Source organism: Stenotrophomonas sp. STEN013 (genome assembly GCF_056760355.1).
Genome location: NZ_JBRREO010000003.1, coordinates 1 through 57671, shown reverse-complemented (window position 1 = coordinate 57671; position 57671 = coordinate 1). Strand labels below are relative to the sequence as shown.

Here is a 57671-nt window from a genome sequence, read left to right as displayed (position 1 = left end):
GCGTGCCGGCAAGCGGGCACTGGAACCGGCCGCCATCGATGCGATGTTGACCTCGGTGGATGTGCTGCGCGCGCTGCTGCGGGAAGTGGAGCATGGCCAGCCGGCCGATCCGCAGGCCGTGCAGGCCGTGACCGCCCGTCTGCAGGCCGTGCTTTCCGGCCAGGCCGCCCCGGTGGCCGCCGCCAAAACCGAAGACGAAACCCCGGACGGCTGGCAGATCGGCTTCACCCCGGCGCCGTCACTGTTCATGAGCGGCAACGACCCGCTGCGCATCATCCGCGAACTGGAGACCCTGGGCTCGTTGCAGGTGGCCGCGCGCGTGGAGCGCCTGCCCGGCTTCAACCAGCTCGATCCGCTGGAAGCCTACCTGGCCTGGGATCTGGGCCTGATCGGCAAGGTGCCACGCAGCAAGATCGAAGACACCTTCGCCTGGGTGGTGGACGACTGCGAGCTGGATATCCGTCCGTCCGCACCGCCGAGTCTGGCGATGCCGGCTATCGAGAACGGCGCCGTCGCCGAACCGGCGCGCTCACCGGCCGCCGCTGCCACCCCCAGCGGCAACAGCCACGAAGCCGAAAGCTCGATCCGTGTCAGCGTGGACAAGGTCGATGCGCTGATCAACCTGGTCGGCGAGCTGGTCATCACCCAGGCCATGCTCAAGCAGGTGTCCGGCGGCCTGGATCCGGTCCACGCCGAACAGCTGTTCGCCGGGCTGGACCTGCTCGAACGCAACACCCGCGACCTGCAGGAAGCCGTCATCAGCGTGCGTATGCTGCCGGTGGACGCCGTGTTCCGCCGCTTCCCGCGGCTGGTCCGTGACCTGTCCTCGCGACTGGGCAAGCAGGTCCGCCTGCGCACGATCGGCGAAGGCACCGAACTGGACAAGGGACTGATCGAGAAGATCGCCGATCCACTGGTCCATCTGGTGCGCAACTCGATCGACCATGGCCTGGAAATGCCCGACGTACGTCGCGCCGCCGGCAAGGACGAGACCGGCACGATCACCCTGGCGGCCTCGCATCAGGGCGGCCATATCGTGATCGAAGTCAGCGACGACGGCCGCGGCCTGAACCGCGCCAAGATTCTGGAAAAAGCCTACGAGCGCGGCCTCAACGTGCCCGACAACCCGACCGATTCGCAGGTCTGGGATCTGATCTTCCAGCCCGGCTTCTCCACCGCCGATGCGGTGACCGAGCTATCCGGACGCGGCGTGGGCATGGACGTGGTCCGCCGCAATATCCAGGCGCTGGGCGGCGAAGTGCAGCTGGAAAGCAATACCGGCGCCGGCACCCGTGTGCTGATCCGGCTGCCGCTGACCCTGGCCATCCTCGACGGCATGACCGTGTCGGTAGCCGGTGAAACCCTGATCCTGCCGCTGGCCTACGTGCTCGAAGCGCTGCAGCCCCAGGCCGATGACATCCGCACCATGGCCGGCGAAGGCCGTGTGCTGCGCGTGCGGGGCGAGTACCTGCCGATCCTGTCGCTGAGTGAGCACTATGGCTACAGCGGCCGGACCAATGCCGATCCGCTGGTGGTCGTGGTCGAGGGCGATGGCCAGAAGATCGCACTGGAAGTGGATGAACTGGTCGGCCAGCAACAGGTGGTGGTCAAGAACATCGAGAACAACTATCGCCGCATCGCCGGCGTCTCCGGCGCCACCATCCTCGGCGATGGACGCGTGGCGTTGATTGTCGATATCGGCGGACTGGTCCGCTCGCTGCGCATGCAGCAAGCCGCCTGAGCCACGGCTGATCATCCCCGTTCCATCCGCAGCGCCATGATCTTCCGGTCATGGCGCTTCTTCTTGTGCATTTTCCCTGCCGTGGATCCGCATGAAACGTATCGCCCTGCCCTGCCTGCTGTTGTGCGTGACCCTGCCCGCCGCGGCCCAGACCCAGACATGGCCCCCCCGGCTGAAAACCGCCAGCGGCGACGAGCTGACGCTGACCGGCAACGTCGCCTACGACGCCGCCGATTTCTCGGGAAGCGGACATGCCGGTGCCGTGCTGCATGACGAAACCGGTTGGCGCCGAAAGGAGTTCGGCATCGGCTACAAGCGCGCCGGCCGCTATGACGTCACTGTCGGCTACGACTTCCAGTCAAAGACCTGGCTGGATGTGGCGCTGCGCCTGGAGACCAAGGCACTGTTCGGTCGGGACCTGGGCAAACTGCGTCTGGGCCAGAGCAAGATGGCAGTGGGATTCGAGGGGGCGACCGCATCACGTGCCGGCAGCTACATCGAAGCCTCGCTGCCGACCCAGGCGTTCTATGAAAGCCGCCGCACCGGTGTGGACTGGGCATACGAGCAGCCTCTGTACATCCTCAACGCCGGGTACTACTTCGGCTCCGATCTGCAGGGCAACAACCGGGGCGACACCGCTGCGGCGCGGTTGGCATGGACACCCTGGAAGGCATCGGGAAACGTTCTCCACCTGGGCGTGTCCGCCTCGAAGGAATCCCCGGAAGGCGAAGTCGACGGACGCGACCAGTACCGCGCACCCACCGCCCGTTGGCGGGCGCGTGCCGGTTCAGCGCTGACCACCGACCGGCTGGTCGACTCGGGCACCCTGCGGGACATCCAGCAATTGCAGCGTCGGGGGATTGAAGCGCTGTGGATCAACGGGCCGTGGTCGCTGCAGGGCGAATACCAGCAACAGACGGCCCGGCGCGGCAGCGGCCTTCCGGACTACCGCGGGTATGGCAGCTATGCCAGCGCCAGCTGGCTGGTGACCGGCGAATCCCGTCCGTACTCCGCCGGCAATGTCGGCAACCCCAAACCGGGCCATCGCCATGGCGCAGTCGAACTGCTGCTGCGCCGCGATCACCTTGATCTGGACGACGCCGGCATCGCCGGCGGTCGCGCCAGAAGCTGGACGCTGGGTGCCAACTGGTACCTGGGGCCGAACCTGAAGTTCCAGGGCAACTACGTCCGTGCCGACGCCCGGCGGGCTGGGTCCCACGTCGACCCGCATCTGCTGAGCCTGCGCGCACAGCTGCATTTCTGACCACCGCAAAAACCCTGACCGCCGCGCCACCGCGCGGTCCTGGGCGGCAGACGGCGCCTTCGCAACGCCCTTTCGCGGCCGCACTTCAGGAAATTCCGCGCGCGCCGCTACCCGTATCAGCCCGGCTGCCACCGGGCAAAGAACGCGCTTTCGAACACCTTTTCTCTCCCCCGTTGTGCCCGATCTGGCGCTTCTGGCGGGCATGCCCTACCTGTAGTCGATTCGGAGAGTCTGTAATGGAGTTCTTTCGCAACCTCACGATCGCACGGAAACTTGCGATCGCATTCACGCTGACAACACTGACCACCATTGTGCTGGGCGGTTTTGCCCTGTTGCGACTGGATGCCGCCAACAACCAGCTGCAAGCCGTCAGCAACCGCGACATGCCGTCGGTGCAATACATCGGCGAAATCCGCTCCCAGCTGGGCGAGTACCGCACCTTCGAGATCGCCCAGCTCACCCGTCTGAACGAGCCCGAGGCGGTCGCCGACTACGACCGCCGCATGGCCGAGATCGAAGATGCTGTCGCCAAACTCAAGACCCGCTATGAAGCGCTCCACAGCGACAGCCAGGAAAAAGCCCTGTACGCCAAGGTCGCTTCCGCGCTGGAAGACTATTTCGCCGCGCACCGCCTGATCGAACAGGCCCTGGCCAGCGGTGATCCGGTCAGCGCGCAGGCGGTCTCCGACGAGCAGTCCCGCCCCAAACGCCGGGTGCTGTTCGATGCCTTGAAGGCCTTGAACGAGTACAGCGTCGCCACCCTCGACAGCCAGATCGCCAACGCCAACCGCAGCCACAGCCGTAGCAGCATGGCCATCGTGCTGTCGATCATTGCACTGGCACTGTTGTCAGCCGGATTGGGCATGCTGATTGTGCGTGCCATCGTACGGCCCCTGGGTGATGCCGTCCGCGTCGCCAACGATGTGGCCGCCGGCAAACTCGAAGGAAGCATCGACAGTTCGCGGCAGGACGAAGTGGGCAAGCTGCTCAGCGCGATGCAGCGCATGCAGGCCCAGCTGCGGGCGGTGATCGATGCACAGGTTGAAATGTCACGCCAGCACGATGGCGGCAGCATCAGCTACCGCATCGACGCCGATGCCTTCCCCGGCGACTACAGGGTGATGGTGGCCGAGACCAACAATCTGGTCACCAACCATATCAACGTGAAAATGCAGGCCATCGGGATCGTCCAGCGCTATGCCATCGGCGACCTGACGCCGGATATGCCGGTGTTGCCGGGCGAGAAGCGTGTCATCACCGACACCATGGCGACGATCAAGCAGAACCTGGCCGCCATCAACAGCGAGATCAAGCGCCTGGCCTCGGCCGCAGCCGTCGGCGACTTCAAACAGCGCGGCGATCTGGACGCCTACCAGCACGATTTCCGTGACATGGTGGCCGGCCTGAACAGCCTGATGGAAACCACCGATGACAACCTGCTGGAAGTCTCCCGACTGCTGCAGGCCATCGCAAGTGGCGACCTGAGCGCGCGGATGCACGGCCAATTCCATGGCGTGTTCGCCACCATGCGCGACGACGCCAATGCCACTGTCTCGCAGTTGACCGGCATTGTCGGCCGCATCCAGCACGCGGCATCGAGCATCAACCAGGCCGCCGGCGAGATCGCCACCGGCAACCAGGATCTGTCGCAGCGGACCGAGCAACAGGCCGCCAACCTGGAGGAAACCGCCGCCTCGATGGAGGAGCTGACCTCCACCGTGCGCCAGAACGCCGAATCGGCCCGCCAGGCCAACCAGCTGGCCATCGGCGCGCACACCGTCGCCTCACAGGGCGGTGAAGTGGTCGGCCAGGTGGTGGCCACGATGGATGCCATCGAGGGTTCATCGAAGAAGATCGCCGACATCATCTCGGTGATCGATGGCATCGCCTTCCAGACCAACATCCTGGCGCTCAACGCGGCGGTGGAAGCGGCGCGCGCCGGCGAACAGGGCCGTGGTTTCGCCGTGGTCGCCAGTGAAGTGCGTACCCTGGCCCAGCGCTCGGCCGCGGCTGCCAAGGAGATCAAGGAGCTGATCGATGCATCTGTGCAGAATGTCACCGGCGGCAGCAAGCTGGTCCGCCAGGCCGGCTCCACCATGGGCGAGATCGTCTCTTCGGTGCAGCGCGTGACCGACATCATGGCCGAGATTTCCGCCGCCTCGCAGGAGCAAAGCGCAGGCATCGAGCAGGTCAACCAGACGGTGATGCAGATGGACGAAACCACCCAGCAGAACGCCGCGCTGGTGGAGGAAGCCACCGCCGCCGCGCGCGCGATGGAAGAACAGGCCCGGTTGCTGGCCGCTGCTGTGGCGGTATTCCGTTTGGATGCCACCGCTGCCCCCGCGGCGATGGCACACGTGCACCGTGCCCCGGCGATTCCCGCACTGAAACCGGCACGGCAGCCGCGCGCGATGACCGCCAATACACGTCCACTCCCGCTTCCCTCCAGCAACGAGGACAGCTGGCAGGAGTTCTGAAACCCGCCGCAGCCATGTTCGTCGCGCTTGCAGCCCTCGCCCCTTCGGGCGGGGGCTTTTTACTTCACAAACAGGCCCCTCATGTCGCCGCGCATTCACGCAAGTGATTATTTTGCATAGACATTTCAGACCATCCAAAAGCGTCTTTTACTCAAGCGACACCGTCCCAAGCCGCTATCAGTCCAGGCAACGACGAAGCCGCCTCCCCAGCAGCCTCGGCCCCCTCCCCTGTTCCGATACGAGCACCTGATTCCCATGAAGTGGTTCCTTGACCTTCCCATTGCCCGAAAGCTGGCAGTGGCATTCACCGTAACGACGCTGATGACCATCGCCTTGGGCGTGTTGTCTTTGATGCGCCTGTCCGCACTGAACACGCAGCTGGAGGCGATCCGCGACAACTGGATGCCGGCGGTGGAACATCTGGGCGAAATGCGCGCCTCGCTGGGCGAGTTCCGCACCTTCGAGCTGGCCCGCATCGCCCGCAGGAACGATCCGCAGGAGGCCGACCGTTTCATCGCGCAACTGGCCAGCGCCCGCAGCGTCATCGAGAACGCCGAGAAGGCCTACGACGCGATTCCCAGCGAATCCAGTACCAACGAGCGTGCGATCTACGACCGCGTCATCGCCGCACGGGTGGCCTATTTCGCCGCCCATGAACGTCTGGCTGCGGCCCTGGATGAGCGCGACCATGATGCGGCGGAACTGATCTCGACCACGGAGTCGAATCCGGCGCGCTACGCCCTGTTCGGTGCGGTCAAGGAGCTGTCGGACTACAACATCAAGCATCTCAACCAGCAGATCGATGAGACCAGCGCCATCTATCGCAACACCGTGATCGTCACGCTGGTCGTGATGACGGCACTGGTGCTGCTGGCCGTACTGCTGGGTTGGGCAATCGCCCGCTCCATCGTCAGTCCACTGCGCAATGCCAGCCAGGTCGCACACGCCATCGCCCGCGGCCAGCTCGACAACCGGATCCTGATTGAGGCCCGCGATGAATCCGGCCAGCTGCTGCAGAGCATGGACGAGATGCAGAACCAGTTGCGCGCGGTCATCACCGCCCAGCGGGAGATGGCCACACTTCACGACGAGGGCCAGATCAGCTTCCGCATCGACCACAACCGTTTCCCCGGCGACTACGGGCTGATGGTGGCCGAACTCAACGCCCTGGTCGGCAGTCATATCGATGCGGCCAACGCGGTCAGCGCGCTGATGGGGCGCTATGCCATTGGCGACCTGAGTGAAAACTTCCTGCGCTTGCCCGGCGAGAAGGCGGTGCTCACCCAGACCATGGATACGGTCAAAGCCAACCTGTTGGCCATCAGCAACGAGATCGGCACCTTGAGCCAGGCGGCGGTGCGCGGCGATTTCTCCGCACGCGGCGACGAATCGCGCTTCCAGTTCGGCTTCCGCGACATGGTGTCGGACCTGAACCAGCTGATGGCCCGCTCCGATGCCAACCTGCACTCCCTGTCGGTGCTGCTGCAGGCCATTGCCGAAGGCGACCTGACCCAGCGCATGCAGGGGGATTTCCAAGGGGTATTCGCGCAGATGCGCGACGACGCCAATATCACAGTGGAAAAACTGACCGATATCGTCAGCCGTATCCAGGGAGCCGCAGGCAGCATCAACCTCGCCGCCAGCGAGATCGCCACCGGCAACCAGGACCTGTCGCAGCGTACCGAGCAGCAGGCCGCCAATCTGGAGGAAACCGCCGCATCGATGGAGGAACTGACCTCCACCGTCCGCCAGAACGCCGAGCATGCCCGTCAGGCCAACCAGCTGGCGATCGGCGCGCATACCATCGCGTCCCAGGGGGGCGAAGTCGCCCTGCAGATGGTCACCACGATGACCGCGATCGAGCAGTCGTCGAAGAAGATCGCCGACATCATCACGGTGATCGACGGCATCGCCTTCCAGACCAACATCCTGGCGCTCAACGCCGCGGTGGAAGCGGCGCGTGCCGGCGAACAGGGCCGCGGCTTCGCCGTGGTCGCCTCGGAAGTGCGCACCTTGGCACAGCGTTCGGCCGCAGCCGCCAAGGAGATCAAGACCCTGATCGATGACTCGGTGGAGAAAGTGTCAGAAGGCTCCGCGCTGGTGCACCAGGCCGGCACCACGATGGGCGAAATCGTCGGCAGCGTACAACGCGTGACCGACATCATGGCCGAGATCTCCGCCGCCTCGCAGGAGCAGTCGGCCGGCATCGAGCAGGTCAGCCAGACCGTGATGCAGATGGATGAAAGCACCCAGCAGAACGCCGCGCTGGTGGAAGAAGCCACCGCCGCCGCCCGCGCGATGGAAGAACAGGCCAGCGCCCTGAGCCAGACGGTCGCCCTGTTCCGGCTCGACAGCCGTCACGCCACGAATGGAATAGCGCCAGCACGTAGCAAGCTGACGGCAAAAGCATCCCGCGCGACAACCACAGCTCCGATCAAGCCAGCACTTCGCAAGACCGTGCGCGCAGAGCAGGCAATGATCGACGCCGGCAACTGGCAGGAGTTCTGAACGACACCGCAGCCCCGCCAGACGGGGGCTTGGGGCCTGGGTCTTTGCTGAGCTTGATGGTCCTCGTTGCAACCGATATCGGGAAACCAACAACGAACTGACACCGCAACAGCCAACCCTGCTCCAACCGGATCAGCCAGGACAGGAACCTCGCGTAAGAAAGTGGCTGAGAACCGCGCACAGAATGCCTGCACGGTGGATATCACTGCAGAAACCCGGCGCCCTGCCGATATCAGGGCGCTGGGGAGCGTTTCGCGAGGAACCCACGGTCCCAGCCACCCCTTCTTTCGACTCAAGTGCATCCGCCATGAAGTCAAGTCTGTTGCTCCGTGCGTTCCGCGATCTACCTTTGAAAAAGAAGTTCATGCTGATGCTCGCGGTACTGGCTGTCGGCATCGTCACGCTGTGCGTGGTCACCGCACAGCGCAACCACTCCGAGCTGATCCAGAATGAGCGCAACACGCTGCATACCCGGGTGGAAGCGGCGCTGGCGTTGGCAAACAGTTACGCTGACCGCGCCGAAGCAGGCGAGCTGAGTCAAGACCAAGCGCAGCAGCTGGCCCTGTCCGCACTTGAATCGCTGCGCAGCGCCAACGGCAGCGATTACGTCTGGGTCAATGACCTGCACCCCACCATGCTGATGCACCCCCACCAGAAGGCACTGAACGGCACAGACCTCAGCAACTCGACAAGTGCCGATGGCAAAAAGATCTTCGTTGAGATGGCCCGTCTGGGCCGCGTCAGCGGCGGTGGCTTCCTCGATTACACCTGGCCCAAGCCCGGCACCGATGCCGCTGTGCAGAAAATCTCCTATGTCGGCCTGCACAAACGCTGGGGCTGGATCATCGGCAGCGGTGAATATACCGATGATATTGAAGCCCGCGCCTGGAGCTTCACCCGTGCACTGATTATTGCCTGCACGCTGGTCATGCTTTCCGCCCTGCTGCCGTGCCTGTATATCGCCCGCTCGATACTTGGCCCGCTGTCCGCCGCATCCAGGGCAGTTCGCGCAGTTGCCGAAGGCGATCTTTCAGTGCGCCCCCTGCCTGAAGCGTGTGACGAGATTGGGCGGATCCATGCCGACATCGGCCACATGGTTGTGCAGCTGCGCTCGCGCAATGAGCGCGACCAGGCGTTGGCGACCGAGAACCTGCGCATCCGTACCGCACTGGATGATGTCACCACCAACATCATGATTTCCGATGCGGACCTCAACATCCTCTATGCCAACCGGTCACTGTTCCAGATGCTGGAAAAGGCCGAACACGATATCCGCCGCGACTTGCCTGCGTTCAACACCACAACACTCATCGGCGCCAATATCGACAGCTTCCACAAGAAGCCAGCACATCAACGGCACGTACTGAGTGAGTTGCGCGGCACCCATCGTGGACAGATCTCGCTCGGCGACCACGTGCTGCGGCAGATCATCAACCCGGTCCGCGACGACGAAGGCACCCTGCTCGGCTTTGTCGTGGAGTGGGCCGACCGGACCGAGGAGGTTCGGGTCGAACGGGAAGTCAGCCACATCGTGGAAGCCGCCGCGCGCGGCGACCTGTCAAAACGCATCGGACTGGAAGGCAAGGAAGGGTTCCTGCTCCAGCTTTCAGATCAGCTCAATGGCTTGCTGGAAACCTTCAATGGCAGCATCGGCCAGGTCTCGAGGGTACTGACAGCGTTGTCCAGCGGCGATCTGACCCAGCGCATGCACGGCGACTTCCATGGCGTGTTCGCGCAGATCCGTGACGATGCCAACACCACCATCGCGCAGCTGACCACGATCATCGGCGACATCCAGGGCGCAGCATCGGGCATCAATCTTGCCGCCCATGAAATCGCCAGCGGCAACCAGGATCTGTCGCAGCGCACCGAGCAGCAGGCCGCCAATCTGGAAGAAACCGCCGCCTCGATGGAGGAGCTGACCTCCACCGTCCGCCAGAATGCCGAACACGCACGTCAGGCCAACCAGTTGGCCATCGGCGCCCATGGTGTCGCCTCGCAAGGAGGCAAGGTGGTTACCCAGGTAGTCACCACCATGACGGCGATCGAACAGTCGTCGAAGAGAATCGCCGACATCATCTCGGTGATCGACGGCATCGCCTTCCAGACCAATATCCTGGCACTGAACGCCGCGGTCGAAGCCGCTCGCGCGGGCGAACAGGGTCGCGGCTTTGCCGTGGTGGCCTCAGAAGTACGTGGGTTGGCCCAGCGCTCGGCCGCAGCGGCCAAGGAGATCAAAAGCCTGATCGACGACTCCGTGGAAAATGTGTCCGAAGGCTCCGCACTGGTGCGTCAGGCCGGCGCCACCATGGACGAGATCGTCGGCAGCGTGCAGCGTGTGACCGACATCATGGCCGAGATCTCGTCCGCCTCGCAGGAGCAGTCGGCCGGCATCGAGCAGGTCAACCAGACCGTGGTACAGATGGACGAGACCACCCAGCAGAACGCCGCGCTGGTGGAAGAAGCCACCGCCGCCGCGCGCGCGATGGAAGATCAGGCCAACGCACTCAGCAAGGCCGTTGCGCTGTTCCAGCTGTCAACGACCGTGCCAGCTCCCGTGGCAAAGGTCGCCAAGGTTGCGAGCAAAATACCGAGCGATGCGGCACACGCACGGCCGGTGCTGCGCGCAAAAGCCCCATCAGCGCCTCGTTCTGCGATCACAAGCGGCCAGGACTGGAGCGAGTTCTGATGCACCGTCGTGGAGGCGCCCCGGCACCTCCACGGCCGCAGATCGGCCCGGGACGCGTTACGGACCGGGCTAAAGCAATGGGAAAAGTGGCCGATATCACAGTTTGGCGCTATAGATAGCGTTTCCTGCAGCCCTTGGCCTACTTGCTTACCGATCATGTCCGAGCTTGTACAGACCACCGCCAGCATTCCCTCCTTCGACGGCAATCTCTATGCCGACGACAAATACATCGTCCGCAATCCGCGCCAGATCCAGCTCCTGCTGCAGGCCCTGATCGACCAGCGCGCCACGGTGACGGCCCACCCGGAGGGACGCGAGAACGGATTCCCGACCGCGGTGCTGGAGCTGGACGGCGACACCCTGCTGCTCGACGGCAGCCCGCTGGCGGCAGTCAACCGCGATGCCGCCAATGCGGACTACCTGCTGTGCTTCGCCCTGGTGGACAAGGTCACCGTGCGCTTCCGTCTGCCACAGCTCGAACGCATCGAGGAGCACGGCCGGACCGCGTTCCGCGTCGAGGTACCGGACGAGATCCACCACCTGCAGCGCCGCGACTTCTATCGGCTGGAAACGCCAATTGGCGATTCCCCACACTGCACCCTGCCCATCACCGGCGATGAGGAACCACGCGCCTGGCGGGTGGTCGATATCAGCGCCGGCGGCATCGCCCTGCTATTCCCCGCGGACACCGTGCCACTGCAACTGCAGCAGCGCTATCGCGGCTGCGAACTCCGGCTGCCCGACACGCCGCCCATTCCCGTCACACTGATCGTCTGCAACCAGCGGCTGCAGAAACAGCCCAACGGCAGCGAGCAGCTACGCGTCGGACTGCGCTTTGATGACCTGCCGCGCGGCGCCGACGCGATGATCCAGCGCTACATCTTCCGCGTGGACCGCGAGCGCAAGGCCCGCCTGAACGGCGACTTCTGAGGCGCGGGACCTAAAGTCCTGGCGGCAAACGCCGATACCGGAGCTGTACCCAGCTCCGCACCGGCTCGACGCCAAGACCAGGAACCGCCATGAACGACACCCGCACGCTCGCCGCCAGCACTGGCGGTGAATACCTCAGCTTCACTCTCGGCAACGAGCACTACGGCGTGGATATCCTGAAAGTGCAGGAAATCCGCGGCTACGATTCGGTCACGCGCGTGCCCGATGCCCCCGACTACATTAAAGGCGTGATCAATCTGCGCGGCACCATCGTCCCGGTGATCGACCTGCGCCTGAAACTGCGCCTGGACGAGGCCCGCTACGACGCCTTCACCGTGATGATCGTGCTCAACGTCGAAGACCGGGTGGTCGGCATCGTGGTGGACAGCGTCTCGGACGTGATTCCGCTGACCGGCGACCAGATCCGCCCGACCCCCGAGTTCGGCGCTGCCGTCGACACACGGGTCATTTCCGGCATCGGTACGCACGACGACAAGATGCTGATCCTGCTGGATATCGAGACCCTGCTGGACATCACCGACCTCGGCCAGACCACCGCCCTGGAAGAAGCGTCCGCCTGAAACTGCGAATTGCATCGCATTTCCAAGCACACCCCTCAAGCACCGGCTCTCGCGGCCGATAGCGACATCATGTCCGCCTCCCCGCGGAACCCCAACACGCCATCCCGGAGATACCGATGTACAAGCATCTGACCCCGCTGCTCACGGCTGCTGTTCTGGCCACCGCCTCGTTCAATGCCGCTGCCGACACCGCGGAGATGATTCCGCCGGAGAACGCCGCGCGCTTTGCCGGCAAGGACGGCATGGTCTGCGGGAAGGTGGAGAAGGCCCGCTATGCCGAAGGTTCCGAAGGCCAGCCGACCTTCCTGCACATGGGCGGCGCGTTCCCGCGCCACACGTTCTCCGCACGGATCGCGGGCGCCAACCGCGGCAAGTTCGGTTTTCCGCTGGAGTCACTGGAAGGCAAGACGGTCTGCGTGATCGGCAAGATCCAGCGTGATTCCTCGCGCGCCGAAATCGAAGTCACCGCTCCGGCGGGTCTGAAGCTGGCGAACATCAAGTAAGCAGCAACCTGCCCGTCACCATGCCGGCGGCTGCCGGCATGGTTCTCCTGCCGCGCTGGCGGGGTTTGCCATCGGAGATCTTGCACAAATGCAGTGGATCCACTCCCTGAAACTCAAGCCGAAGCTGCTGCTGACCTTCGGCGTCGTTCTGTTTTTCATGTTGCTGCAGGGCATCGTTGCCTACCGCGGCCTGCACTCGCTGAACAACGTCACCAGCGACCTGACCGAAAAGCGCACCCCCAGCCTGCGCACCACCGGCGAGCTGGGCGGACTGGTCAGCGAATATCGCAATACCGAGTATCAGGGCCTGATCCGTGCCAGTGCCGAGGTCAAGGCGGACGCCAAGGCGCGCTCCGTCGCGCTGCGCAAACAGATCGACACCATCATTGCCGACTATCCGAAGCTGATCGACGATGCCGGGCAGAAGAAACTGTTCGACGCGTTTGCAAGCGACTGGACTGCCGCACTGGCCTCCTATGACGCCGTCAACGAGATGCTGGAGCTGGACCTGCCGGATGACGCCATCGACACCTTCGTCGGCGAAACCCGCACCCTGCACCGCAAGGCCTACGCCTCGTTGCAGGAACTGGCGGCCAACGACAATGCGCGGGCCCAGGCCGCAGGCGAGCGCGCGCAAGAAACCTATTCCGCTTCGGCCGTGCTCACCGTCATCGCGGTCCTGATCGGCGCGGCCGCCGGCCTGCTGCTGGTGTGGCTGTTCGCCCGCTCGCTGGTCAGCTCGATGCGCGGTGCCGTAGCGGTGGCCAATGATGTGGCCAGCGGCCGCCTGGATGGCACGATCGATGTTTCGCGCGCCGATGAAGTCGGCGACCTGCTGCGCGCGATGCAGCGCATGCAGCGCGATCTGCGTGAGCGGATCGAACGCGATGCGGCCGTCGCCGCGGAGAACCTGCGCATCCGTACCGCGCTGGACTACTCTTCCACGGGCGTATACCTGACCAACACCGACCTGGAAATCGTCTACGCCAACCGTGCGCTGCGCGATACGCTGGTGGAGTACAGCGACGACATCGCCGGCGAACTGAGCCACTACGATGCCGGCAAGCCGCTGGTCGGGCAGCCGGTCACCGCACTGGAACACAACGGCGAAGTGGACGGCCACGTGATCGACGTGCTGGAGAAGACCGGTGTATTCAAGCGGGACATGCGCTTCGGCCAGGCCGAGTTCGCCCAGACCATCTCGGTGATCCGCGATGAGAGCGGCACGCCGGTTGGCCATGTCGTGGAATGGCGCGACCGCACCACCGAAGCACTGGTGGAGCGCGAAGTGGCAGGTGTGATCGAAGCCGCCGCGGCGGGCGATCTGAGCGGCCGCATCGACACCCAGGGCAAGGAGGGCTTCTTCCTGTCGCTGGCCAGCCAGCTCAACAGCCTGCTCGACGCCAACGCGACGAGCCTGGCGCAGATCTCCGATCTGCTGTCGGCGCTGTCGCGTGGCGATCTCACCGTGCGCATGCAGGGTGATTTCCAGGGCGTGTTCGCGACCATGCGCGACGACGCCAACGCCACGGCTGAGCAGCTGACCGGCATCGTCAGCCGCATCAAGCAGTCCTCGGTGTCGATCAATGCGGCTGCAACCGAGATCGCCAGCGGCAACAGCGATCTGTCGCGCCGCACCGAGCAGCAGGCGGCCAACCTGGAGGAGACCGCGGCCTCGATGGAGGAACTGACCTCCACCGTGCGCCAGAACGCCGAGTCGGCCCGCCAGGCCAACCAGCTCGCCATCGGCGCCGCTTCGGTGGCTTCGCAAGGGGGCGATGTGGTCAGCCAGGTCGTCACCACGATGACTGGCATCGAAGCCTCGTCGAAGAAGATCGCCGAGATCATCTCGGTCATCGATGGCATCGCCTTCCAGACCAACATCCTGGCACTCAACGCCGCCGTCGAGGCTGCTCGCGCCGGTGAACAGGGCCGTGGCTTTGCCGTGGTGGCCTCGGAAGTGCGCACCCTGGCACAGCGCTCGGCAGGCGCCGCCAAGGAGATCAAGGGCCTGATCGATGATTCGGTCAGCAAGGTGGCCGATGGCTCGGCCCTGGTGCGCAAGGCCGGCTCCACGATGGGCGAGATCGTGGCCTCGGTACAGCGCGTGACCGATATCATGGCCGAGATCTCCGCCGCTTCGCAGGAGCAGTCGGCCGGCATCGAACAGGTCAACCAGACCGTGGTGCAGATGGACGAGACCACCCAGCAGAACGCCGCCCTGGTGGAGGAAGCCACCGCCGCCGCACGCTCGATGGAAGAACAGGCCGGCCACCTGGCCGACGTGGTGTCGGTGTTCCAGCTGGAGGAAAGCCAGCTGGAGACCCGCGCGCCGTCCACCATCGCCGCTGCCCAACCTGTGCCGCGCAAGCCGGCCCCTGCCCCGGAACCCACGCCACGGCGCCGCAGCGCCAGCCCCAGAACCGCAGTGGCCGAACTGGCCGACTCGGACTGGCAGGAGTTCTGATCCACCCAAAACCCCGGCAAACGCCGGGGTTTTGCTTTGATGACGCTCAACTTTTCCTTGACAGCGCCGATACACAGGTATCCCGCTTACGCCCTGCTGCCCACAACCTCCTGTCAATGAATATCTATCGTCTCTGGTCGAGTTACATCAGCAACATCTCCGTACGCGGCAAGCTGAACCTGCTCACCGTACTGATCGTACTGGGCGTCATTGCCCTGTCGGTGATCGCCGCACGCATGCAGTACGTGGACCTGTATGAAACACGCAAGGACACGCTGCGCACGCAGGTGGAGCTGAGCTACGGCGTGCTGGACCACTATGCCCAGCTCGCCGAGAACGGCAGCGTGCCACTGGCCGACGCGCAGGAGCAGGCCATCGCCGCAGTGCAGGCCATGCGCTCGGATGGCGACGTCAACTACTTCAACATCTATTCCACCGATTACACGGTCCTGATGCATCCTTTCCGCAAGGATCTGCTCGGCAAGCCGATGAAGGACTTCCGCAGCGAGGACGGGGTGGCCGTCTACTTCGAACAGGTGGAGGCGGCCAAACGCGGCGGTGGCTATGTCGGCTACACATGGGCCAAACCCGGTCACGAAGAGCCGGTGGAAAAACTCGCCTACGCCGGCATGTACAAGCCGTGGAACTGGATCGTTTCCAGCGGTGTGTACATGGACGATGTGCAGTCGCAGGCACTGAGGTTCACCGCGATCATGACCGTGGCGGGTGGTTTTCTGGTGCTGCTGGTCGTGGCGCTGAGCTGGATCATCGGCAACCGTATCGTGCTGCCCCTGCGCAACGCCACCGCTGTTGCCAACGCCATCGCCCAGGGCCGCATGGACAACACCATTGCCGCAGCCACCCGCGATGAGACTGGCCAGCTGCTAGACAGCATGCGGCGCATGCAGGACCAGTTGCGCGCGGTGATCGATGCCCAGAATGAAATGGCCCGCCAGCACGATGCCGGCGCCATCGGCCACCGCATCGACGCCAGTGCCTTCCCGGGCAGCTACGGGGTGATGGTCGCCGAGACCAACACGCTGGTCGCAAGCCATATCGACGTGAACATGCAGGTCATCGCCATCGCCCAGCGCTACGCCATTGGCGACCTGAGTCCGGACATGCCGCTGCTGCCGGGCCAGAAGCGTGTCATCACCGAAACCATGGCGACGATCAAGCAGAACCTGGCCGCCATCAATGGCGAGATCAAGCGCCTGGGTAGCGCGGCCGCCGCCGGCGACTTCAGCCAGCGTGGCGACGAAAGCCGCTTCGAACATGACTTCCGCGAAATGGTGGAAAGCCTCAACGCCATGATGCAGGTCAGCGACCACAATCTGACCCGGATATCGGATCTGCTGCGCGCCATCGCCCAGGGCGACCTGACCGTACGCATGGACGGCAAGTTCAATGGCGTGTTCGCCCGGATACGTGACGATGCCAATGCCACCGTCGACCAGCTCGCAGGCATTGTCGGCCGCATCCAGAACGCCGCGTCCAGCATCAACCTGGCCGCCTCGGAGATCGCCACCGGCAACCAGGACCTGTCGCAGCGCACCGAGCAGCAGGCCGCCAATCTGGAAGAAACCGCCGCTTCGATGGAGGAACTGACCTCCACGGTGCGCCAGAACGCCGAGCACGCCCGCCAGGCCAACCAGCTCGCCATCGGCGCCGCGTCGGTCGCCTCGCAGGGGGGCCAGGTGGTTCATCAGGTGGTGACCACGATGAGCGGGATCGAGGCCTCCTCCAGGCGCATCGCCGACATCATCTCGGTGATCGACGGCATCGCCTTCCAGACCAACATCCTGGCGCTCAACGCCGCGGTGGAGGCGGCGCGGGCCGGCGAGCAGGGCCGCGGTTTCGCCGTGGTCGCCAGTGAAGTGCGCACCCTGGCACAACGCTCGGCCGGTGCCGCCAAGGAGATCAAGGGGCTGATCGATGATTCCGTCGAGAAGGTGTCCGAAGGCTCGACGCTGGTGCACCAGGCCGGCGCCACCATGGGCGAGATTGTCAGCAGCGTGCAGCGCGTGACCGACATCATGGCCGAGATCTCCGCCGCCTCGCAGGAACAGTCCGCCGGTATCGAGCAGGTCAACCAGACCGTGGTGCAGATGGATGAAACCACCCAGCAGAACGCCGCCCTGGTGGAGGAAGCCACCGCCGCCGCGCGCTCGATGGAGGAACAGGCGCTGCTGCTGGACGAGGCGGTTTCCGCATTCCGCTTGACGGCCGAGGGCGGCCCCTCCGCGCGGATGAATGCCACCCACACCCTCGCACTGGCCAGCTGACGCCGGATCATGACGACACTTCACTCCCCCAGCGCCGGCCGGGATTTCGAGTTCGACGACCGGGATTTCCGTCGCGTGTGCGAACTGATCCACCAGCGGGCCGGCATCGCGCTGGCACCGGCAAAGCGCGACATGGTGTACGGACGCCTGTCCCGCCGCCTGCGCGCATTGGGCCTGCGGGACTTCAAGGACTATCTGGACAAGCTCGAACAGGACGGTGGCGACGAGTGGCAGGCGTTCACCAACGCACTGACCACCAACCTCACCTCGTTCTTCCGCGAACCGCATCACTTCGAGCGTTTGCACGACGAGCTGCGCGAACGCGCCGCTCACGCACCCTTGAATATCTGGTCCTGTGCGGCGTCCACCGGTGAGGAACCCTATTCGATCGCCATCACCGCCTGCGAGGCGTTCGGCAGCCTGACGCCGCCGGTGCGCATCCTCGCAACGGATGTGGACACGCAGGTGCTGGCGACCGCCGCGCAGGGCGTGTATCCGATCGAGCGTATCGCCGCGCTGGAGCCTGCAGTGAAGAAGCGCTACTTCCAGCGCGGCACCGGTCCCAATGAAGGCAAGTGCCGGGTGGTGCCGGCGCTGCGCGCACTGATCGATTTCCGCCCCCTGAATCTGCTGACCCCGCGCTATGACGTGGGCGGACCGTTCGAGGCGCTGTTCTGTCGCAACGTGATGATCTATTTCGACAAGCCGACGCAGCGGGCGATCCTGTCGCGACTGGTACCGCATCTTGCCGAAGATGGATTGCTGTACACCGGCCACTCGGAGAACTACCTGCACGCCGCGGATCTGATCCAGCCGTGCGGTCGCACCCTGTACCGGCGCGCGAAAGGAACCCGTGCATGAAGTCCAGCACCCGCCACGACGACGGCGTGATGCGCTACCGCGACAGTCGTTTCCAGACGATTGCCGCCAAACTGCTGCCTACCCAATACCTGGTGGTCGATGACGACACCGCACTGACCACGACGCTGGGTTCGTGCGTGGCCGCCTGCATCCGCGATCCCATTCTCGGTATTGGGGGCATGAACCACTTCCTGCTGCCCGACGGCACCGTAAGCGACGGTGCTCCTGCGCGCTACGGCAGCTATGCGATGGAACTGCTGATCAACGATCTGCTCAAGCGCGGCGCCAACCGCAAGCGGCTGGAAGCCAAGGTCTTTGGCGGCGCCAACGTGCTCAAGGGATTCACCAGCAACCCGGTGGGCACCCGCAATGCCGAGTTCGTCCGCCAGTACCTGCTGGCCGAGAAGATTCCGGTCATCGCCGAGGATCTGTGCGGCATCCATCCGCGCAAGATCTGGTTCTTTCCCATCACCGGCCGGGTGGTGGTGCAACGTCTGCCACATGCCCATGATGATGCCGCCGCCGTGGCCGCAACCGAATCGGCCGTCCGCGCGCAGCTCTCGCGCACGCCGGTCAGTGGTGGTGTGGAGTTGTTCGAATGACGCTGCAGCCTCCCTGCCGCGTGTTGATCGTCGACGACTCGGCGCTGGTGCGCCAGCTCCTGTCGGAAATCCTCGCACGCGATCCTGGCATTGAAGTGGTCGGCACCGCCGCCGACCCGCTGCTCGCCCGCGAGAAGATCAAGCGCCTGAATCCGGACGTGTTGACCCTGGATGTGGAAATGCCGCGCATGGATGGACTGGCATTTCTGGAAAACCTGATGCGGCTGCATCCACTGCCGGTGGTGATGGTTTCCTCGCTGACCGAGCGTGGTGCCGACACCACCCTGCAGGCGCTGGCGCTGGGTGCCGTGGATTTCATCGCCAAGCCCAAACTCGACGTCGCGCGCGGACTGGAAAGCTACGCGGACGAGCTGTGCGAAAAGGTAAGAGCGGCGGCGCGTTCGCGCGTGCGGGCAATCGGTGCACACCCCGGAAACCGCCGCCTGTCGGCGCACAGCGCTGTCCCGGCGCCCACCCGTTTTCGCACCACCGACCGGCTGATCGCAATCGGCGCCTCGGCTGGTGGAACCGAAGCGCTGCGGGTGGTGCTTGAAGGCATGCCTGCCGATGCACCGGCGGTAGTGATAACACAGCATATTCCCGCCAGTTTCAGCAGGGCCTTCGCCGAACGCCTGGACCGGCATTCGGCCATGTCGGTGCGCGAAGCGACCGACGGCGAAGCCATCCTGCCCGGCCACGCCTATCTTCCACCGGGCGGACGGCATCTGCGCATCATCCGCGACGGTGCGCGCTGGCGCTGCCGGATCGATGATTCCGCTCCGGTCAACCGGCATAAACCGGCAGTCGATGTCCTGTTCCGCTCCGTCGCGCTGGCCGCTGGTGCCAATGCCATCGGCGCGATTCTTACGGGAATGGGCGACGATGGCGCGCGGGGGCTGCTGGAGCTGAAACAGGCCGGCGCACCCACACTTGTGCAGGATGAGGCCACCAGCGTTGTCTGGGGGATGCCCGGCAGCGCGGTACGTCTGGGCGCAGCGGAGGAGATGCTGCCGCTGGAGCAGATCGCCAGCCGCCTGGTCACGCTTTCCCAGTCCTGACAGTCCCCACCCTACGCCATGGTCGGCAACGCAGCAGCTCCACTCAACCTACGGAAGAACGCATGGCAGCAATGCGGGAAGTGACGCCTGCTTCAAACGCTCCATCCACGCCCACCGTGGATGCACGCCAGCTGGCATTGGCGCTGGACCACAGCGCCAATGCGATCCTGCTGTGTGACCGCAATGCCGTCATCCAGTACAGCAACGACGGTTTCTTCCGCATGTTCGGCTATACCCGCGAAGAGGCTTGCGGCCGCCAGCCGCAGCATCTGCTGTTGGGCACACACACCGATGCGGAGACGATCCGCCAGCTGGGGGCACATCACCTTGCCGGAAAGCCGCATCGTGCCGATGTGCTGGGCTATCGCCGTGATGGCAGCCCGCTGTGGGTGTCGGTGGTCGCCACACCGGTACCGGCTGCCGATGGAACGGTCGATTGCTTCATCAATGTCCTGACCGACATCACCGCGGCCAAGACCCACGAAGTGCTGCAGAACAAAGTGCTCGATGCGCTGGTACGCGAAGTCTCGCTGGCCGAGACGATGAGCCTGATCTGCCGCGAGATAGAACGTGTGGCCCCCGATCTGCGGGCCTCGGTCAGCCAGATCGATGCAAACCACATGTTGCGGATCATCGCCGCACCCAGCCTCCCCACGGCGCTGGTCGACTATCTCAATGGGCAACCGGTCGGCGTCGGCGGCGGCATCTGCGGTGTCGCGGCGTGGCGCAACCGTCCGGTCATCGTCGCCGATATCGCCACCGATCCCCTGTGCGCCGCACATGCCGGCGAACTGCTGTCCTCCGGTTTGCGCGCCTGTTGGGCCAACCCGATCCGTTCCAGCAGCGGGCAGGTGCTGGGCACGCTGGCTTTCCACTACCTTGAAGCGCGCGAGCCTGCTCCCTGGCACCGCGCGCTGGTCGAACTGAGCCTGCATCTGTGCGCGCTCGCGCTGGAACGCGAACACACCCGCGCGCGGGTACACCAGCTGGCGTTCTACGATGCGCTGACCGGCCTGCCCAACCGGATGATGTTCACCGCCCGCGCCGAGCAATTGCTCGCCAGTTGCGAACAGAACGGGCAACAGGTCGCAGCGCTGTTCATCGGTCTGGACCGGTTCAAGCGCATCAACGAAAGCCAGGGCCATTCCGCAGGCGATGGTCTGCTGCGGGACGTGGCCCAGCGCATGGCCGGCGTCGTCGGCCCCTCCGCCCTGTTCGGCCGGCAGGTCGGTGATGAATTTCTGCTCCTGGTACCCGGCTGCAGTGCGGTGCAGACCGCGGCCATCTGCGAGCGCCTGCTCGGCGCCATCGCCGCGCCACTGAACGTGGGCCAGATCACCGTCAACGCCAGTGCCAGCATCGGCGTGGCGATGTATCCGGTGGATGGTCGCGACATCGACACCCTGCTCCGCCACGCCGATCTGGCGATGTATCGCGCCAAGGACGAGGGCGGCTCGGGCTTCCGTTTCTTCAGCCTGGACATGAACCGCGTCGCACAGGAACGGGTGGTGATGGAGGCCGCCCTGCGCGAGGCCCTGCGCGGTGACCAGCTCACGCTCCATTACCAGCCGCAACTGTGCAGCCGCACCCGCCAGCTCGCCGGCGTGGAAGCCCTGCTGCGCTGGGAACATCCGCATATGGGCAGTGTCTCGCCGGCCCGGTTCATTCCGATGGCCGAGGAATGCGGGCTGATGGACGAGCTCAGCCTGTGGGTGCTGCGACAGGCCTGCGATGACCTGGGCCACTGGCGACAACGTGGCGTACCGGTTCCACGGATCTCGGTGAACCTGTCGGCGAGCAATTTCGACAACGCCACGCTGCCGGACCAGCTGCGCGGACTGCTGCAGGAATACCACTTGGGGGCGGGCGACCTGGTGCTGGAAATGACCGAAAGCGTGATGCTCTCGGCGCATGCGCGCGTCCTGCGCAACCTGGATGCGCTGCACGCATTGGGTTTCTGCCTGTCTCTGGACGATTTCGGTACCGGCTATTCCAGTCTCAGCCACCTGCACCGCCTGCCAATCAGCGAGCTCAAGCTCGATCGCAGCTTCGTGCAGGACATCGAACACAGTGAAACCGCCCGCTCGCTGATCGTGTCGATCCTGCGCATCGGCGAGAACCTGAACAAACTGGTGGTCGCCGAAGGGGTGGAGACCGAGTGCCAGCGCCAGTTCCTGGCCGCGCACGGTTGCGACCTGCTGCAGGGCTTCCTGTTCTCACCCGCCCTGCCGGCACCGGCACTGGAGTCGTGGCTGGAACATCACCGAGGCACCCTGCCAGCGGCCTGACACCGCCTCTTTCGGCGCAGCCACAACAAAGAAAGCCCGGCGATCGCCGGGCTTTCTTCTGTTGCTCAACCGTCAGTGTCAGGCGGTGACGGTGTCGGCCACGTCCTGGTATTCCTGGATCTGGTCGAAGTTCATGTAGCGGTAGATCGAATCGCCGGCACCGGCCAGCACACCGGCCGCTTCCATGTACTCCTCACGGGTCGGGATGCGACCCAGACGCGAGCAGATCGCGGCCAGCTCGGCCGAACCCAGGTACACGTTGGTGTTGCGGCCCAGGCGGTTCGGGAAGTTGCGGGTCGAGGTCGACATCGCGGTGGAGCCTTCACGGATCTGCGCCTGGTTGCCCATGCACAGCGAGCAGCCCGGCATTTCCATGCGGGCACCGGCGGCGCCGAAGGTGCCGTAGTGGCCTTCCTTGGTCAGCTCGGCGGCATCCATCTTGGTCGGCGGAGCGATCCACAGACGGGTCGGGATGTCGCGCTTGCCTTCCAGCAGCTTGGCCGCGGCACGGAAGTGGCCGATGTTGGTCATGCACGAACCGATGAACACTTCGTCGATCTGCGCGCCGGCCACGTCCGACAGGGTCTTGGCATCGTCCGGATCGTTCGGGCAGCAGACGATCGGCTCGACGATTTCGGCCAGGTCGATCTCGATGACCGCGGCGTACTCGGCATCGGCATCGGCTTCCAGCAGCTGCGGGTCGGCCAGCCAGGCTTCCATCTTCTCAATGCGGCGCGCCAGGGTGCGGGCATCGGCATAACCTTCGGCAATCATCCACTTCAACAGGGTGATGTTGCTGGTCAGGTATTCGATGATCGGGGCCTTGTCCAGCTTGACCGCGCAACCGGCGGCCGAACGCTCGGCCGAGGCGTCAGCCAGCTCGAACGCCTGCTCGATCTTCAGATCCGACAGGCCTTCGATTTCCAGGATGCGGCCGGAGAAGATGTTCTTCTTGCCCTGCTTGGCAACGGTCAGCAGGCCCTGCTTGATCGCATACAGCGGGATCGCGTGGACCAGATCACGCAAGGTCACGCCCGGCTGCATCTTGCCCTTGAAGCGGACCAGCACCGACTCGGGCATGTCCAGCGGCATCACGCCGGTGGCTGCGGCGAACGCGACCAGGCCGGAACCGGCCGGGAACGAGATGCCGATCGGGAAGCGGGTGTGCGAGTCGCCACCGGTGCCGACGGTGTCGGGCAGCAGCATGCGGTTCAACCACGAGTGGATGATGCCGTCGCCCGGACGCAGCGAGACGCCGCCACGGGTGGAGATGAACTCCGGCAGGGTGTGGTGGGTCTTCACGTCCACCGGCTTCGGATAGGCGGCGGTGTGGCAGAACGACTGCATCACCAGGTCGGCCGAGAAGCCCAGGCAGGCCAGGTCCTTCAGTTCGTCACGGGTCATCGGGCCGGTGGTGTCCTGCGAGCCGACGGTGGTCATCTTCGGTTCGCAGTAGGCACCCGGACGCACGCCCTGGCCTTCCGGCAGACCGCAGGCGCGGCCGACCATCTTCTGCGCCAGGCTGAAGCCCTTGCCGGTATCGACCGGTGCGGTCGGCTGGCGGAACAGGTCGGTGACCGGCAGGCCCAGCGCTTCACGCGCCTTGGCGGTCAGGCCGCGGCCGATGATCAGCGGAATACGGCCACCGGCGCGCACTTCGTCGAACAGCACGTCGCTCTTGACCTGGAACTCGGCGATGACTTCGCCGTTCTTCAGCGCCTTGCCGTCGTACGGACGCAGCTCGACCACATCGCCGTGGTTCATCTGCGACACGTCCAGCTCGATCGGCAGCGCGCCGGCGTCTTCCATGGTGTTGTAGAAGATCGGGGCGATCTTCGAACCCAGGCACACGCCGCCGAAGCGCTTGTTCGGGATGAAGGGGATGTCTTCGCCGGTGAACCACAGCACCGAGTTGGTGGCGGACTTGCGGCTGGAGCCGGTACCGACCACGTCACCGACGTAGGCGACCAGGTTGCCCTTTTCCTTCAGCGACAGGATTTCCTGGATCGGGCCGCGCTTGCCGTCTTCCTCGGGCACGAACGGCGCGTCGGGACGCTTGTTCTTCAGCATCGCCAGCGCGTGCAGCGGGATGTCCGGGCGGGTGGTGGCGTCCGGTGCCGGCGACAGGTCGTCGGTGTTGGTTTCGCCCGGCACCTTGAACACGGTGATGGTCAGGCTCTGCGGCACTTCCGGCTTGGAAGTGAACCACTCGGCATCGGCCCAGCTCTGCAGCACGGACTGGGCGTTGGCGTTGCCTGCCTTGGCCTTTTCCTGCACGTCATGGAACGCATCGAACACCAGCAGGGTGTGCTTGAGCGCATTGGCGGCAATGGCGCCGACTTCGGCATCGTCCAGCAGCTGGATCAACGGGGCGACGTTGTAACCGCCAAGCATGGTGCCCAGCAGTTCGGTGGCGCGCGCACGGCTGATCAGCGCATTGGTCTCGGTGCCGAAGGCAACGGCGGCCAGGTACGAGGCCTTGACCTTGGCGGCATCATCGACGCCGGCCGGCACGCGGTGGGTGATCAGGTCCAGCAGGAACTCGGCCTCGCCGGCGGGCGGGTTCTTCAGCAGCTCGATGACGTCGGCCGTCTGCTGTGCGGTCAGCGGCAGCGGCGGGATGCCAAGCGCGGCGCGCTCGGCTACGTGGTGGCGGTAGGCTTCCAACATGACAACTCCCGGGGGTACGGTTTGAGAATGGATGGGATCAGGCTTGCGGCACGATCAGCTTCAAGCCCTTGAAGTAATCGCGGTAAAACGTGTCGTTCCAGGTGATCAGCCCGTCGCACTGCAACAGGGCATGGGCACCGACCATGAAATCGTCGATGCGGCGGGTATCGCCGCTGCGCTGCCGGTGGCGGCGGTGCATCTCGCCGGCGCGCAGCGCGGATTTGGCTTCCAGCGCGTTGAAATGGACGCCCATTTCCTCCAGCGCTTCCTGCACCTCGGCACCGCCACGCAACGAGGCGCAGATCTCGGCGAGGGTTGTCCCGCAGATGACCACCCGGCCACCGACCAGCGCCTGCCGCAGGCAGGCCTCCACCGCGTCGGCACGCGGGCCGTCGCTGAGCAGTTCGATCAGGACCGGGGAGTCGACGGCGATCATGCGCCGTCCGTCTCGTCGCGGACGGTGCGCACCGCCTGCTCGGCCGATTCAAATCCGTCCAGCGCGAACTTGCCACGCGCGCGGGAAATGGCGTCGTCCACGCTTTTGCGCAGGATGATGCGGCTGCCGTCCAGCTCGACCTTCAACTGGGTGCCCTTGGTCAGGCCCAGTGCATCGCGTACCGCCTTGGGCAGGGTGATCTGCCCGCGTTCAGCTACGGTGGCTTCCATGGGACCTCCAGCAAAGTATGCATGAATTATACATACTTTGACCGGCATACCCCAATCGACCCGCTACCGTCCCGGTCCGTTGCGGCCGGATGTCGCGCTGGGCGCCGTTACATGGCCGCAACATGGCCCTGCCTAGACTGCGGCGGCTGGCAGCGCCCGCCCAATCCGGCTTCGGCCATACTCGGGTACGCATTCACATCACCGGGCGCCGGCCCGGAACGCCCGCGCGGCCCTGCCGCGGCAAGCCATCTGCATGCAACAAGGAGCAAGCCCAATGAACGACTCATTCTCCACCCGCAGCGAGCTGGAGGTTGGCGGTCAGCGTTACACCTACTGCAGCCTGCCCACGCTCGGCCGGAAGTTCGACATCTCCCACCTGCCCTATTCGATGAAGATCCTGCTGGAGAACCTGCTCAGGCACGAGGACGGCGGCCAGACCGTAGGGCCGGAGCACATCGAAGCGGTGGCGAAATGGAAGCCGACGGCGGAACCGGACACCGAAATCGCCTTCATGCCGGCTCGTGTGGTGCTGCAGGACTTCACCGGCGTGCCATGCGTGGTCGACCTTGCCGCCATGCGCGATGCGGTGACCCGGCTGGGCGGCAACGCCGAGCAGATCAACCCGCTGATCCCCTCCGAGCTGGTCATCGACCATTCGGTACAGGTGGACGTGTTCGGCCGTCCGGATGCGCTGGACCTCAACGGCAAGATCGAATTCGAGCGCAACCGCGAGCGCTACAGCTTCCTGCGCTGGGGCCAGAAGGCCTTCGAGAACTTCAAGGTGGTGCCCCCCAACACCGGCATCGTCCACCAGGTGAATCTGGAGAACCTGGCCCGCGTGGTGATGGAGCGCGAGATCGACGGCACCCGCTGGGCATTCCCGGACACCGTGTTCGGCACCGATTCGCACACCACCATGATCAACGGCATCGGCGTGCTGGGCTGGGGCGTGGGCGGCATCGAAGCCGAGGCGGCGATGCTCGGCCAGCCCTCCTCGATGCTGATCCCGCAGGTGGTGGGCTTCAAACTGACCGGCAAACTGCCCGAAGGCGCCACCGCCACCGACCTGGTGCTGACCGTTACCCAGATGCTGCGCAAGTTTGGCGTGGTCGGCAAGTTCGTCGAGTTCTACGGCGACGGCCTGCAGCACCTGCCGCTGGCCGATCGCGCCACCATCGCCAACATGGCCCCGGAGTACGGCGCCACCTGCGGCATTTTCCCGATCGATGCCGAATCGTTGAATTACCTGCGCCTGTCCGGCCGCAGCGAGGCACAGATCGCCCTGGTGGAGACCTACGCCAAAGCGCAGGGGCTGTGGCATGACGCCGGCAGCGCGCCTGCGCAGTACAGCGCCACCTTGGAACTGGACATGGCCGAGGTGAAGCCGTCGCTGGCCGGGCCCAAGCGTCCGCAGGATCGCGTACTGCTGGAGGACGTGCACAGCAATTTCGCCGAAGCGCTGAAGGGCCTGATCGCCCACCGCAAACCCCGGGTCGGTTGCGCGGTGGAAGACTTCAAGGAGGAAGGCGGCGCCCAGCCGCAGGCCACCCACCTGGCTGCCAAACCCATCTCGAAGATCCGCATCAACGATGAGGACGCCGAGCTGTGCGACGGCTCGGTGGTGATCGCCGCGATCACCTCGTGCACCAACACCTCCAATCCGGCGGTGATGCTCGGTGCCGGGCTGCTGGCCCGCAATGCCGCGCGCCTGGGCCTGAAGGCCAAGCCATGGGTGAAGACCTCGCTCGGACCCGGCTCGCGGGTGGTCACCGACTATCTTGAAAAGGCGGGCGTCCTGGCCGATCTGGAGAAACTCGGCTTCTACGTGGTCGGCTATGGCTGCACCACCTGCATCGGCAACTCCGGCCCACTGCCCGAAGCGGTATCCGTGGGCATCGGCCAGAACGAGCTGGTGGTGGCCTCGGTGCTGTCGGGCAACCGCAACTTTGAAGGCCGCGTGCATCCGGAAGTGAAGGCCAACTATCTGGCCTCGCCGCCGCTGGTGGTCGCCTATGCCATCGCCGGCACGGTCAACATCGACCTGACCACCCAGCCACTGGGCAAGGGCAGCGATGGCAAGGATGTGTACCTGCGTGACATCTGGCCCAGCAACAAGGAAATCGGCGACACCATCGCCGCCACCGTCGGCCCGGAGATGTTCAAGCAGAACTACGCCAACGTGTTCAAGGGCGACAGCCGCTGGGCGCAGATCGCCTCGCCGGAAGGCCAGGCCTATCAGTGGAATTCGGACTCCACCTATATCAAGAACCCGCCCTACTTCGATGGCATGACCATGCAGGTCGGCAACATCGCCGACATCCACGGCGCGCGCGTACTGGGCCTGTTTGGCGATTCGATCACCACCGACCACATCTCCCCGGCCGGCAACATCAAGAAGGACTCGCCAGCCGGCCGCTTCCTGCAGTCGCGCGGCGTGCAGCCGGTGGACTTCAACAGCTACGGCAGCCGCCGCGGCAACGACGATGTGATGGTCCGCGGCACCTTCGCCAACATCCGCATCAAGAACCTGATGTTTGGCGGCGAGGAAGGCGGCAACACCCTGTATTACGCCCCGGGCAGCCAGAGCGGCGAGAAACTGGCGATCTACGATGCGGCGATGAAGTACAAAGCCGATGGCGTGCCGCTGGTGGTGCTGGCCGGCAAGGAATACGGCACCGGCTCCTCGCGCGACTGGGCGGCCAAGGGCACCAACCTGCTGGGTGTCAAGGCGGTGATCGCCGAGAGCTTCGAGCGCATCCACCGCTCCAACCTGGTCGGCATGGGCGTGCTGCCGCTGCAGTTCCGTGACGGCCAGAACGCACAGAGTCTGGGCCTGGAGGGCTCGGAGGTGTTCGATGTGACCGGGCTGGACGACGGCAAGGCCAAGACCGCGACGGTCACCGCGACCAGGGCCGACGGCAGTACCAGCACGTTCACTGCCAACGTGCTGCTGTTGACGCCCAAGGAGGTGGAGTACTTCCGCAACGGCGGTCTGCTGCAATACGTGCTACGCCAGCTGGCCGCGAAGAAAGCGGCCTGATCTTGGCAGGAAGCGCCCGGACAAGGGCGCTTCCTGCCCAGGCGCGGAGGAGGCCTGGGGCGACACGGTGCTGCCCGGCTTAAAGCTCCGGCTCACCTGCCCTCTTCCACGAAGCGCTATACACCTGCCAGCGGCCATCCTCATCGCGCCAGCCGCTGACCACCTCCTGCATTTCGCCGCGCTCGGGCAGGAAGCGCCCGCTGCCACCGACCATCAGCACCGTGAAACGCACCGTGGCAGTGCGCATGTCTTCGCCCATCGCCACCGTGACCGGGCCGGTCTGCACCGTCACCCGGTGGTTCAGCAGCAGCTGCGCCTTGAGCAGCCGCTCCAGCCCTGCGCGGTCCAGACCCTCGTTGCCGACGAAGTCGGCCGAAACGGACGCCATGAAGTCCGCAGGCGCCCCCTGCTCCACCGCTTCCTGCATCGCGGCAACCGTCTGGCGCAGCCGCTGCTCGGGAGGCGCCGCCTTGCAGGCGGCCAGTAAAAGCAAAATCAAGACACAAAGCAGGTAATTCGGGGCCGTTCGGGCCATATCTCCCTTCGCCTTTTCCATTCTGGACGGTATGCTGCCGACAACGGCCTGTATCGCTGACGGCCGGTCGATGTCCAACTAGACCACATCCATTTCCTGGAGGGGAAGATGAATCAGGAACGTCCCTGGCTGCAAAGTTACCCGGCTGGTGTACCGGCCGAGATCGACGTCAACGAGTTCCGCTCCGTTGCGGCAGTATTCGATACGTCTGTGGCCAAGTTCCGTGATCGCCCCGCCTACTCCAACTTCGGCAAGACGCTGACCTACGGCGAAACCGATGCGCTGGTCAGCCAGTTCGCGGCCTATCTGCTGGGCGAGCTGCAGCTCAAGAAAGGTGATCGCGTCGCGGTGATGATGCCCAACTGCCTGCAGTATCCGATTGCCACTTTCGGCATCCTGCGCGCCGGCCTTACCGTGGTGAACGTCAATCCGCTCTACACCCCCCGCGAACTGAAGCACCAGCTGGTCGACGCCGGTGTGGTGGCGCTGGTGGTGGTGGACAATTTTGGCGACACCGTGCAGCAGGTGATCGCCGATACACCGGTCAAGCAGGTGATCACCACCGGGCTGGGCGACCTGCTCGGCTTCCCGAAGGGCGCGATAGTCAACTTCGTGCTGAAGTACGTGAAGAAGATGGTCCCGGATTACCGCCTGCACGGCGCGATCCGCTTCAAGGAGGCACTGGCGCTGGGCAAACGCCACCGGCTGCCGGCCGTGGACATCGACCACGACGACATCGCGTTCCTGCAGTACACCGGCGGCACCACGGGCGTGGCCAAGGGCGCCATGCTCACCCACCGCAATCTGGTGGCGAACATGCAGCAGGCCTCGGCATGGATCAGCGGCTCCGGCGTGGAGCCGGGCAAGGAAGTGATCATCACCGCGCTGCCCCTCTACCATATCTTCGCATTGACGGCGAACGGCCTGGTTTTCATGAAGATCGGCGCGCTGAACTACCTGATCACCAACCCGCGCGACATGAAGGGCTTCGTCAAAGAGCTCAAGAACAACCGCTTCACCGCCATCACCGGCGTCAACACGCTGTTCAACGGCCTGCTCAACACCCCCGGGTTTGACGAGGTCGACTTCTCCGGCCTCAAGGTCACGCTCGGCGGCGGCATGGCCGTGCAGCGTTCGGTCGCCGAACGCTGGAAGAAGACCACCGGGGTGACGCTGATCGAGGCCTACGGCCTGACCGAGACCTCGCCGGCCGCCTGTATCAACCCGCTGGATCTGAAGGAATACAACGGCTCGATCGGCCTGCCGATCCCCTCCACCGACGCCTGCGTGAAGAACGACGACGGCCAGCAGGTTCAGGTCGGCGAAGTGGGCGAACTGTGCATTCGCGGCCCGCAGGTGATGAAGGGCTACTGGCATCGCCAGGATGAAACCGACCAGGCCATCGATGCCGATGGCTGGCTGCATACCGGTGACATGGCTCGCATGGACGAGAAGGGCTTCTTCTATATCGTCGATCGCAAGAAGGACATGATCCTGGTCTCCGGCTTCAACGTGTATCCGAACGAGATCGAGGACGTGATCGCCATGATGCCCGGGGTGCTGGAGGTTGCTGCAGTCGGCGTGCCCAACGAGAAGTCCGGCGAAGCGGTGAAAGTGGTCATCGTCAAGAAGGATCCGAACCTGACCGAGGAACAGGTCAAGGAATTCGCCCGCGCCAACCTGACCGGCTACAAGCATCCGCGCATCGTCGAGTTCCGCAAGGAGCTGCCCAAGACCAACGTCGGCAAGATCCTGCGCCGCGAATTGCGGGATGCGCCAGCGAGCACCTGAACCAGGCGAAATCGAGCGAACAGGACAGGGCCTCTCCGGAAACGGAGGGGCCCTTCGCATTTACGGTTGTCAAAGCCCGTGTAGCATCGCCACGTGCCAGCGTTTCGCCCGCCGCCCACGTCCCCTTCAGCGGGCCTTTGCAAAGGACCAAGCCATGAGCCTGATCGAACTGCTGCCTGCAACCCCCTCCTACGCCACCGTCCGCACCCGCAGCGATGCCACCCGCAGCGTGCATTGGCTGCACATGCACGCCGATGCCGCACCGGGCGTACGCCCGTGTTTCCGCAAGCCCCTGATGACGGACATGCACGCCTTCCTGGACAGCATCAGCACCAAGCAGCCGGGGGAGCCGCGCCGGCTGCAGCACCTGGTACTGGCTTCCGATGCCGATGCCTTCAACCTCGGCGGCGATCTGGATGTGTTCTCAGCCTTGATCCGGGCCCGTGATGCCGAGGGCCTGCTGCGCTACGCCCGCAGCTGCATCGATGGCGTCCACCGTTTCGACCGTGGCCTCAATGGCGACTTCCGCACCATCGCCCTGCTGCAGGGTGACGCGCTTGGTGGCGGGCTGGAGATGGCCCTGTCGTGCCACACCATCGTGGCCGAGGAAGGTGTCGGCATGGGCCTGCCGGAAGTGCTGTTCGGGCTGTTCCCGGGCATGGGCGCCTACAACTTCCTCAGCCGCCGGGTATCGCCGCAACTGGCCGAGCGCATCATTCTGGAAGGCCGCGTCTATACGGCCGAAGATATGCACGCCATGGGCGTGGTCGACATCCTGGTACCGCGCGGACAAGGCGAGCAAGCGGTCAACGACCTGATCCGCCAGCAGCAGCGCATCCCCCATTCCTGTCTGGCAATGAATGCCGTGCGCGGCATTTCCCACGCGGTCAGCTACCAGGAATTGCTGGACATCACCAAGGTCTGGGTCGAGGCCGCGCTGGCGCTGGACGAGAAGTCGCTGCGCACCATGGACCGCCTGGTCAAGGCACAGACCCGCCGCAGCGGGCAGACCGCACGCTGATCAGCCTGCGGTTTCATCACCCTGGGGGTGCGTGCGCCGTGCCGCGCGCGCATCCAATGCCTGCCGCCCCTCCAGCAGCGCCGCCTGGAGACGGGGCAGGCACTGTGCGCCTTCACTGCGCAACTGCCAGTCGGCCATCGCCATCAGCTCGCCGCCCAGCGCTGCCACCCGGGTCAGGCCCAGATTGCCGGCCACGCCCTTCACCGCATGGGCCTGCTCGCGCATACGCTCCCAGTCACCTTGCTCGCTGGCTGCCCCCACCGCATCGCTGCAGGTGACAAGATCGGTCATGCACTGGCGTATGAACTCGCGCTCGAAGCCTTCGCCCAGGCCCAGCGCCGCCAGCTCATCCAGCACATCCGGGTTCAACACGTCATCGCCGGTCACCGGCGCTTCGATGACGGTGCGGGTCGCCGGGCTGCGCGTGTCACCTTCGCCTGCGATGATTGCCAGGGTTTCCAGCAGTTTGGCCGCTACCACCGGCTTGGCCATGAACGTGTGCGCACCAGCCTGCGTACAGCGCTGGATCGCATCCGGGGTCACATCGGCACTGAGGATCACGACCGGGGTGCGCGGTCCACCACCGGCCTGCATCACACGCAGCTGCCTGAGCATGTCCAGACCACTCATGCCGGGCATGTGCAGATCGACAATCACCACATCGAACTCACACTCGGTGAGCAGATCAAGGACCGCCTCGGCACCGTTGACGCACTGCACGCGATGACCGGCTTTCTGCAGCATGCGCTGCAGCACCATCCGGTTGGCCTCGTGGTCATCGGCCACCAGCACCTGCAGGCTGGGAACCCGTGCCCGATGGCGCCGGAACGGGTCGGAAAACGAGATGACATTGGGGAACGCCTCGGCGATGGCCTCCGGGCTATCCAACGCGACCGGCGCACGCGCGACGCCCCCGGCCTGCGCCGGGACAAGCGGCACTTCCACCCAGAAGCAGCTGCCGCCGCCCGGGTTGTCCTGGTAGCCGATCTCACCTCCCAACGTCTGCGTCAATCCCTTGGCGATGGCCGTTCCCAGCCCGGTCCCTTCATAGCGCCGGGCCAGGGACACGTCCGCCTGCTCGAACGGCTCGAACAGGCGCGGGCGCAATGACGGGGCCACGCCAATGCCCGTATCCAGAACATCGAAACGGATCCGCAGTGCATGATCGCCCGCTGCCGCCCGCATCGACACCCGGATTTCAACCCTGCCGCTGTCGGTGAACTTCACCGCATTGCCAGCAAGATTGAGTAGGATCTGGCGCAGGTGCGCAGCGTCGCCGTGCAGGCCATCGGGTACGCCGGTTTCCACGAACACCCGGTAGTCCAGCTGCTTGGCACGCGCTTGAGGCTGGAGAATCAGGCCGATGGACTGGATCAGCTCGGCCAAAGAGAAATCGCGCGCGTCCACGCGCAGTTTTCCGGCCTCGATCGCCGAGATATCCAGTACCTCCTCCACCAGCGCCAGCAGGCTGCTGGCCGATGCCTGGATCGTGTTCAGACACTCGCGCTGCTCATCATCCAGCCGCGTGGTGGCCAGCAGTTCGGTCATGCCCGACAGACCATTGAGCGGCGTGCGGAACTCATGGCTCATGTTGGCCAGGAACCGGCTTTTGGCATCACTGGCGCGGCGGGCCTCTGCCATCGCCTCGGTCAGCTGCTTCAACAGACTGGCGAAATACAGTGGGATTGCCGCCAATCCCACCAGCAGCCCCACACCCAGCCCCAGATTGCGCTGCCAGTAGTCGCTCAGCGTGAGCGTCACCCCGAAACTGAGTGTCGCCATGGCCACTGCAAGCCACAGATAGCGGTTGCCATAGCGCATACCGTTGCCAACAGTGACCCACATCACCACGACATAGATGGGGGCCATCGGTTCGCCGATCGCACTCATCGCGATGGACATCAGCGCATAGTCATCGACCATGCCGAGAATGCGGCGCAGATCCGAACGCGCCGGACGCCACAGCAACCAGCCCATCAGCACCAGCGACAGGCCCTGAGCGATCAGGATCAATGTCACCACCAGCCGCAGCTGCCCCGCTGGCAAGCCCCAGCTCGGGGATGACAACAGCACATAAGCCAGGATCAGCGCGATCAGCACGATCCGCACGAACGCCTGTGCGTGCTCGCTGTCGGTGCGCTGCGAAAGCCGCCGCTTCAGCCCGGCGAACACCGCACGCATCTCAGGCTTCCGGTCTCGGGAACGCGGACGAATACTGCGCGCAGACCTGTTCCAGCTCTTCGCGCGCGCGCAGCAACGCATCGACACAGCGCGGGCAGAACAGACGCCCACGCTGGGCGTACAGATACGCCAGGGTTGCATCCATCGTCCACGCCTCCTTGTATGGCCGCGGCGAGATCAGTGCATCGAACACGTCGGCCACCGCCACGATCCGCGCTTCCAGAGGAATCGCCTCTCCGACCAGGCCATCAGGATAGCCGCTGCCATCAAAACGCTCGTGGTGGCGCAGCGCGATCGTGGCTCCCAGCTGGATGAAGCGGCTGTTGCTGCCACTGAGCAGCTCGTAGCCGATGCGGGGATGACGTCGCATGACCGCCATTTCGGCCTCGTCCAACTTACCGGCCTTGAGCAGGATGGCATCGGGAATGGCGATCTTGCCCATGTCATGCAACGGCGCCGCCATCTCGATGGCGCGTGCCTCTTCGGGCGGCAGCCCGAGCTGCTCGGCGATCAGCCCGGCAACATGCGACATCCGCTCCAGATAGGCGCTGGTGCCGGCATCGCGGTATTCGATGGCCCGAGCCAGCCGCGACAGGGTTTCGCGCTCGCGCTCTTCGACCTCGTTCATGCTGGCCAGCAACCGCTGCTCCAGCGACAGCGCCCGCTGCTTCACGCTCTGCCCTTGCTGGCGCAGCTGCAGAAGGTTGTGGCAACGCGCCCTCAGTTCACGAGGGCGGATCGGCTTGACCAGAAAATCGATCACCCCGGCCTCCAGCGCCGCCTGGCGCAGCGGCTCATCACCCACCACCGTAATCAAAACGATGGGAATATCGCGATTGTGCGGGAGCCGCCGCAAGCGCCGGGCGAACTCCAGCCCATCCAGCTCCGGCATGCGGTAGTCCAGCAGCAACAGATCGGCCTCATGGGTGTCACACCAGGCCAGCGCTTTGAGCGGGTCTGCAAAATCATGCACCCGCAGTTCGGATGCGATGTCCTCAATCACATGCCGAAGCATGGTCCGCGCAGATGTCTGGTCATCGACGATGACGATATCCAAGCCCATGTGGTTGTAGTGTCCGGTGAAACTGCTGTGATCTGGAAGTTGAGCAGCCTCGCAAGCATCGCGGGCTACCTGCTGCATGTCACACGCCATTTTCGCGCTGCCCCTGTGCGGCCTGATCGCTGCAACATATTCGACCGGGCCCGCGCACTGTGCAACATGCCACATCACAGATACGCACCAGCGGCACGGCCAGCGGCTATCGCTGGCCGTCACACTAGACCATATCCATGGACAGGCGCCATGCCTGCCGCGGAATGCCTCAGTTTTCCGGGCGCATGTAGGGGAACAGCAACACGTCGCGGATGGAGCTGCGGCCGGTCAGCAGCATCACCAGTCGGTCGATACCGATGCCCAGGCCGCCGGTCGGCGCCATGCCGTACTCCAGCGCACGGATATAGTCCGAGTCGTAATGCATGGCCTCGTCGTCGCCCCCCTCCTTCGCCTCCACCTGCGCCTGGAAACGCGCCGCCTGGTCTTCGGGATCGTTCAATTCGGAGAAGCCGTTGGCCAGCTCCTTGCCATTGATGAACAACTCGAAGCGGTCGGTATAGCCGGGGCGGGTATCGCTGGCGCGGGCCAGCGGCGAGACTTCGATCGGATGATCGGTGATGAAGGTCGGCTGGACCAGGGTGTGCTCGACGGTCGCCTCGAAGATCTCCAGCAACAGCCGGCCCCAGCCATATGACGGCTTGACCTTGAGCTTGAGGCGTTCGCAATGACGCAGCAGTGCCGCATGGTCGGTGCAATCGGCCAGGCTGATTTCCGGGTTGTGATGACGCACCGCCTCATCCATGCGCCAACGACGGAACGGCGCGCCCAGATCGATGCTCGCTCCGTCCCACTCCACGGTGGTGGTGCCCAGCACCTGCTGAGCGACATCGCGGATCACCCCTTCGGTCAAGTCCATCACTTCGTTGTACGTGGCGTAGGCCTCGTACAGCTCCATCATGGTGAATTCCGGGTTGTGGCGGGTGCTGACGCCTTCGTTGCGGAAGTTGCGGTTGATTTCGTACACGCGCTCCAGGCCACCGACCACCAGCCGCTTCAGGTACAGCTCCGGTGCCACACGCAGGTACAAGTCCAGATCCAGCGCGTTGTGATGGGTGGTGAACGGCTTGGCCGTGGCGCCGCCGGGGATGTAATGCATCATCGGCGTCTCGACTTCCAGGAAGTCGCGGCTGTCCAGCCAGGCACGCATCGCACGGATGATCTTGGAGCGCTTGATGAAGACCTCGCGCGACTCCGGGGTCACGATCAGGTCCACGTAGCGCTGACGGTAGCGCTGCTCCACGTCGGCCAGGCCATGCCACTTGTCCGGCAACGGACGCAGCGATTTTGTCAGCAGGCGGATGCTATTGGCCTTGACCGACAACTCGCCGGTCTTGGTACGGGTCAGGCCGCCTTCCACGGCAATGATGTCGCCCACGTCCCAGCCCTTGAAGGCGGCGTAGGCATCGCCCAGCGCGGTGGACTGCAGGAACAACTGGATGCGACCGCTCTCGTCCTGGATCTGGGCAAAGCTGGCCTTGCCCATCACCCGCTTGGCCATCAGGCGACCGGCCATCTTCACCGTGCGACCGGAGGCTTCCAGCGCCTCGGAGGTCCAGGTCTCGGCGTCGGCAAACTCGGCCTGCAGCGCGCCGGCGAAATCCTCGCGGCGGAAATCATTCGGGTACGCGATGCCCTGCCCGCGCAGCGCCTTGAGTTTCGCGCGACGCTCGGCGATGAGGCTGTTCTCGTCGACGGGAGGCTGCGGCGTTACCGGAGTCTGTTCGTTCATGGCTTTGGTATTCACTTGGGGGAGAGAACAAAGTGCGACGACCAGAGGGTGTCGCCGCACTGTACAGCGATGGAGGGCCCCTGCCGGGCCACTCCGGATTACGCGTCGTTGCGTTTGGCGCCCGCTTCCAGGCCGGACTTCAGGCTGGCCTCGATGAACTCATCCAGGTCGCCATCCAGCACCTTCTGCGTGTCGGTCCGCTCGATACCGGTACGCAGATCCTTGATACGGCTCTGGTCGAGCACGTAATTGCGGATCTGGCTGCCCCAGCCGATGTCGGACTTGGTCGCTTCCAGTGCGTCACGCTCGCTGTTGCGCTTCTGCACTTCCAGCTCATAGAGCTTGGCGGCCAGCATCTTCATCGCGGTGTCGCGGTTCTGGTGCTGGCTGCGACCGGTCTGGCAGGCGACCACCGTATTGGTCGGGATGTGGGTGATACGCACCGCCGACTCGGTCTTGTTGACGTGCTGGCCACCCGCGCCGGAAGAGCGATACACGTCGGTACGCAGATCGGCGGGGTTGATGTCGATTTCGATGTTGTCATCGACTTCGGGCGACACGAACACCGAGGTGAAACTGGTGTGCCGGCGGTTGTCCGAATCGAACGGCGACTTGCGCACCAGCCGGTGCACGCCGATCTCGGTCTTCAACCAGCCGTAGGCGAACTCGCCTTCGACCCGGAACGTGGCCGATTTGATGCCAGCCACGTCGCCGCCGGACACTTCCATCAGCTCGGTCTTCCAACCGCGCGACTCGCACCAGCGCAGGTACATGCGCAGCATGATTTCCGCCCAGTCCTGGGCTTCGGTACCGCCCGCGCCCGCCTGGATGTCGACGAACGCGTTGCAGCTGTCCATCTGCCCGGAGAACATGCGCTGGAACTCCAGCTTCTCGATGTGGGCCTGATGCTTGTCCAGGTCGGCGACCACCGACAGCGCGGTGTCCTCGTCCTGCTCGCTTTCCGCAAGCTCCAGCAACTCGGTGGCATCGGTCATGCCGTCGAGCACCGCGGCGATGCCGCTGACGGTCTTGTCCAGCATCGAACGCTCCCGGCCCAGGGTCTGGGCGTACTCGGGATTGTTCCAGATGTCGGGGTTTTCCAGTTCGCGGGTTACTTCTTCAAGACGCTCTTTCTTGACGTCGTAGTCAAAGATACCCCCTGAGCGAGACCACGCGATCGGTCAGATCGGTGATTCGCTGGCGGATGGGATTCAGTTCGATCATGGGTCGGTCTATCAAACAGGCAGACAAGGCGGGAATTCTACCATCGGCGGGGCCTCGCCAGCGCCGGACACGCCCGCCGTTTCACGCGCTGCGTGGATCCGGCACGCGGTGCCGTTAGAATTCATGAATGGACCCGCCCACGGCGGGAAACGGACACCGCCTGCATGATCAAGGACTCCAGCTTGAAAACCCGCCCCACTCGTATTTTTGCCGCCATCGCCCTGACGCTGGCTCTGGCCGCATGTCAAAAACTCGGTATCGGCGCCGCTGCCGACAGCGCCCCCACCCTGGCGGTAGGCGATGCGACCTCCGGTGAAATCACTTCCTCCAGCCGTTTGAATTACAACGACGGCAGCCGGCACCAGGGCTACAGGATGACTCTGAAAAACGGTGAGGCGGTAGCGCTGGAACTGGGCGGCGCACTCAATGGCCAGCTGGCGGTGTTCGACGGGCAGAACATGATCGCCAGCGCATCCGCCAGCTACGAAGGTGAAGGCGAAGACTCCGCCGACGCGGTCGGCCTGGCCTTCCGCGCGCCCAGGGACGGCACCTATCTGATCGCCGTCAACAGTGCCAGTTCCAGCAGCTTCGGTCCGTTCAAGCTCAAGACCGCCACGGTCGTGCCCTATGACGGCAAACCGCTGGGCGCCGACAGCCGCATCACCGACTGGCTGGTCGGCACCGACAAGCAGGAATACAAACTCACGGTCGCCAAGGCCGGGCTGTACACCGTCACCATGGAGTCCAGCGCGTTCGACTCCTATCTGCGCCTGAACGGGCGCAATGTGGAAGTGGAGGATGACGACAACGGCGGCCAGCTCAATGCCCGCATCCGCGCCTATCTGGAGCCGGGCGACTACACCATCGCCGCCTCCTCGCTGAACGGAAGCACCGGCTCGTTCAAGCTCGGCGTGGCGATGACGGCCACCGACCAGGGCCTGGTCACACGTGACGGCACCGCGCTGACTGTCGGGCAGACCGCGCAGTCGATGATGGATTCGCGCGGCCGCCGCACCTTCATTCTGAATCTGGACAGCGCCAGGCACATCCAGTTCGATGCGATCGCCGATGGCTTCGACTCGGTACTGCATGTCACCGGCCCGGGCGTGGACGCCGAGGACGACGACGGCGGCAACGGCACCAATGCCCGTCTGTCGCTGCCGCTGGGCCCGGGTCGCTACACCGTCGCGGTCACCGGCTTCGGCAACCAGCAAGGTGTTTTCGAACTGGAAACCACCGACTTGGGGTCTGATGTGACCACTCCGGCCAACAGCAACCGCAAGGATGCCGCCACCGAGGCTGCAGCAGCCGCCGCTGATGCTGCTGCCGCAGTAGAAGTGGACTGAGGATTCAATGACCCGCCGGCGCTGCTGCCGGCTGGTTGTCGCCGCCCCACGTCAAAAATTTCCGGCGCCGCCAGGGCTCCTGGGCGATGCCGCTGGAACACCGCTGTTTCCCCAATGTTCCCCATAAGGAAGTCCAAGTGAAGCGATTTGCAGCAGGATTGCTGTCTCTGGCCATTGCCACCGCCATGAGCTCCCCCGTCCACGCGGCCCCCTCCGCCCGTCCGCTCGCCAGCAAGGGCGATGTGTCTGGCGAGATCACTTCCACCAGTCCGATCAACTACAGCGATGGCACCCGCAGCCAGCTGTTTTCGCTGCAGCTGGGCGCCGGCCAGGCGATTTCGCTGAAGCTGCAGGGCGCTCTCAACGGTGCACTGTCGGTGTTCCACCGTGATGTGCTGGTGGCGCGCTCCGAATCCGACGACCGCGGCAATGCAGGGCTGAGCGTGCGCGCCGACAAGGCCGGCCCCTATCTGGTGGCCGTCAGTGGCGCCGACTCGCGCGCATTCGGTCCCTTCCAGCTCTCGGCCGAACCGATCGTGGCCTATGACGGCAAGCCGTTGACCGCCGGCCGCCGCATCACCGACTGGCTGGAGAACGGCAGCAAGACCTACACCCTGGAAGTCGACCAGGCCGGGCTGTACACCCTGGACCTGGAATCCAGCGAGTTCGACAGCCGCATGGAACTGAGTGGCAATGGCGTCAACCTGGAAGATGACGACGGCGGCAACCAGCTCAACTCCCGCCTGGTGGCCCCCCTGCAGCCGGGCCGCTACACGGTGACCGCCAGCGGCTTCTCGCAGGCCTCCGGCGCGCTCTATCTGGGTGTGGAACGGGCCGACTTCCCCGAAGGGCTGGTATTCGCCGACGGCTCGGCGTTGCCGGTCGACGGCATGGCCAGCGGTTTCGTCAGTGCCGACGAAACCCGCAGCTTCACCTTCAACCTTGCCGATCGCCGCCGCGTGCAATTCGATGCCAGCAGCCGCGAGCTGGACACCGTGCTGACCCTGCAGGGTGGCGACATCACCCTGAGCGACGATGACGGCGGTGGCGGCGTGAACTCGCGCCTGTCGCAGGTGCTGGATCCGGGCGAGTACACCGTCTCGGTGCGCTCGGTGAACGGTCGCGGCGGCATTTTCCAGCTCGCCTCTTCCACTGCGCCGGCACCGGACGGTCCGATCCGTCCGCAGCTGGCGATCGGCCGCGAAACCCAGGGGCAGCTGCGTCCGGGCAACCGCGATCTGTACACACTGGAAATTCCGCGCAAGGGCACGTACGTGATCAGCATGACCGGCACTTCAGGCCTGGATGGCCTGATCACCCTGATGCGCGACGGCGAGGAGGTCGCACAGCAGGATGACAGCGACACCAGTCTTGATCCGTCACTGGAGATCGAGCTGGATGCTGGCCGCTATGTACTGCTGGCCCACAGCTTCGACTCCCGCGCCAGCGGCGGATACCGGCTGCTGGTACGGCGCAAGTAACGCGGCCGGGCGGTTCACACAGAAGCCGGCGCAATGCCGGCTTCTTTTCCGCTCCTGCCGGGACGCACGGCACTCATGCCGGCTGGGCGTGCTCGACCATCAACTGGATGGCCTGACTCCCACGGTAGTCATCACTTGCCAGGCGATAGGCGACATGCAGATGCTGGCTTGGCGCATTGCCGGCCCAACCGCCGAACTGGATCGCGTTCAGACGTACCGGGCTACCCGGCTGGCGCAGTACCAGCTTCAGATGGCGCTCCTTCAGCACGCGCCACTCCAGCACCTCGAACACACCATCAAACAGGGGCTCAGGAAAGCCCTGCCCCCAGGGACCGGCCAGTCGCAGCGCTTCGGCATGGGCGAAATCCAGCTCCGCGGTTGACAGCTCGCCATCACTGAGCAGCTGCTGTTGCAGCAAGGCCGGATCCAGCGTGGTTTGCACCTGCTGCGCGAAGGCGCGCTTGAAGGGCTCCAGATGGGCCAGCGGCAAACTCAATCCTGCCGCCATGGCGTGACCGCCAAACTTGTCCATCAAGCCGGGATGACGGGCGTTGATCGCTGCCAGCGCATCGCGGATATGGAAGCCGCTGATCGAGCGCGCCGACCCCCGCAGGGCATCGCTCCCCGGTTCGGCCGGCGCAAAAGCGATCACCGGCCGGTGCAGCCGGTCTTTCATCTTCGAGGCGACCAGCCCCACCACGCCCGGATGCCACTCGGCATCGAACAGGCACGCCGCAACCGGCCGCTGACCATCGTCCGCGAGCAGGGCCCTGGACACTGCACGCTCGGCATCGTCGGTCATCAACTGCTGCACCGCGCGCCGCTCGGCATTGATCTCCTCCAGCATCGCGGCGATCTGTCGGGCCTGCGCCGGGTCTTCGGTGAGCAACAGCTCGATGCCAAGTGCCATGTCTTCCAGACGGCCGGCCGCATTCAGGCGCGGCCCCAGGGCGTAGCCGATGTCGCTGGCGGTCAGCCGCCGCGGATCCCGGCCACTGGCGTCGATCAGTGCACGCAGGCCGACACTTCCCTTGCCGGCGCGCAGGCGACGCAGGCCAGCGGCAACCAGAGCACGATTGTTGTCATCGAGCACCACCAGGTCGGCGACGGTACCCACCGCGACCAGATCCAGTAGGGTCAACAGATCCGGTTCGGGCTGGGCCTCGAACGCACCCGCCTCGCGCAGATGCCGCCGCAGCGCCATCAGCACATAGAAAATCACGCCCACCCCCGCCAATGCCTTGCTCGGGAATGCATCACCGTCCACGTTCGGGTCGACGATGGCATCGGCAGGCGGCAGCTGCTCGCCCGGCAGATGGTGGTCGGTGACCAGCACCTGCCAGCCCAGCGCCTTGGCCGCACGGACACCCGCATGACAGGCGATACCGTGATCGACGGTCACCAGCAGATCTGGCTTGAGCGCGACGAGCTCCTCAACCAGCGATGGCGACAACCCGTAACCGTGCAGCATGCGATTGGGCACGGCGTGTACCACGTCGCGCGCACCGAGCATGCGCAACCCGCGCACACCGACCGCACAGGCAGTCGCGCCGTCACAATCAAAATCGCCGACAACCAGAATGCGCCTGTCGCCACTGATGGCGGCAGCCAGCAACTCGACCGCCTTGTGCATGCCGCCCAGCAGGTCCGGCGCGTGCAGCTGGGCCAGACGCGGCTGCGCCTGCTCGGCAGACAGTGCGCCACGCGCGGCATAGAGCCGCTGCAACAGCGGCAGAGTGCCGTCACCCCAGTGCCCGGCCTGGGCCGGATCACGCCGGACGATCTTCAACACATCACTCATCGGCCAGCGTCGCGACCGGCTTCTTCCAGAAGTGCCAGCGCTGTCCTCGTGTCAGGCGATAGCGGACGCCATCCTCAAAGTCCAGCAGCAGCTCGCCGAGCTCACCGCGCTTCATCGCATCCAGCAAGGGAGTGATCGCATCACGGACCAGCTGCTCCAGGGAGCGCAGCTGGCGCAGATCCACCAGGGCATCCACCGCCTGCTCGCCGCCAAGCCGCACCCCGGCGGCCTTGGCCAGCCCCTGCAACAAGGCGTCGCGACTGCGCACCTGCGCGTGCGACGTACGCACCGAATCGGGCAATCGGCCCGGGCCCCAGAACCACAGCGAGTTGACCGCCCGTTTGCCCTGCGCGATCCGCGCTTCATTCCACGGATGCTGGTGCAGCACCACCTGCGCTTCGGTCAGCAAGGCACGCCAGCGCCGGCCAAGATCGCCGTCGGGCAGGTGCGCGAACAGATCATCCCCCAGCACCGCCTCGGGGGCGGCGAATGCGGGCAATGGCGTGTCCTCGGGCAGACGCAGATACCAGCGTGACGCCGACGGCGCATCCAGCTGGAAACCGAATCCGGCAAACAACGGCTGCAGCGCGGGCAGCAAAGCATCCACGTCGCCTTGTTCCAGTCGCAGCGTCTCGGCCACCGCCATCATCCGCGCGCCGTGCATATCCGGCACGACATTGGCCGGATCGGCGCGCAACCAGAAACCACCGGCCGCATCGCCCGCATCGACCTCCCGGGTCAGCGCCGCTGCCGACCACTCCACCGGGATTGCACTGAAATGCCGGCGCAGCTGCGCCAGCTCACCGGCCGCACCGGGCGAACGCTCGGCACGGCCCAATGCCGCAGCCACCTGTGCCGGCAGCGTACCGGCCGGGAAACGGCTGCGCGCAGGCAGCAGCAACGTGGCTTTGGCCATCGTCAGTCGAGGTATTCGACGTTGACGATTTCGTACTCGCGCTGACCTGCCGGCGCGTCGATGACGATCGAATCGCCTTCGTTCTTGCCGATCATTGCCCGCGCCACCGGCGAGGAAATGGCGATCAGACCCCGTTTGATGTCCGCCTCCAGGTCGCCCACGATCTGGTAACGCTTCTCCTCGTCGGTTTCCACGTCAGCCAGCGTCACCGTCGCCCCGAACACCACCTTGGAGCCCGCATTGAGCTTGGTGATGTCGATGACTTCGGCGTGCGACAGCTCACCTTCCAGCAGCTTGATGCGGCCTTCGATGAAGCTCTGTTCCTCGCGCGCGGCGTGATACTCGGCATTCTCCTTCAGGTCGCCGTGCTCACGGGCTTCGGCAATGGCGGCGATGACCTTGGGGCGCTTCTCCGACTTGAGATGATCGAGCTCATCGCGAAGACGCTGCGCGCCTTTCAGGGTGATCGGGGCTCTCATGCTTCCAACTCCTTGTGCAGTTCCTGCAGCGACCACACCGGGCCGGTACCGCGGAATTCCAGTGATTGCACCAGCGCCTTGGCACCGGCAACCGTCGTCGAATACGTGACACGATGCTGCAGCGCCTCGCGACGGATCGAGAACGAGTCGGTGATCGCCGCGCGGCCTTCGGTGGTGTTGACGATATAGACGATCTCGCCGTTCTTGATGCTGTCCACGATGTGCGGACGGCCTTCCACCACCTTGTTGACCACCTCGCAGGTATAGCCCTGCTGCTGCAGCCATGCCGCGGTACCGCGGGTGGCGACCAGCGTGTAGCCACGCTCGACCAGGCCCTGCACCGCCGGCATCACGCGCGGCTTGTCGGCATCCCGTACCGAGATGAACACCTTGCCGACCGGCGGGGTCTTGATGCTGCCCGCTTCCTGCGCACGCGCGAAGGCGGCGCTGAAGCTGCGGCCGACACCCATGACTTCACCGGTCGAGCGCATTTCCGGCCCGAGGATCGGATCCACGCCCTGGAACTTGGCAAACGGGAAAATGGCTTCCTTGACCGAATAGTAGTCCGGCACGATTTCCTTGATCGCGCCCTGCTCGACCAGCGTCTTGCCGGCCATGCAGCGGGCGGCGATCTTGGCCAGCGGCATGCCGGTGGCCTTGGACACGAATGGCACGGTGCGCGAGGCACGCGGATTGACCTCCAGCAGGTAGATCACATCGTTGCCGTCGGCGTCGGTCTGGATCGCAAACTGGGTGTTCATCAGGCCCACGACCTTCAGCGCCTTGGCCAGCTCGGTGACCTGGCGACGCAGTTCGGCCTGGGTTTGCGCCGACAGCGAGTACGGCGGCAGCGAGCAGGACGAGTCACCGGAGTGCACGCCCGCTTCTTCGATGTGCTCCATCACGCCGCCGATCAGGACGTTGCCGTCCCTGTCGCAGATGATGTCCACATCGGCTTCCACCGCCGCATCAAGGAAGTGGTCCAGCAACACGGGCGAGTCATTGGAGACCTTCACCGCGTCGCGGACATAGCGCGCCAGGTCCGATTCGCCATAGACGATTTCCATCGCCCGGCCGCCCAGCACGTAGCTGGGACGCACCACCAGCGGGTAGCCGATCTCGCGCGCCAGCACCAGCGCATCTTCTGCATTGCGGGCAATGCGGTTCGGCGGCTGCTTCAGCCCCAGCTTGTCGACCAGCTGCTGGAAACGCTCACGGTCTTCGGCCAGATCGATGGAATCCGGCGAGGTGCCGATCACCGGCACGCCATTGGCTTCCAGCGCACGCGCCAGCTTCAGCGGGGTCTGCCCGCCGTACTGCACGATCACGCCCTTGGGCTGTTCCAGCTCGACGATTTCCAGCACGTCTTCCAGCGTCAGCGGCTCGAAGTACAGACGGTCGGAGGTGTCGTAGTCGGTGGAGACGGTTTCCGGGTTGCAGTTGACCATGATGGTTTCATAACCGTCCTCGCGCAGGGCGAGTGCGGCATGCACGCAGCAGTAGTCGAACTCGATGCCCTGGCCGATACGGTTCGGACCACCGCCCAGGATCATGATCTTGTCGCGGTTGCTCGGCGCCGCTTCGCACTCGTCCTCATAGGTCGAATACAGGTACGCGGTGCTGGTGGCGAACTCGGCCGCACAGGAGTCCACGCGCTTGTACACCGGACGTACCTTGTGGGCACGGCGCAGCGCACGGATCGCCGCCTCGTTGGTACCGGTCAGCTCGGCCAGACGCGCATCGGAGAAACCGGCGCGCTTGAGCTTGCGCAGACGCGCAGCGTCGAGCGCATCGATACCTTCGGCATGCACCTGCTTTTCGTCGGCGATGATCTCCTCGATCTGGTCCAGGAACCAGGGATCGATATAGGACAACGCGAACACTTCTTCGACGCTGAAGCCGGCACGGAACGCGTCGCCGACAAAGAACAGGCGTTCCGGACCCGGAGCCTTGAGCTCACGCTTGAGCGTGGTGATGTCCTCTGCGTTGCCCAGATCCAGACCGGCCGGGTCCAGGCCGATCTTGCCGGTTTCCAGGCCGCGCAGGGCCTTCTGCAGCGATTCCTTGAAGGTGCGGCCCATCGCCATCACCTCGCCCACCGACTTCATCTGGGTGGTCAGGCGCGCGTCGGCGGCCGGGAACTTTTCAAACGCAAAGCGCGGAATCTTGGTGACGACATAGTCGATGGATGGCTCGAACGAGGCCGGGGTCAGGCCGCCGGTGATCTCGTTCTTCAATTCATCCAGGGTGTAACCCACCGCCAGCTTGGCCGCGACCTTGGCGATCGGGAAGCCGGTGGCCTTGGAAGCCAGTGCCGAAGAGCGCGACACGCGCGGGTTCATCTCGATCACCACCACGCGGCCGGTAGTCGGGCTGATGCCGAACTGCACGTTGGAGCCGCCGGTATCCACGCCGATCTTGCGCAGCACCGCGATGGAAGCATCGCGCAGGCGCTGGTATTCCTTGTCGGTCAAGGTCTGCGCCGGCGCGACGGTGATCGAGTCACCGGTGTGCACGCCCATCGGATCGAGGTTCTCGATCGAGCAGACGATGATGCAGTTGTCGGCGGTGTCGCGCACCACCTCCATCTCGAATTCCTTCCAGCCCAGCACCGACTCTTCCACCAGCACTTCACTGGTCGGCGACAGCTCCAGACCGCGGCCGACGATCTCGATCAGCTCTTCGCGGTTGTAGGCGATACCGCCACCGCTGCCGCCCAGGGTGAAGGACGGGCGGATGATGGTCGGATAGCCGACCGTGGCCTGGATTTCCAGCGCCTCCTCCAGCGTGTGGGCAACCGCGGCCTTCGGGCATTCCAGTCCGATCTCGCCCATCGCCACGCGGAACAGTTCGCGGTCCTCGGCCATGCGGATGGCTTCGCGCTTGGCGCCGATCAGCTCGACGTTGTACTTCTCCAGCACGCCGTGGTCGGCCAGGTCCAGCGCGCAGTTCAGCGCGGTCTGTCCGCCCATGGTCGGCAGCAGCGCATCGGGGCGCTCCTTCTCGATGATCTTCTCGACGGTCTGCCAGTTGATCGGCTCGATGTAGACGGCGTCAGCCATCTCCGGGTCGGTCATGATCGTGGCCGGGTTCGAGTTGACCAGCACCACGCGGTAGCCCTCGTCGCGCAGCGCCTTGCACGCCTGCGCGCCGGAGTAGTCGAACTCGCAGGCCTGGCCGATGACGATCGGGCCGGCGCCGATGATCAGGATGGTTTTTAGGTCGGTGCGCTTTGGCATTTCAGTACTCGAATTGGGGGCTGCGTGTGACCGCAGTGAGTGAACGTGTGCGCTGGATTGCCGCGTCTGCCGTTACGGCATTGCCGGAACGGCGGACCGGTCCGGCAATGCGATTACTTGGCCTCACCCATCAGGGTGATGAAACGGTCGAACAGCGGGGCGACGTCCTGCGGGCCTGGCGAGGCTTCCGGGTGGCCCTGGAAGGAGAACGCCGGCGCATCGGTCAATGCGATGCCCTGGATGGTCTGGTCGAACAGCGAGCGGTGGGTGACACGGACATTGGCCGGCAGCACGCTCTCATCGATGGCAAAGCCGTGGTTCTGCGAGGTGATCATCACCCTGCCGCTGTCCAGATCCTGCACCGGATGGTTGGCGCCGTGGTGGCCGTGGCCCATCTTCATGGTCTTGGCACCACAGGCCAGACCCAGCAGCTGGTGGCCCAGGCAGATGCCGAACGTCGGAACCTTCCTGGCCACGAACTCCTTGATCGCCGCGATCGCGTAATCGCACGGTTCGGGGTCACCCGGGCCGTTGGACAGGAAAACGCCGTCCGGCTCCATCGCCAGCACGTCGGCCGCAGGCGTCTGCGCCGGCACCACGGTCAGCTCGCAGCCGCGCTCGGCCAGCATGCGCAGGATGTTGGCCTTCACGCCGAAGTCGTACGCCACCACCTTGAACTTCGGTGCCACGCGCTGGAATTCATTGCGGTCCAGATCCAGCTGACCTTCGCTCCAGCTGTACGGCGTGTCGGTGGACACTACCTTGGCCAGATCCATTCCCTTCAGGCCCGGGAACTTGCGGGCGGCTTCCAGCGCCTTCTCCACATCGATATCACCGGCCATCAGCGCGCCATTCTGTGCTCCCCGCTCACGCAGGATGCGGGTCAGCTTGCGGGTATCAATCCCGGCGATGGCGACCACACCGCGCTGGAGCAGCCAGTCCTGCAACGACACCTGGCTGCGCCAGCTGCTCGGACGACGCGGCACATCGCGCACGATCAGACCGGCGGCCCAGACCTTGCTGGCCTCGTCGTCCTGGTCGTTCATGCCGGTGTTGCCGATATGCGGATATGTCAGGGTGACCATCTGCCGTGCATAGGACGGATCGGTCAGCATTTCCTGATAACCGGTCATGGCGGTATTGAACACCACCTCACCCACGGACAGGCCGGGCGCGCCTACGGATTCGCCCTCGAATACGGTGCCGTCTTCGAGCACGAGAATTGCGGCTTGGGTCACGGGAATCTCACTTTGGCTACCGAGGGGGACTCCGAAGCCACGCCTGCGTCCACGGCAAAAACCGGTTGCAAAAAAGCGCGGACGGCGGTCTGGAACCGGTCCGGCTGACGTGTTTCGGCGAGCGGGAATTGTAAAGGCAAGGGGCCCCAAGCACCAGTCTCCCGCCGGTGCCGTGTCATGTTTGATTGACCCTGGACCGCTGGCGCCCGTGCCGCTCGCCCCATTCAGGCGTTTGCCGGCGGCGCCACCAGATCCCGTACCCGGTACTGCCCCGGCGCACGCCGGACCAGCTGCCCGGCCACATGAAGCGCGCCCCGGGCAAAAATGTCGCGATTGGTTGCCCGATGCACCAGCTCCACCCGCTCGCCCAGCCCGGTGAACTGGACGAAATGCTCGCCGATGATGTCGCCGGCGCGCAGGCTGGCATAGCGCGGATCGGCGCCCCCATGCTGTGCCGCCTCCCCCAGGGTCAGCGCGGTACCGGAGGGCGCATCCTTCTTGTGCACATGATGGGACTCGACGATGTCGCAATCCCATCCCGGTAATGCCAATGCCGCACGCTCGACCAGCTCGGCCAACACCGCCACGCCCAGACTGAAATTGGTCGCCCAGACCAGCGGAATGCGGGTGGCAGCAGCGGTCAGCGCGGCCTGCTGCCGCTCACTGATGCCGGTGGTGCCGGATACGAAGCCTGCGCCGCGCTCCGCACACAACGCCAGAACCGGATCAAAGCCCTCCGGCAGGCTGAAATCTATGGCCACATCGAACGCGGGCACCCCGGCCAGCTCACTGGCCGCAAAATGCGGAATGCCGTCCACTACCCGTTGCGCCGGCGGCTTGCGCACCACGGCGGCCACCACCTGCAACAGGGAATCTTCTGCCGCAAGACGCAGCAGGGCCTGACCCATCCGCCCGGAGGCACCATGGATCAGCAAACGAGTCGGAGTGTTGTTCATGGCAGGAAAGCTAACGCCTTGGCGCCGGATCCGACAAGCACCGCCGGTGCATCAGTGATTCATCCCGGCGTGCACCAGCGCCGCACTGTGCGTGTCCAGCACCCTGCTCGCAGACGCCAACCACCACCGCGACCCGCCCGCTCACGGATAACGGACCTTCCTCCACGTCAGTCCGGGAGGGAGGATGGTCTGGCCGGGGACGGATAGGGCAAAAGAAACGCCGGGCTGGCCCGGCGTTTCTTTTCAATGCTGCTTGGGCTCTCCTGGACCGCAACCATCGCAACCGCCGCAGGCACCTGACGTACTGGAGGGCGGTGGGGCCAATTGCCGGCCCCAGGCCTGCAACCGGAGCGAGTGCCGTTTGACCAGCCACAGCGCCAGTGCGCCACGCAGCTTGCGCAGCAGCCCCGGAAACTGCTTCTTCAGCACCACCCACGCGCTGACCAGCACCGCCAGCGCGATGACCAGGTATTGCAACAGCAGGCCGGTGTCCATGCTCAGCCGGCCCCGAGCGCCTTGGCCACCTGGTAGGTCACCAGCGCCGCCAGATAGGCGGCTGCAAACAGGTACACCGTGGCGAAGGCCATCTGCTTCCAGGAATTGGTCTCGCGCTTGATGGTGGCCAGGGTCGAAATGCACATCGGCGCGTAGATGAACCACACCATCAGCGACAGGCCGGTAGCCAGGGTCCAGCCATCGCTGATCACCGGGGTCAGCGCCTGGATCGCCGCGTCATCGTCCGCAGCGGAAAGCGCATAGATGGTCGCCAGCGAGGACACCGCCACTTCACGGGCGCCCATGCCCGGAATCAGCGCGATGCATATCTGCCAGTTGAATCCCAGTGGCGCGAAGATCACCGCCATCGCGTGGCCGAGCTGACCGGCGAAACTGTAATCGATAGCCGGCATCGTCGCGTTCTCGGGCGCACCCGGGAACGACAGCAGGAACCACAGCAGGATGGTCAGCGCCAGGATGATGCCGCCGACGCGCTTGAGGAAGATCATCCCGCGCTCGTACAGCCCGACCAGCAGATCGCGCGGATGCGGCACGCGGTAGGACGGCAGTTCCAGCAGCAGCGGGTGTTCCCCCTTGTCGCGGCGGAACTTCTTCATCGTCCACGACATCGCCAGCGCACTGAGGATGCCAGCAACATAAAGCGCGAACAGCACCAGCCCCTGCTGGTTGAAGATGCCACCCACGGTCTTTTCCGGGATGAAGGCACCAATCAGCAGCGCGTACACCGGCAGCCGTGCTGAACAGGTCATCAGCGGCGCGACCAGAATCGTCGCCAGCCGGTCACGCGGATCCTGGATCGAGCGGGTGGACATGATGCCCGGTACCGCACAGGCGAAGCTGGACAGCAACGGGATGAACGAACGCCCCGACAGCCCGGCCGCCGCCATCATGCGGTCCAGCAGGAAGGCCGCGCGCGGCAGATAGCCGGATTCCTCCAGCGCCAGGATGAAAGCGAACAGGATCAGGATCTGCGGCAGGAACACCACCACGCCACCGACACCGGCGATGATGCCATCCACCAGCAGGCTGCTCAGCGGTCCCTCTGGCAGCGAGGCGGCTACCAGCGGACCGAGCCAGCCGAAAAACGCCTCGATCCCGTCCATCAACGGCGTGGCCCACGCATAGACCGCCTGGAAGATCAGGAACATAACCACGGCCAGGGTCAACAACCCGTACACCGGGTGCAGCAGCCAGCGATCCAGGGTGTCGTCCACCTTGGCGGTGCGCGCAGGCATGCTGACCGCCGCAGCCAGGATGGAACGCACCTGCGCGTGGTAATCCATACCGGCTTCCGTAGGTGGCGGCGGCAACGAGGCCAGCTGCGGCACCAACGTATCGATCCGCTCCACCAGCGCGCGCGCGCCGTTGTGCTTGACCGCCACGGTCTCCACCACGGGCACGCCCAGCGCCTTTTCCAGCGCCGGCACATCGATTCCGATACCACGCCGACGCGCCGCATCGACCATGTTCAGCGCCACGATCATCGGCTTGCCCAGCTCGCGCACTTCCAGCGCAAAACGCAGGTGCAGGCGCAGATTGGTCGCATCGATCACGCATACCAGCGCATCCGGCGCAGCCTCACCCGGATAGAACCCCCGACACAGGTCCCGGGTGATCGCCTCGTCCAGGCTGGCCGGTTGCAGGCTGTAGGCGCCGGGCAGATCCAGCACCGCGTATTCACGTCCAGACGGCCCGCGCATGCGGCCTTCCTTGCGCTCCACGGTCACGCCGGTGTAGTTGGCCACCTTCTGCCGACTGCCGGTGAGCTGGTTGAACAGTGCGGTCTTGCCGCTGTTCGGGTTGCCGACCAGCGCCAGCCTTGCCACCGCTGCCGAGGAACTCATGCGCGCACCTCTTCAGAGGTCTGCGAGGCCGCATCGACGCCGCTGAGCTGGACCCGGCTTGCCTCCGAACGGCGCAGCGCGAAACGGGTGAAACCCACCTGGATCAGCAGCGGCTCGCCACCCACCGGGCCGCGGGCGACCATGCGGACTTCTTCTCCATTGACGAAGCCCAGTTCGCGCAGGCGGCGGGCAATCGCATCATTGGCATGCAGGTCATGCACGCTTTCCACTTGCGCGGAGGCATGCAGTGGCAAATCTGACAACGTCACTGAAGGGCGCCTATGAATGAGTTGATAAGAATGGTTATCAATTCTAGCATCGCCGCGGCGCGTCATGGCGTCCCGCCAGCACACCGCTATGATTCGCAGGATTACCTGTCAGCTATGGATTTCCCGATGAGCGATACCCTGCTCGTGCAGCATGAGCGCGGCGTGGCGACCTTGTGCCTGAACCGCCCGGAACTGCACAACGCCTTCGATGCCGGGCTGATCGCCACCCTGACCGCCGCGCTGGAGCGCGTCGGCGCCGATCCGGAGGTGCGCGCCGTGGTGCTGACCGGCAGCGGCGCGTCGTTTTCCGCCGGCGCCGACCTGCAATGGATGCGCGCCATGGCCAGCGCCAGCCAGGAGGAAAACCGGACCGACTCGCTGGCGCTGGCGCGCCTGATGCGCACCCTCGACGAGCTGCCCAAGCCCACCATCGCCCGCGTCCATGGCGCCAGCTTCGGTGGCGGCGTTGGCCTCGTGGCCTGCTGCGATATCGCCATTGCCGTGGACGGTGTCCGCTTCGGCCTGACTGAAAGCCGTCTCGGACTGCTGCCGGCCGTCATTTCTCCGTATGTGATCGCCGCCATCGGCCCCCGCCAGGCGCGGCGCTGGTTCGCCACCGGCGAGCATTTTGATGCCACCACCGCCCGCGATATCGGCCTGGTGCACCAGGTCGTCCCCGCTGCCGGGCTTGATGCCGCCGTGCAGGCGCAGCTGGACCTGCTCCGCAAGGCCGGCCCGGCAGCCGCGGCGTCGGCAAAGTCACTGGTGCGCGAGGTCTGCGCGGCCGGCGGTGACCGCGATGCACTCGATCGCGCCAATGCCGGCCTGATCGCCGCCCTGCGCGCCTCCGACGAGGGTCGCGAAGGGCTATCGGCATTTCTCGAGAAACGCGCGCCGCGTTGGGCACAGAAGGACTGAACCATGCTTTCCAGCATCTCCCTGCCCGCTACCGTTGCGGGGTGCGTGTGAACGATTTCGTCCGCATTGTCGAAGTCGGCCCGCGCGATGGCCTGCAGAACGAGAAACAGCTCATCGCCACCGCCGACAAGATCGAGTTGATCAACCGCCTGTCGGCCACCGGCCTGCGCAGCATCGAGGCCACCAGCTTCGTCAGCCCCAAGTGGGTGCCGCAGCTGGCTGACGCGGCCGACGTGTTCACCGGTATCCAGCGTCGACCCGGGGTCAGCTATCCGGTGCTGGTGCCCAATGAACAGGGCTACGAACGCGCCCTGACGGTCGGCGTGGAAGAAGTGGCGGTGTTCACCGCCGCCTCCGAGCAGTTCAACCTGAAGAACACCAATGCCGGCATCGACGAGTCCCTGCGCCGTTTCGCGCCGATCCTGACCCGGGCCCAGGCCGATGGGATCAAGGTCCGCGGCTACGTCTCCACCGTGCTGGGCTGCCCCTACCAGGGCGAAGTACCAGTAGCCGAAGTGGTCCGTGTCGCCCGCCAGTTGCACGCGATGGGCTGTTACGAGGTCTCGCTGGGCGACACCATCGGCGTCGGCACCCCGCGCAAGGCCGCGGCGATGCTGCGCGCCGTCGCCGCGGCGGTACCGATGGCCGCGCTGGCCGTGCACTTCCACGACACCTACGGTCAGGCACTGGCCAATATCGCCAGCTGCCTGGAAGAAGGCGTGCGTGTGGTCGACGCGGCGGTGGCCGGCACCGGCGGCTGTCCCTACGCCAGGGGCGCCAGCGGCAATGTCGCCAGCGAGGATGTGGTGTATATGTTGCACGGAATGGGGATGGTGACCGGCGTGGACCTGCCGGCATTGGCCGCCACGGGACGCTGGCTCAGCGAACGGCTGGGCCGGGATACAGGCAGCAAGACAGGAAAAGCATTGGCGGCCATATGAGCAGCTCCGGCCAGCGCGTCGCACCCGAGGACGGCGGTCATCCCGCCGCCCCTGCCGATGCGCTGGCCGATCTGGAGCACGCCCTGCAACAGCCGCTGGCGGCCGGACTGAAGCCGGTACTGGAGGCGGCGCGCGATGCCCTGCTGCAGGCCACCGCCCAGTGCCAGTCTGCGCAGCAGCGCTACCGGGCGCTGTTCGATGCGTTCCCGGACCCGGTCAGCATCCTCAGCGCCAGCGGCACGGTGCTGGACGTCAACGCCGCCGGTGTCCAGGCCTACGGCCGCAGCCGCGAGGAGATCGTCGGCCAACCGATCGAACTGCTGAATCCGGATCTGCCCGAGGATCACCTGCAACCGGTCTGGGACACCCTCAACCGCGGCCAGACCTATGTGATCGAAGTCACCAACATGCGCGGCGATGGCAGCCGTTTCCCGGTGGAGGTGCATTCGGCGTCGTTCCAGAACGATGGTCAGCCCTGCATCGTGGCCGTGGCCCGCGACCTGAGCCGCCGCTGGCAGGCCGAATCGCGCTACCGGCTGCTGCTCGAATCCATCGACAAAGGCGTGATGCTGTTCGATCAGCACTTCCAGGTAATCTCGGCTAATCCGGCGGCCCATCGCATCCTCGGACTCGGCGCCGAACCGCCGACGCAGATTCCGATGGAAGGCGAAGAGTGGATCACCGTTGACGAGCATGGCCGCCGGCTCCGCACGGAGCAATGGCCGGTGTCACGCGCGTTCCGCGATGGCCACACGATCCCCAGCACCATCGTCGGCCTGTACCACCGCCCGCGCGGGCGCATGATCTGGATTTCGATCACCACGGTGCCGGTATTTTCCTGCGGGCGCGACCTGCCCGACCACGTGTTCTCGATGTTCAGCGACGTCACCGAGCTCAAACGCGACCACGTGCTGTTCGATCGTGCCCAGGCGCTGGCGCATATCGGCGGCTGGGAGTGGGATCGCGGCCAGCAGCGGCTGTACCTGACCGGCGAGGCGCAGCGCATTCTCGGCCACACGCCGCCGCCGGCCACACTGGAGCAGCTGCTGCAGTGCCTGGGCAGCGACGACCGGCTGCGCCTGCAACAGACCCTCGATCGGGAGGTCGAACGCAAGCGCGGCTTCGAACTGGATCTGCAGGGACTGCGCGGCGACGGCCACAGTGTTTGGATCCGCATGATCGGCGAGATCGAAGCCGGCGACATGGCCTCCAGCCGCATCGCCGGCACGCTGCAGGACATCACCGAGCGCAAACACGCGGAGGAAACCCTCAAGACCCAGGCCCGCACCGATCCGTTGACCGGCATCATGAATCGCGACGCGGCCCTGGCCGACCTGAAGGCGCGGCTGGGCAACCCTTCCCACGCCCAGGTCGCGGTGCTGTACATCGACCTGGACCGCTTCAAGACGGTCAACGACGTGCTCGGCCACAACGCCGGCGATGAACTGCTGATCGAAGCGACCCGCCGCATTGCAAACGCCATCGGCACCGAAGGATTGCTGGCGCGTTTCGGCGGCGATGAATTCGTGGTGATCTGCGATGCCCGCGAGGTGCCCGAGCATCCGCAACTGCTGGCGCAGGCCATCACCGATGCCTTCGCCCCGCTGTTCCGGCTGGGCAAGGACGAATTCGCGGTCACCACCAGCATCGGCATCGCCCGCGCACCGGAAGATGGGCAAAGCCCGCAGGAGCTCATCCAGAACGCCGACCGGGCCATGTACGAATGCAAGCGCCGCAGCCGCAACGGCTGGCAGGTGTTCACGCCGGAACTGGCGCGCGAGCAGCGTGACCGCCTGCAGATCGAGCGCCGCCTGCGCCGCGCACTGGAGCGCAACGAGTTCCGGCTGGTGTACCAGCCGCAAGTGGATCTGCGTGGCGGCCGCATCGTCGGTGCCGAGGCGCTGATCCGCTGGCGCAACCGTCAACTGGGCGAGCTGCGCCCGGACATCTTCATCAGCCACGCCGAAACCACCGGTGACATCGTGCGCATCGGCGACTGGGTGCTGCGCGAAGCCTGCCGGCAGGTGCGCGAGTGGATGGACGAGGGGCTCGGGCTGGTCCGGATCGCCATCAATGTCTCCTACCGCCAGTTCAATGGCGACAACCTGGCCCGTCGCCTGCGCGAGATACTGGACGAATACCGGCTGCCCGGTGCGGCGCTGGAGCTGGAATTCACCGAACGCGTGCTGATCGAGGACGCACCGGCAACGCTGCATACCTTCGCCGAGCTGCGCGAGATGGGCGTGATGCTGACCATCGACGATTTCGGAGAGGGCTACAGCGCGCTGAACTACCTGCGCCACCTGCCCATCCACGGCCTCAAGCTCAGCCAGCTGTTCATCAATGGCGTGCCCGGCAACCGCTCGGATGTCGCGGTGTGCGAGGCGGTCTGCGGCATCGCCCGCAGCCTCGGCCTGGGCCTGGTCGCCGAAGGGGTGGAATCCGAAGCCCAGCGCCAGTTCCTGCTCGAGCTGGGGGTGCCGATCGGCCAGGGCTTCCTGTTCGCCCCCGGCCTGTCGCCGCGCGAGTTCGCCCGCCGGCTGCGCTGACCGGTTTCGGCGCACGGTCGGCCATCGGCTAGAATCGGCGCTCTTTTCCGCAGGATCGTTCCAATGCAGCTGTCCTCCGTTCGTGCCGTCATCACCGGTGGTGTCTCCGGCCTCGGCCTGGGTGTGGCCCGCTTCCTCGTCGCCCACGGCGGCAAGGTCGCCCTGTTCGACCTCAACGACGAGAAAGGCGCTGCCGCCGTCGCCGAGCTGGGCGCCGACAATGCCCGCTACTTCACCACCAATGTCACCGACGAGGCCGGTGTGGCCGCCAACCTGGGTACCGCCAAAGCGTTCCTCGGCGGACTGAACGTGGTGATGAACTGCGCCGGCATCCTCGGTGCCGGTCGCGTGCTGGGCCGAGAGACCGCCATGCCGCTGGCCAACTTCCAGACCACGGTGATGGTCAACCTGGTTGGCAGCTTCAATGTCGCCAAGGCCGCCGCCGAGCTGATGCAGCACAACGAGGCCAACGCCGACGGCGAGCGCGGGGTGATCATCAATACCGCCTCGGTCGCCGCCTATGAAGGCCAGATCGGCCAGGCCGCCTACTCCGCCTCCAAGGGCGGCGTGGTCGGCATGACCCTGCCGATGGCCCGCGAACTGTCGCGCTTCGGCATCCGCGTGATGACCATCGCACCGGGCGTGTTCTGGACGCCGATGGTCGATGGCATGCCGGCCAATGTGCAGGAGTCGCTGGCCGCCTCCATCCCGTTCCCGTCGCGCCTGGGCCAGCCGGAAGATTTCGCCGGCCTGGTCGGCCACATCATTGGCAATCCCTACCTCAACGGTGAGACCATCCGCCTTGACGGTGCCGTGCGTCTGGCACCGAAATGATCCATCCGCGGGGGCGCCCCCCCCCCCCCCGGGGGGTGGGCCCGGGCGCCACCCCCCCCCCCGTTTCCAGGAAGGCGGCCCACGCCAGCAAGAAATGGAACGGCGGGGCGGGCAAAAAA

The 57671-nt window shown here is 65.2% G+C and carries 40 protein-coding genes (1 of these 40 running past the window's edge); 23 read left to right on the top strand and 17 right to left on the bottom strand.

The window, feature by feature from the left end; translation table 11 throughout:
* The 14 genes from ACVOMH_RS08075 to ACVOMH_RS08010 all read left to right on the top strand — a co-directional run.
* A protein-coding gene (locus ACVOMH_RS08075; protein ID WP_481551613.1) for a chemotaxis protein CheA crosses the window boundary here: on the top strand, positions 1-1741 show its 3' portion. The gene continues 227 nt to the left of window position 1, outside the view; only the last 1741 of its 1968 coding nucleotides appear in the window; the start codon falls outside the window, past its left edge; it ends in the stop codon at positions 1739-1741.
* A gap of 91 nt (positions 1742-1832) precedes the next feature.
* Positions 1833-3005, top strand: coding sequence for an OprO/OprP family phosphate-selective porin (locus ACVOMH_RS08070; RefSeq protein WP_481551612.1), 1173 nt, complete (start codon positions 1833-1835; stop codon positions 3003-3005).
* A gap of 236 nt (positions 3006-3241) precedes the next feature.
* Positions 3242-5482: a methyl-accepting chemotaxis protein gene (locus ACVOMH_RS08065; protein WP_481551611.1), complete on the top strand. Its 2241-nt coding sequence runs from the start codon at positions 3242-3244 to the stop codon at positions 5480-5482.
* Between the two features lie 255 nt (positions 5483-5737).
* Positions 5738-7990 carry a methyl-accepting chemotaxis protein gene (locus ACVOMH_RS08060; protein ID WP_481551610.1) on the top strand — a complete coding sequence of 751 codons (2253 nt, stop codon included), beginning with the start codon at positions 5738-5740 and terminating at the stop codon, positions 7988-7990.
* A 184-nt stretch (positions 7991-8174) separates the two neighbouring features.
* Entirely contained in the window at positions 8175-10679 is a 2505-nt protein-coding gene (locus tag ACVOMH_RS08055) for a methyl-accepting chemotaxis protein (protein WP_481551609.1), read from the top strand.
* A 156-nt stretch (positions 10680-10835) separates the two neighbouring features.
* Positions 10836-11609 carry a flagellar brake protein gene (locus ACVOMH_RS08050; protein WP_481523794.1) on the top strand — a complete coding sequence of 258 codons (774 nt, stop codon included), beginning with the start codon at positions 10836-10838 and terminating at the stop codon, positions 11607-11609.
* Between the two features lie 89 nt (positions 11610-11698).
* Positions 11699-12190, top strand: a complete 492-nt coding sequence (locus tag ACVOMH_RS08045) for a chemotaxis protein CheW (protein WP_481523793.1) — start codon at positions 11699-11701, stop codon at positions 12188-12190.
* Between the two features lie 116 nt (positions 12191-12306).
* Positions 12307-12693: a hypothetical protein gene (locus ACVOMH_RS08040; protein WP_481523792.1), complete on the top strand. Its 387-nt coding sequence runs from the start codon at positions 12307-12309 to the stop codon at positions 12691-12693.
* Positions 12694-12781: 88 nt separating this feature from the next.
* A complete protein-coding gene (locus tag ACVOMH_RS08035) occupies positions 12782-15160 on the top strand; it encodes a methyl-accepting chemotaxis protein (protein WP_481551608.1) in 2379 nt (792 codons plus the stop codon).
* A 116-nt stretch (positions 15161-15276) separates the two neighbouring features.
* A complete protein-coding gene (locus tag ACVOMH_RS08030) occupies positions 15277-17445 on the top strand; it encodes a methyl-accepting chemotaxis protein (protein ID WP_481551607.1) in 2169 nt (722 codons plus the stop codon).
* Positions 17446-17454: 9 nt separating this feature from the next.
* The gene (locus ACVOMH_RS08025; RefSeq protein WP_481551606.1) at positions 17455-18306 is read left to right on the top strand and encodes a CheR family methyltransferase; all 852 of its coding nucleotides are present in this window, start codon (positions 17455-17457) and stop codon (positions 18304-18306) included.
* Positions 18303-18908, top strand: a complete 606-nt coding sequence (gene cheD, locus ACVOMH_RS08020) for a chemoreceptor glutamine deamidase CheD (protein ID WP_057506480.1) — start codon at positions 18303-18305, stop codon at positions 18906-18908. The genes ACVOMH_RS08025 and cheD overlap by 4 nt, the downstream gene beginning before the upstream one ends.
* Complete coding sequence (locus ACVOMH_RS08015) at positions 18905-19966, top strand: protein-glutamate methylesterase/protein-glutamine glutaminase (protein WP_481551605.1); 1062 nt, start codon at positions 18905-18907, stop codon at positions 19964-19966. The genes cheD and ACVOMH_RS08015 overlap by 4 nt, the downstream gene beginning before the upstream one ends.
* 62 nt (positions 19967-20028) lie before the next feature.
* Positions 20029-22254, top strand: a complete 2226-nt coding sequence (locus tag ACVOMH_RS08010; protein WP_481551604.1) for a sensor domain-containing protein — start codon at positions 20029-20031, stop codon at positions 22252-22254.
* A gap of 78 nt (positions 22255-22332) precedes the next feature.
* Here the strand turns inward: ACVOMH_RS08010 and acnB are convergent, their stop codons facing one another.
* Genes acnB through ACVOMH_RS07995 form a run of 3 tightly spaced genes read right to left on the bottom strand, consistent with a single transcriptional unit; the run spans position 22333 to position 25590 of the window.
* Positions 22333-24924, bottom strand: a complete 2592-nt coding sequence (acnB, locus tag ACVOMH_RS08005) for a bifunctional aconitate hydratase 2/2-methylisocitrate dehydratase (RefSeq protein WP_481523786.1) — start codon at positions 24922-24924, stop codon at positions 22333-22335.
* Between the two features lie 37 nt (positions 24925-24961).
* On the bottom strand, positions 24962-25360 hold the full coding sequence (locus tag ACVOMH_RS08000) for a type II toxin-antitoxin system VapC family toxin (RefSeq protein ID WP_054656741.1): 399 nt from the start codon (positions 25358-25360) through the stop codon (positions 24962-24964).
* On the bottom strand, positions 25357-25590 hold the full coding sequence (locus ACVOMH_RS07995) for an AbrB/MazE/SpoVT family DNA-binding domain-containing protein (RefSeq protein ID WP_054656740.1): 234 nt from the start codon (positions 25588-25590) through the stop codon (positions 25357-25359). The genes ACVOMH_RS08000 and ACVOMH_RS07995 overlap by 4 nt, the downstream gene beginning before the upstream one ends.
* Positions 25591-25864: 274 nt before the next feature.
* Here ACVOMH_RS07995 and acnA point away from each other — a divergent pair, with 274 nt between their 5' ends.
* Positions 25865-28630 carry an aconitate hydratase AcnA gene (gene acnA / locus ACVOMH_RS07990; RefSeq protein WP_481551603.1) on the top strand — a complete coding sequence of 922 codons (2766 nt, stop codon included), beginning with the start codon at positions 25865-25867 and terminating at the stop codon, positions 28628-28630.
* A gap of 79 nt (positions 28631-28709) precedes the next feature.
* Here acnA and ACVOMH_RS07985 read toward each other — a convergent pair whose 3' ends face one another.
* Positions 28710-29129: a Cif family virulence factor gene (locus ACVOMH_RS07985; protein ID WP_481551602.1), complete on the bottom strand. Its 420-nt coding sequence runs from the start codon at positions 29127-29129 to the stop codon at positions 28710-28712.
* Positions 29130-29273: 144 nt separating this feature from the next.
* On the opposite strand from ACVOMH_RS07985, the gene rpfB reads away from it, so the two are divergent.
* Together rpfB and ACVOMH_RS07975 are read left to right on the top strand one after the other, a co-directional pair.
* The gene (rpfB, locus tag ACVOMH_RS07980; protein WP_057506478.1) at positions 29274-30956 is read left to right on the top strand and encodes a fatty acyl-CoA ligase RpfB; all 1683 of its coding nucleotides are present in this window, start codon (positions 29274-29276) and stop codon (positions 30954-30956) included.
* Between the two features lie 154 nt (positions 30957-31110).
* A complete protein-coding gene (locus tag ACVOMH_RS07975; protein ID WP_481551601.1) occupies positions 31111-31977 on the top strand; it encodes a crotonase/enoyl-CoA hydratase family protein in 867 nt (288 codons plus the stop codon).
* On the opposite strand, the gene ACVOMH_RS07970 is transcribed toward ACVOMH_RS07975, so the two are convergent.
* From ACVOMH_RS07970 to prfB, 4 genes are all read right to left on the bottom strand, one after another.
* Complete coding sequence (locus tag ACVOMH_RS07970; RefSeq protein WP_481551600.1) at positions 31978-34158, bottom strand: response regulator; 2181 nt, start codon at positions 34156-34158, stop codon at positions 31978-31980.
* Position 34159: 1 nt separating this feature from the next.
* Positions 34160-35221 (bottom strand): cyclic di-GMP phosphodiesterase response regulator RpfG, encoded by a 1062-nt coding sequence (gene rpfG, locus ACVOMH_RS07965; protein ID WP_425478280.1) that lies wholly within the window; start codon positions 35219-35221, stop codon positions 34160-34162.
* Between the two features lie 259 nt (positions 35222-35480).
* On the bottom strand, positions 35481-37001 hold the full coding sequence (gene lysS / locus ACVOMH_RS07960) for a lysine--tRNA ligase (RefSeq protein WP_481551599.1): 1521 nt from the start codon (positions 36999-37001) through the stop codon (positions 35481-35483).
* 98 nt (positions 37002-37099) lie between these two features.
* A protein-coding gene (prfB, locus tag ACVOMH_RS07955; protein ID WP_096144979.1) for a peptide chain release factor 2 occupies positions 37100-38225 on the bottom strand; the annotation gives its coding sequence in 2 pieces (ribosomal slippage) (positions 37100-38149 and positions 38151-38225; 1125 coding nt in all).
* A gap of 164 nt (positions 38226-38389) precedes the next feature.
* Between prfB and ACVOMH_RS07950 the strand changes: the two genes are divergently transcribed.
* The gene (locus tag ACVOMH_RS07950) at positions 38390-39571 is read left to right on the top strand and encodes an ABC transporter substrate-binding protein (protein WP_481551598.1); all 1182 of its coding nucleotides are present in this window, start codon (positions 38390-38392) and stop codon (positions 39569-39571) included.
* 137 nt (positions 39572-39708) lie between these two features.
* Positions 39709-41052 carry a hypothetical protein gene (locus ACVOMH_RS07945; protein WP_481551597.1) on the top strand — a complete coding sequence of 448 codons (1344 nt, stop codon included), beginning with the start codon at positions 39709-39711 and terminating at the stop codon, positions 41050-41052.
* Positions 41053-41125: 73 nt separating this feature from the next.
* On the opposite strand, the gene recJ is transcribed toward ACVOMH_RS07945, so the two are convergent.
* From recJ to ACVOMH_RS07900, 9 genes are all read right to left on the bottom strand, one after another.
* Entirely contained in the window at positions 41126-42853 is a 1728-nt protein-coding gene (gene recJ / locus ACVOMH_RS07940) for a single-stranded-DNA-specific exonuclease RecJ (protein WP_481551596.1), read from the bottom strand.
* On the bottom strand, positions 42846-43769 hold the full coding sequence (locus ACVOMH_RS07935) for a phosphoglycerate mutase (protein WP_481551595.1): 924 nt from the start codon (positions 43767-43769) through the stop codon (positions 42846-42848). Before ACVOMH_RS07935 ends, recJ begins: the two co-directional genes overlap by 8 nt.
* 2 nt (positions 43770-43771) lie before the next feature.
* Positions 43772-44248: a transcription elongation factor GreA gene (gene greA, locus ACVOMH_RS07930; RefSeq protein WP_054656733.1), complete on the bottom strand. Its 477-nt coding sequence runs from the start codon at positions 44246-44248 to the stop codon at positions 43772-43774.
* Positions 44245-47487: a carbamoyl-phosphate synthase large subunit gene (carB, locus tag ACVOMH_RS07925; RefSeq protein WP_481551594.1), complete on the bottom strand. Its 3243-nt coding sequence runs from the start codon at positions 47485-47487 to the stop codon at positions 44245-44247. The genes greA and carB overlap by 4 nt, the downstream gene beginning before the upstream one ends.
* A gap of 113 nt (positions 47488-47600) precedes the next feature.
* Positions 47601-48725 carry a glutamine-hydrolyzing carbamoyl-phosphate synthase small subunit gene (gene carA, locus ACVOMH_RS07920; protein ID WP_054656732.1) on the bottom strand — a complete coding sequence of 375 codons (1125 nt, stop codon included), beginning with the start codon at positions 48723-48725 and terminating at the stop codon, positions 47601-47603.
* Positions 48726-48949: 224 nt separating this feature from the next.
* On the bottom strand, positions 48950-49681 hold the full coding sequence (dapB, locus tag ACVOMH_RS07915) for a 4-hydroxy-tetrahydrodipicolinate reductase (protein WP_057506473.1): 732 nt from the start codon (positions 49679-49681) through the stop codon (positions 48950-48952).
* Between the two features lie 243 nt (positions 49682-49924).
* Positions 49925-50176 carry a DUF6587 family protein gene (locus ACVOMH_RS07910; protein WP_481551593.1) on the bottom strand — a complete coding sequence of 84 codons (252 nt, stop codon included), beginning with the start codon at positions 50174-50176 and terminating at the stop codon, positions 49925-49927.
* A gap of 2 nt (positions 50177-50178) precedes the next feature.
* Positions 50179-52041 (bottom strand): ferrous iron transport protein B, encoded by a 1863-nt coding sequence (gene feoB / locus ACVOMH_RS07905; RefSeq protein ID WP_481551592.1) that lies wholly within the window; start codon positions 52039-52041, stop codon positions 50179-50181.
* Positions 52038-52310: a FeoA family protein gene (locus tag ACVOMH_RS07900; RefSeq protein WP_054656730.1), complete on the bottom strand. Its 273-nt coding sequence runs from the start codon at positions 52308-52310 to the stop codon at positions 52038-52040. The genes feoB and ACVOMH_RS07900 overlap by 4 nt, the downstream gene beginning before the upstream one ends.
* Positions 52311-52436: 126 nt before the next feature.
* Here ACVOMH_RS07900 and ACVOMH_RS07895 point away from each other — a divergent pair, with 126 nt between their 5' ends.
* The 4 genes from ACVOMH_RS07895 (at position 52437) to ACVOMH_RS07880 (ending at position 57552) form a co-directional block, all read left to right on the top strand.
* On the top strand, positions 52437-53228 hold the full coding sequence (locus tag ACVOMH_RS07895) for an enoyl-CoA hydratase-related protein (protein ID WP_057506509.1): 792 nt from the start codon (positions 52437-52439) through the stop codon (positions 53226-53228).
* Between the two features lie 47 nt (positions 53229-53275).
* Entirely contained in the window at positions 53276-54169 is an 894-nt protein-coding gene (locus tag ACVOMH_RS07890) for a hydroxymethylglutaryl-CoA lyase (protein ID WP_481551591.1), read from the top strand.
* Positions 54166-56718, top strand: coding sequence for a sensor domain-containing protein (locus ACVOMH_RS07885; protein WP_481551590.1), 2553 nt, complete (start codon positions 54166-54168; stop codon positions 56716-56718). The genes ACVOMH_RS07890 and ACVOMH_RS07885 overlap by 4 nt, the downstream gene beginning before the upstream one ends.
* Before the next feature lie 63 nt (positions 56719-56781).
* Complete coding sequence (locus ACVOMH_RS07880; protein WP_481551589.1) at positions 56782-57552, top strand: SDR family NAD(P)-dependent oxidoreductase; 771 nt, start codon at positions 56782-56784, stop codon at positions 57550-57552.
* The last annotated feature ends 119 nt before the right edge of the window (positions 57553-57671 follow it).

Coding starts and splice junctions, on each gene's coding strand:
- ACVOMH_RS08070 (WP_481551612.1), top strand. CDS start 1,833: ATGAAACGTATCGCCCTGCCCTGCCTGCTGTTGTGCGTGACCCTGCCC.
- ACVOMH_RS08065 (WP_481551611.1), top strand. CDS start 3,242: ATGGAGTTCTTTCGCAACCTCACGATCGCACGGAAACTTGCGATCGCA.
- ACVOMH_RS08060 (WP_481551610.1), top strand. CDS start 5,738: ATGAAGTGGTTCCTTGACCTTCCCATTGCCCGAAAGCTGGCAGTGGCA.
- ACVOMH_RS08055 (WP_481551609.1), top strand. CDS start 8,175: ATGCCTGCACGGTGGATATCACTGCAGAAACCCGGCGCCCTGCCGATA.
- ACVOMH_RS08050 (WP_481523794.1), top strand. CDS start 10,836: ATGTCCGAGCTTGTACAGACCACCGCCAGCATTCCCTCCTTCGACGGC.
- ACVOMH_RS08045 (WP_481523793.1), top strand. CDS start 11,699: ATGAACGACACCCGCACGCTCGCCGCCAGCACTGGCGGTGAATACCTC.
- ACVOMH_RS08040 (WP_481523792.1), top strand. CDS start 12,307: ATGTACAAGCATCTGACCCCGCTGCTCACGGCTGCTGTTCTGGCCACC.
- ACVOMH_RS08035 (WP_481551608.1), top strand. CDS start 12,782: ATGCAGTGGATCCACTCCCTGAAACTCAAGCCGAAGCTGCTGCTGACC.
- ACVOMH_RS08030 (WP_481551607.1), top strand. CDS start 15,277: ATGAATATCTATCGTCTCTGGTCGAGTTACATCAGCAACATCTCCGTA.
- ACVOMH_RS08025 (WP_481551606.1), top strand. CDS start 17,455: ATGACGACACTTCACTCCCCCAGCGCCGGCCGGGATTTCGAGTTCGAC.
- cheD (WP_057506480.1), top strand. CDS start 18,303: ATGAAGTCCAGCACCCGCCACGACGACGGCGTGATGCGCTACCGCGAC.
- ACVOMH_RS08015 (WP_481551605.1), top strand. CDS start 18,905: ATGACGCTGCAGCCTCCCTGCCGCGTGTTGATCGTCGACGACTCGGCG.
- ACVOMH_RS08010 (WP_481551604.1), top strand. CDS start 20,029: ATGGCAGCAATGCGGGAAGTGACGCCTGCTTCAAACGCTCCATCCACG.
- acnB (WP_481523786.1), bottom strand. CDS start 24,924: ATGTTGGAAGCCTACCGCCACCACGTAGCCGAGCGCGCCGCGCTTGGC.
- ACVOMH_RS08000 (WP_054656741.1), bottom strand. CDS start 25,360: ATGATCGCCGTCGACTCCCCGGTCCTGATCGAACTGCTCAGCGACGGC.
- ACVOMH_RS07995 (WP_054656740.1), bottom strand. CDS start 25,590: ATGGAAGCCACCGTAGCTGAACGCGGGCAGATCACCCTGCCCAAGGCG.
- acnA (WP_481551603.1), top strand. CDS start 25,865: ATGAACGACTCATTCTCCACCCGCAGCGAGCTGGAGGTTGGCGGTCAG.
- rpfB (WP_057506478.1), top strand. CDS start 29,274: ATGAATCAGGAACGTCCCTGGCTGCAAAGTTACCCGGCTGGTGTACCG.
- ACVOMH_RS07975 (WP_481551601.1), top strand. CDS start 31,111: ATGAGCCTGATCGAACTGCTGCCTGCAACCCCCTCCTACGCCACCGTC.
- ACVOMH_RS07970 (WP_481551600.1), bottom strand. CDS start 34,158: ATGCGTGCGGTGTTCGCCGGGCTGAAGCGGCGGCTTTCGCAGCGCACC.
- rpfG (WP_425478280.1), bottom strand. CDS start 35,221: ATGGGCTTGGATATCGTCATCGTCGATGACCAGACATCTGCGCGGACC.
- lysS (WP_481551599.1), bottom strand. CDS start 37,001: ATGAACGAACAGACTCCGGTAACGCCGCAGCCTCCCGTCGACGAGAAC.
- ACVOMH_RS07950 (WP_481551598.1), top strand. CDS start 38,390: ATGATCAAGGACTCCAGCTTGAAAACCCGCCCCACTCGTATTTTTGCC.
- recJ (WP_481551596.1), bottom strand. CDS start 42,853: ATGAGTGATGTGTTGAAGATCGTCCGGCGTGATCCGGCCCAGGCCGGG.
- ACVOMH_RS07935 (WP_481551595.1), bottom strand. CDS start 43,769: ATGGCCAAAGCCACGTTGCTGCTGCCTGCGCGCAGCCGTTTCCCGGCC.
- greA (WP_054656733.1), bottom strand. CDS start 44,248: ATGAGAGCCCCGATCACCCTGAAAGGCGCGCAGCGTCTTCGCGATGAG.
- carB (WP_481551594.1), bottom strand. CDS start 47,487: ATGCCAAAGCGCACCGACCTAAAAACCATCCTGATCATCGGCGCCGGC.
- dapB (WP_057506473.1), bottom strand. CDS start 49,681: ATGAACAACACTCCGACTCGTTTGCTGATCCATGGTGCCTCCGGGCGG.
- ACVOMH_RS07910 (WP_481551593.1), bottom strand. CDS start 50,176: ATGGACACCGGCCTGCTGTTGCAATACCTGGTCATCGCGCTGGCGGTG.
- feoB (WP_481551592.1), bottom strand. CDS start 52,041: ATGAGTTCCTCGGCAGCGGTGGCAAGGCTGGCGCTGGTCGGCAACCCG.
- ACVOMH_RS07895 (WP_057506509.1), top strand. CDS start 52,437: ATGAGCGATACCCTGCTCGTGCAGCATGAGCGCGGCGTGGCGACCTTG.
- ACVOMH_RS07885 (WP_481551590.1), top strand. CDS start 54,166: ATGAGCAGCTCCGGCCAGCGCGTCGCACCCGAGGACGGCGGTCATCCC.
- ACVOMH_RS07880 (WP_481551589.1), top strand. CDS start 56,782: ATGCAGCTGTCCTCCGTTCGTGCCGTCATCACCGGTGGTGTCTCCGGC.